Origin of the sequence: Rothia sp. HMSC061C12 (genome assembly GCF_001815755.1) — a bacterium.
Lineage (GTDB): Bacteria > Actinomycetota > Actinomycetes > Actinomycetales > Micrococcaceae > Rothia > Rothia mucilaginosa.
In genome coordinates, this window is record NZ_KV821843.1 from 237170 (window position 1) to 294311 (window position 57142).

Annotated in this window: 52 protein-coding genes and 5 tRNA genes (2 of these 57 cut by a window edge); 22 read left to right on the forward strand and 35 right to left on the reverse strand. The window is 60.0% G+C overall.

Annotated elements, in window-relative coordinates:
• The 11 genes from HMPREF3055_RS02485 to HMPREF3055_RS02530 all read right to left on the reverse strand — a co-directional run.
• On the reverse strand, positions 1-1282 hold the 5' portion of the coding sequence (locus HMPREF3055_RS02485) for a glycoside hydrolase family 32 protein (RefSeq protein ID WP_070737737.1). The gene continues 260 nt to the left of window position 1, outside the view; the window shows 1282 of its 1542 coding nt (coding positions 1-1282); the start codon lies at positions 1280-1282; the stop codon falls past the left edge of the window.
• A gap of 322 nt (positions 1283-1604) precedes the next feature.
• Positions 1605-1979 (reverse strand): 50S ribosomal protein L7/L12, encoded by a 375-nt coding sequence (rplL, locus tag HMPREF3055_RS02490; protein ID WP_005508362.1) that lies wholly within the window; start codon positions 1977-1979, stop codon positions 1605-1607.
• Positions 1980-2135: 156 nt separating this feature from the next.
• Positions 2136-2666, reverse strand: a complete 531-nt coding sequence (rplJ, locus tag HMPREF3055_RS02495; RefSeq protein WP_005504882.1) for a 50S ribosomal protein L10 — start codon at positions 2664-2666, stop codon at positions 2136-2138.
• A gap of 400 nt (positions 2667-3066) precedes the next feature.
• On the reverse strand, positions 3067-3960 hold the full coding sequence (locus HMPREF3055_RS02500) for an ATP-binding cassette domain-containing protein (RefSeq protein WP_256387795.1): 894 nt from the start codon (positions 3958-3960) through the stop codon (positions 3067-3069).
• Positions 3924-4220 carry an ATP-binding cassette domain-containing protein gene (locus HMPREF3055_RS09475; protein WP_256387796.1) on the reverse strand — a complete coding sequence of 99 codons (297 nt, stop codon included), beginning with the start codon at positions 4218-4220 and terminating at the stop codon, positions 3924-3926. The genes HMPREF3055_RS02500 and HMPREF3055_RS09475 overlap by 37 nt, the downstream gene beginning before the upstream one ends.
• 101 nt (positions 4221-4321) lie before the next feature.
• Positions 4322-5296: a TDT family transporter gene (locus tag HMPREF3055_RS02505; protein ID WP_070737740.1), complete on the reverse strand. Its 975-nt coding sequence runs from the start codon at positions 5294-5296 to the stop codon at positions 4322-4324.
• Between the two features lie 303 nt (positions 5297-5599).
• Positions 5600-6295 (reverse strand): 50S ribosomal protein L1, encoded by a 696-nt coding sequence (gene rplA, locus HMPREF3055_RS02510; protein ID WP_070685709.1) that lies wholly within the window; start codon positions 6293-6295, stop codon positions 5600-5602.
• A 137-nt stretch (positions 6296-6432) separates the two neighbouring features.
• Entirely contained in the window at positions 6433-6861 is a 429-nt protein-coding gene (gene rplK / locus HMPREF3055_RS02515; protein ID WP_005504870.1) for a 50S ribosomal protein L11, read from the reverse strand.
• 266 nt (positions 6862-7127) lie between these two features.
• A complete protein-coding gene (gene nusG, locus HMPREF3055_RS02520) occupies positions 7128-7874 on the reverse strand; it encodes a transcription termination/antitermination protein NusG (protein ID WP_049327539.1) in 747 nt (248 codons plus the stop codon).
• Between the two features lie 104 nt (positions 7875-7978).
• Positions 7979-8257 carry a preprotein translocase subunit SecE gene (gene secE, locus HMPREF3055_RS02525; protein WP_070688594.1) on the reverse strand — a complete coding sequence of 93 codons (279 nt, stop codon included), beginning with the start codon at positions 8255-8257 and terminating at the stop codon, positions 7979-7981.
• Between the two features lie 77 nt (positions 8258-8334).
• Positions 8335-8407 (reverse strand) — tRNA-Trp (locus tag HMPREF3055_RS02530).
• A 353-nt stretch (positions 8408-8760) separates the two neighbouring features.
• Here HMPREF3055_RS02530 and HMPREF3055_RS02535 point away from each other — a divergent pair.
• Both HMPREF3055_RS02535 and HMPREF3055_RS02540 read left to right on the forward strand, forming a co-directional pair.
• Complete coding sequence (locus HMPREF3055_RS02535) at positions 8761-9963, forward strand: pyridoxal phosphate-dependent aminotransferase (RefSeq protein WP_005508355.1); 1203 nt, start codon at positions 8761-8763, stop codon at positions 9961-9963.
• 462 nt (positions 9964-10425) lie between these two features.
• The gene (locus HMPREF3055_RS02540) at positions 10426-11457 is read left to right on the forward strand and encodes a 6-phosphofructokinase (RefSeq protein WP_049347329.1); all 1032 of its coding nucleotides are present in this window, start codon (positions 10426-10428) and stop codon (positions 11455-11457) included.
• 141 nt (positions 11458-11598) lie between these two features.
• Here the strand turns inward: HMPREF3055_RS02540 and HMPREF3055_RS02545 are convergent, their stop codons facing one another.
• Positions 11599-12834 carry a CAF17-like 4Fe-4S cluster assembly/insertion protein YgfZ gene (locus HMPREF3055_RS02545; protein ID WP_070737743.1) on the reverse strand — a complete coding sequence of 412 codons (1236 nt, stop codon included), beginning with the start codon at positions 12832-12834 and terminating at the stop codon, positions 11599-11601.
• Positions 12835-12899: 65 nt separating this feature from the next.
• Positions 12900-13589, reverse strand: coding sequence for a nitrobindin family protein (locus HMPREF3055_RS02550; RefSeq protein ID WP_049356321.1), 690 nt, complete (start codon positions 13587-13589; stop codon positions 12900-12902).
• A gap of 558 nt (positions 13590-14147) precedes the next feature.
• Between HMPREF3055_RS02550 and HMPREF3055_RS02555 the strand changes: the two genes are divergently transcribed.
• From HMPREF3055_RS02555 to asd, 7 genes are all read left to right on the forward strand, one after another.
• Positions 14148-14825: a winged helix-turn-helix transcriptional regulator gene (locus tag HMPREF3055_RS02555; RefSeq protein WP_083318001.1), complete on the forward strand. Its 678-nt coding sequence runs from the start codon at positions 14148-14150 to the stop codon at positions 14823-14825.
• A 180-nt stretch (positions 14826-15005) separates the two neighbouring features.
• Entirely contained in the window at positions 15006-16070 is a 1065-nt protein-coding gene (gene mshD, locus HMPREF3055_RS02560) for a mycothiol synthase (RefSeq protein WP_049347338.1), read from the forward strand.
• Positions 16071-16136: 66 nt separating this feature from the next.
• A complete protein-coding gene (locus HMPREF3055_RS02565) occupies positions 16137-18410 on the forward strand; it encodes an RNA degradosome polyphosphate kinase (protein ID WP_083318002.1) in 2274 nt (757 codons plus the stop codon).
• A 250-nt stretch (positions 18411-18660) separates the two neighbouring features.
• Positions 18661-19668 (forward strand): NUDIX hydrolase, encoded by a 1008-nt coding sequence (locus tag HMPREF3055_RS02570; RefSeq protein WP_070737746.1) that lies wholly within the window; start codon positions 18661-18663, stop codon positions 19666-19668.
• Positions 19669-19815: 147 nt separating this feature from the next.
• Positions 19816-20697 carry a thymidylate synthase gene (locus tag HMPREF3055_RS02575; protein WP_049353365.1) on the forward strand — a complete coding sequence of 294 codons (882 nt, stop codon included), beginning with the start codon at positions 19816-19818 and terminating at the stop codon, positions 20695-20697.
• Positions 20698-20721: 24 nt separating this feature from the next.
• On the forward strand, positions 20722-21372 hold the full coding sequence (locus HMPREF3055_RS02580) for a dihydrofolate reductase (RefSeq protein ID WP_070737749.1): 651 nt from the start codon (positions 20722-20724) through the stop codon (positions 21370-21372).
• Positions 21373-21581: 209 nt separating this feature from the next.
• Positions 21582-22721, forward strand: a complete 1140-nt coding sequence (gene asd, locus HMPREF3055_RS02585; protein WP_049338058.1) for an aspartate-semialdehyde dehydrogenase — start codon at positions 21582-21584, stop codon at positions 22719-22721.
• A gap of 91 nt (positions 22722-22812) precedes the next feature.
• On the opposite strand, the gene HMPREF3055_RS02590 is transcribed toward asd, so the two are convergent.
• A complete protein-coding gene (locus tag HMPREF3055_RS02590; RefSeq protein ID WP_049353808.1) occupies positions 22813-23202 on the reverse strand; it encodes a PGPGW domain-containing protein in 390 nt (129 codons plus the stop codon).
• Positions 23203-23417: 215 nt separating this feature from the next.
• On the opposite strand from HMPREF3055_RS02590, the gene HMPREF3055_RS02595 reads away from it, so the two are divergent.
• Both HMPREF3055_RS02595 and HMPREF3055_RS02600 read left to right on the forward strand, forming a co-directional pair.
• Complete coding sequence (locus HMPREF3055_RS02595; protein ID WP_049353809.1) at positions 23418-24845, forward strand: MFS transporter; 1428 nt, start codon at positions 23418-23420, stop codon at positions 24843-24845.
• 132 nt (positions 24846-24977) lie between these two features.
• Positions 24978-25949 (forward strand): histidine kinase, encoded by a 972-nt coding sequence (locus HMPREF3055_RS02600; protein ID WP_070737753.1) that lies wholly within the window; start codon positions 24978-24980, stop codon positions 25947-25949.
• Between the two features lie 117 nt (positions 25950-26066).
• On the opposite strand, the gene HMPREF3055_RS02605 is transcribed toward HMPREF3055_RS02600, so the two are convergent.
• The 3 genes from HMPREF3055_RS02605 to HMPREF3055_RS02615 form a co-directional block, all read right to left on the reverse strand.
• A complete protein-coding gene (locus tag HMPREF3055_RS02605; protein WP_070737756.1) occupies positions 26067-27173 on the reverse strand; it encodes a UDP-N-acetylmuramate dehydrogenase in 1107 nt (368 codons plus the stop codon).
• 235 nt (positions 27174-27408) lie between these two features.
• The gene (locus HMPREF3055_RS02610; RefSeq protein WP_070737758.1) at positions 27409-27870 is read right to left on the reverse strand and encodes a MaoC family dehydratase; all 462 of its coding nucleotides are present in this window, start codon (positions 27868-27870) and stop codon (positions 27409-27411) included.
• Complete coding sequence (locus tag HMPREF3055_RS02615) at positions 27870-28322, reverse strand: MaoC family dehydratase N-terminal domain-containing protein (protein WP_005504824.1); 453 nt, start codon at positions 28320-28322, stop codon at positions 27870-27872. Before HMPREF3055_RS02615 ends, HMPREF3055_RS02610 begins: the two co-directional genes overlap by 1 nt.
• A gap of 194 nt (positions 28323-28516) precedes the next feature.
• Between HMPREF3055_RS02615 and HMPREF3055_RS02620 the strand changes: the two genes are divergently transcribed.
• Positions 28517-29518, forward strand: a complete 1002-nt coding sequence (locus tag HMPREF3055_RS02620) for an LLM class flavin-dependent oxidoreductase (RefSeq protein WP_005504823.1) — start codon at positions 28517-28519, stop codon at positions 29516-29518.
• Between the two features lie 183 nt (positions 29519-29701).
• Here the strand turns inward: HMPREF3055_RS02620 and HMPREF3055_RS02625 are convergent.
• From HMPREF3055_RS02625 to HMPREF3055_RS02645, 5 genes are all read right to left on the reverse strand, one after another.
• Positions 29702-29773: transfer RNA gene (locus tag HMPREF3055_RS02625), tRNA-Thr, on the reverse strand.
• A 1-nt stretch (position 29774) separates the two neighbouring features.
• A tRNA-Met gene (locus HMPREF3055_RS02630) sits at positions 29775-29848 on the reverse strand.
• Positions 29849-29886: 38 nt separating this feature from the next.
• A tRNA-Thr gene (locus HMPREF3055_RS02635) sits at positions 29887-29958 on the reverse strand.
• Positions 29959-30263: 305 nt separating this feature from the next.
• Positions 30264-32465, reverse strand: a complete 2202-nt coding sequence (locus HMPREF3055_RS02640; protein ID WP_070737761.1) for a DEAD/DEAH box helicase — start codon at positions 32463-32465, stop codon at positions 30264-30266.
• A gap of 647 nt (positions 32466-33112) precedes the next feature.
• Positions 33113-34957 (reverse strand): DUF2079 domain-containing protein, encoded by a 1845-nt coding sequence (locus HMPREF3055_RS02645; RefSeq protein WP_070737763.1) that lies wholly within the window; start codon positions 34955-34957, stop codon positions 33113-33115.
• Between the two features lie 224 nt (positions 34958-35181).
• On the opposite strand from HMPREF3055_RS02645, the gene HMPREF3055_RS02650 reads away from it, so the two are divergent.
• On the forward strand, positions 35182-36459 hold the full coding sequence (locus HMPREF3055_RS02650) for a DNA-3-methyladenine glycosylase family protein (protein ID WP_231840287.1): 1278 nt from the start codon (positions 35182-35184) through the stop codon (positions 36457-36459).
• A 96-nt stretch (positions 36460-36555) separates the two neighbouring features.
• On the opposite strand, the gene trxA is transcribed toward HMPREF3055_RS02650, so the two are convergent.
• The 3 genes from trxA to HMPREF3055_RS02665 form a co-directional block, all read right to left on the reverse strand.
• Complete coding sequence (gene trxA / locus HMPREF3055_RS02655; RefSeq protein ID WP_012902990.1) at positions 36556-36933, reverse strand: thioredoxin; 378 nt, start codon at positions 36931-36933, stop codon at positions 36556-36558.
• 412 nt (positions 36934-37345) lie between these two features.
• Positions 37346-37427 (reverse strand) — tRNA-Tyr (locus tag HMPREF3055_RS02660).
• A 237-nt stretch (positions 37428-37664) separates the two neighbouring features.
• A complete protein-coding gene (locus HMPREF3055_RS02665; RefSeq protein ID WP_012902988.1) occupies positions 37665-38051 on the reverse strand; it encodes a hypothetical protein in 387 nt (128 codons plus the stop codon).
• A gap of 141 nt (positions 38052-38192) precedes the next feature.
• Here HMPREF3055_RS02665 and HMPREF3055_RS02670 point away from each other — a divergent pair, with 141 nt between their 5' ends.
• Positions 38193-38684, forward strand: a complete 492-nt coding sequence (locus HMPREF3055_RS02670) for a YajQ family cyclic di-GMP-binding protein (protein WP_049341065.1) — start codon at positions 38193-38195, stop codon at positions 38682-38684.
• A gap of 182 nt (positions 38685-38866) precedes the next feature.
• Here HMPREF3055_RS02670 and htpX read toward each other — a convergent pair whose 3' ends face one another.
• Both htpX and HMPREF3055_RS02680 read right to left on the reverse strand, forming a co-directional pair.
• Positions 38867-39751, reverse strand: a complete 885-nt coding sequence (gene htpX / locus HMPREF3055_RS02675) for a zinc metalloprotease HtpX (protein WP_005504807.1) — start codon at positions 39749-39751, stop codon at positions 38867-38869.
• Between the two features lie 139 nt (positions 39752-39890).
• Positions 39891-40154 carry a hypothetical protein gene (locus HMPREF3055_RS02680; protein ID WP_005504804.1) on the reverse strand — a complete coding sequence of 88 codons (264 nt, stop codon included), beginning with the start codon at positions 40152-40154 and terminating at the stop codon, positions 39891-39893.
• A 194-nt stretch (positions 40155-40348) separates the two neighbouring features.
• Between HMPREF3055_RS02680 and HMPREF3055_RS02685 the strand changes: the two genes are divergently transcribed.
• Positions 40349-40939 (forward strand): Fur family transcriptional regulator, encoded by a 591-nt coding sequence (locus HMPREF3055_RS02685; protein WP_005504803.1) that lies wholly within the window; start codon positions 40349-40351, stop codon positions 40937-40939.
• A 114-nt stretch (positions 40940-41053) separates the two neighbouring features.
• Here the strand turns inward: HMPREF3055_RS02685 and HMPREF3055_RS02690 are convergent, their stop codons facing one another.
• Positions 41054-42388, reverse strand: a complete 1335-nt coding sequence (locus tag HMPREF3055_RS02690) for an SseB family protein (protein WP_070737766.1) — start codon at positions 42386-42388, stop codon at positions 41054-41056.
• 280 nt (positions 42389-42668) lie between these two features.
• On the opposite strand from HMPREF3055_RS02690, the gene HMPREF3055_RS02695 reads away from it, so the two are divergent.
• Positions 42669-44006: a DUF6882 domain-containing protein gene (locus HMPREF3055_RS02695; RefSeq protein WP_070737769.1), complete on the forward strand. Its 1338-nt coding sequence runs from the start codon at positions 42669-42671 to the stop codon at positions 44004-44006.
• Positions 44007-44194: 188 nt separating this feature from the next.
• A complete protein-coding gene (rarD, locus tag HMPREF3055_RS02700; RefSeq protein ID WP_049349172.1) occupies positions 44195-45166 on the forward strand; it encodes an EamA family transporter RarD in 972 nt (323 codons plus the stop codon).
• A 114-nt stretch (positions 45167-45280) separates the two neighbouring features.
• Here rarD and HMPREF3055_RS09070 read toward each other — a convergent pair whose 3' ends face one another.
• The 4 genes from HMPREF3055_RS09070 to HMPREF3055_RS02715 all read right to left on the reverse strand — a co-directional run bounded on the left by HMPREF3055_RS09070 (position 45281) and on the right by HMPREF3055_RS02715 (position 49244).
• The gene (locus HMPREF3055_RS09070; protein WP_080974509.1) at positions 45281-45424 is read right to left on the reverse strand and encodes a methionine/alanine import family NSS transporter small subunit; all 144 of its coding nucleotides are present in this window, start codon (positions 45422-45424) and stop codon (positions 45281-45283) included.
• 8 nt (positions 45425-45432) lie between these two features.
• The gene (locus tag HMPREF3055_RS02705) at positions 45433-47016 is read right to left on the reverse strand and encodes a sodium-dependent transporter (RefSeq protein ID WP_005504797.1); all 1584 of its coding nucleotides are present in this window, start codon (positions 47014-47016) and stop codon (positions 45433-45435) included.
• A gap of 380 nt (positions 47017-47396) precedes the next feature.
• The gene (locus tag HMPREF3055_RS02710; RefSeq protein ID WP_049356287.1) at positions 47397-48458 is read right to left on the reverse strand and encodes a polyprenyl synthetase family protein; all 1062 of its coding nucleotides are present in this window, start codon (positions 48456-48458) and stop codon (positions 47397-47399) included.
• 54 nt (positions 48459-48512) lie between these two features.
• Entirely contained in the window at positions 48513-49244 is a 732-nt protein-coding gene (locus HMPREF3055_RS02715; RefSeq protein ID WP_070737773.1) for a demethylmenaquinone methyltransferase, read from the reverse strand.
• 276 nt (positions 49245-49520) lie between these two features.
• Between HMPREF3055_RS02715 and HMPREF3055_RS02720 the strand changes: the two genes are divergently transcribed.
• From HMPREF3055_RS02720 to HMPREF3055_RS02730, 3 genes are all read left to right on the forward strand, one after another.
• Positions 49521-50360, forward strand: coding sequence for an ABC transporter substrate-binding protein (locus HMPREF3055_RS02720; RefSeq protein ID WP_070674851.1), 840 nt, complete (start codon positions 49521-49523; stop codon positions 50358-50360).
• A gap of 147 nt (positions 50361-50507) precedes the next feature.
• Positions 50508-51311, forward strand: a complete 804-nt coding sequence (locus HMPREF3055_RS02725) for an amino acid ABC transporter permease (protein ID WP_005504788.1) — start codon at positions 50508-50510, stop codon at positions 51309-51311.
• A gap of 33 nt (positions 51312-51344) precedes the next feature.
• Positions 51345-52124, forward strand: a complete 780-nt coding sequence (locus HMPREF3055_RS02730; RefSeq protein WP_070643043.1) for an amino acid ABC transporter ATP-binding protein — start codon at positions 51345-51347, stop codon at positions 52122-52124.
• Positions 52125-52225: 101 nt separating this feature from the next.
• On the opposite strand, the gene HMPREF3055_RS02735 is transcribed toward HMPREF3055_RS02730, so the two are convergent.
• From HMPREF3055_RS02735 to HMPREF3055_RS02745, 3 genes are all read right to left on the reverse strand, one after another.
• A complete protein-coding gene (locus HMPREF3055_RS02735; RefSeq protein ID WP_070643041.1) occupies positions 52226-53059 on the reverse strand; it encodes an oxidoreductase in 834 nt (277 codons plus the stop codon).
• 223 nt (positions 53060-53282) lie between these two features.
• Entirely contained in the window at positions 53283-53660 is a 378-nt protein-coding gene (locus HMPREF3055_RS02740; protein ID WP_070737824.1) for a cupin domain-containing protein, read from the reverse strand.
• A 167-nt stretch (positions 53661-53827) separates the two neighbouring features.
• Entirely contained in the window at positions 53828-55438 is a 1611-nt protein-coding gene (locus HMPREF3055_RS02745; RefSeq protein ID WP_246826879.1) for a phosphatase PAP2 family protein, read from the reverse strand.
• A gap of 374 nt (positions 55439-55812) precedes the next feature.
• Here HMPREF3055_RS02745 and HMPREF3055_RS02750 point away from each other — a divergent pair, with 374 nt between their 5' ends.
• Positions 55813-56856 carry an o-succinylbenzoate synthase gene (locus tag HMPREF3055_RS02750; RefSeq protein WP_070737777.1) on the forward strand — a complete coding sequence of 348 codons (1044 nt, stop codon included), beginning with the start codon at positions 55813-55815 and terminating at the stop codon, positions 56854-56856.
• Between the two features lie 78 nt (positions 56857-56934).
• Positions 56935-57142: the 5' portion of a 2-succinyl-5-enolpyruvyl-6-hydroxy-3-cyclohexene-1-carboxylic-acid synthase gene (gene menD / locus HMPREF3055_RS02755; RefSeq protein WP_070737780.1), read on the forward strand. Its footprint extends 1622 nt past the window's final position; the window shows 208 of its 1830 coding nt (coding positions 1-208); it begins with the start codon at positions 56935-56937; its stop codon lies beyond the right edge, outside the window.

Below are 57142 nucleotides of genomic sequence, written 5' to 3' on the forward strand. Positions count from 1 at the left end.
TATCCAGCACAATGCTCAGAGCCACGCCGTGAGTGTCCTTAATCTTCAGCTTCACGCGCTCATCAGAGACGTTCACGCGGCCACGCAGACGGAAGGTCAGGGCGTTCTTCAGCTCCACGAGCTTGCCCTTCTCCTCCTCACGGTACAGAGGCTTCATCTCCATCGCGTCATTCAGCTGCGGAACCGGACGCTGGAAAATCTTGCCGTTACGCAGGTGCAGCTCACGCGGATAGGTGAACATGTGCACCCAGCGGTGACTCCACGAGGGCAGGTCGTCCTGGGCTGCGTTACCCAGCCACGCAATCATCACCGGGGCATCCCCGCTCACGGTGTGCGGTGCCTTCGGGTCAGCGGTCAGACCGGTACCGGAGATAGTCTGCGGTGCGTAGAACTCGAAACCTGCGTCCAGCTCGGTGAAAGGGGTCTCCACGGTGAACTTGAGGGTCTCGTTATCCAGCGAACCAACAATGTAGCCGCTCTGGAAAATGTTGTTGTACTTCTCGCCGAGGGGCTCCATGCCCTGCGGGCTGAAAATCAGCACGTCGCGGATTTCGCCGGTCAGCTCATCGCGCATGCTCAGCAGGGAGGGGCACTCATACATGTAGGTGCCCTTGAGGGTCTTGTCCTTGATGCCCAGCTCGCCGCGGAAGGTCCACTCGCGGCGATCCTTGGAGGTGTACACAACCACAGCGCCGGTCAGGTCCTCACGCTGAGCACCAATGACCATCCACCATTCGCCGTTACGCTCAAAAACGTGCGGATCGCGGTAGTGTGCAGTGTAGCCCTTTGCGGGGCCGGAAATCAGCGGGGGCAGCTGACGGGTCGGCTTCGCGTCCTCACCCGCAGTTGCGAGAATCTGGTAGGTTTCGCGGTTGCCCTTTTCGTCCTTCACGTTACCGGTGTAGAAGAACTCAAAACCGCCGGGAACCTTAATACCGGAGCCGGAGTAGCAGCCGTGCGAGTCGTAGCGGCTATCGGGAACCAGCGCGGTACCCTCATCGGTCCAGTGGGTCAGGTCCTCGCTCACCGCATGACGCCAGTAGACCATACGCTCCGGGTGCAGGGGCGAGTACTGGTAGAAGGCGTGATAACGCTTACCATCGAAGACCAGACCGTTCGGGTCATTCAGACGGCCCACGGGAGGCGCCAGGTGTAGAGCCGGGTAATCGCGGTCTTCACGAACACCGGCACCGAAAGCGTCCAGGACCTGCTGTGCTTCAGCCGCCAAGTCGCGGGCGGGTCGCTCGGTTGCGCTCTTCTTCTTTTTCTTCTGCTCGCTCATGTCTATCCGCTTTCGTGCAAAGGAATGTCTGGGTTGTCTCATCCCATCATACGGCACCTCTGACCCGTTGCCGGGCCCTAGGAGAGAGGCACCACAGTGCTCTCAGCCTCTCTCATCCGGGGCACAGGGTGGTCACAGCGGCTTATACCGCCACCTGCCGAATATGTAGCGCATACCCCGTTTGCTACAGGAGAAAAGAGCGGACACGGCAAAGCCCTGAACCTCCCCAGTCTTCATACCGGGCGGGTTCGGGGCCGTTAAATGCCGCGAGGCGGCACATCCGATGGATGCACCGCCCGCGTAAGAATCGAGAAGAAGTCGATTACTTGAGGGTGATGGTTGCGCCAGCAGCCTCGAGCTGCTCCTTAGCCTTCTCAGCGTCTTCCTTGGAAACGCCCTCGAGCAGAGCCTTGGGAGCGCTGTCAACCAGGTCCTTTGCTTCCTTCAGGCCGAGGGAGGTCAGGGCACGAACTTCCTTGATCACTGCGATCTTCTTGTCGCCAGCGGACTCCAGGACAACGTCGAACTCGGACTTCTCTTCAGCAGCCTCGCCTGCTGCGCCGCCTGCTACAACTGCAACGGGAGCAGCTGCGGTGACGTCGAACTCTTCCTCGAATGCCTTGACGAACTCGGAAACCTCAACGAGGGACAGTTCCTTGAATGCTGCAATGAGTTCTTCGATGGACAGCTTAGCCATTGTTTGGCTCCTTCACTATCTGGTGCGGGCTGACGCCCGCGGTGTAAATCTTCAGTACCTACCCCGAAAGGGTCGGTCAAATTTAGGGTGCGTTACACGCTATTCGCGTTCACGCTGCTGAGTATCTCAGCGCTGGTGCAGTAGCACGAAAGGGGCTTATGCCTCTTCCGAAGCCTCCTCGGCTGCAGCGGGAGCTGCGCCTTCCTGCTCCTCCAGCTTGACGCGCAGTGCGTCCACAACCTGTGCGATGCGTGCGATGGTAGCCTTTGCACCACCTGCAACCTTGGACAGCAGAACCTCGCGGGATTCCAGGTCAGCGTAGCGCTTGACGTCGTCCTCGGTCAGAGCGGCACCTTCGTAGTAACCGTTCTTCACAATCAGCTGGGGGTTAGCCTTGGCAAAGTCACGCAGGCCCTTAGCAGCATCAATCAGGTCGCCCTTGATGAATGCCAGTGCGGAGGGACCCTGGAGGTGGCCTTCGAATGCGTCGATGCCAGCTTCCTTAGCTGCGATAGCAGCCAGCGTGTTCTTCACCACGGCGTATTCGGTCTCTGCACCGAGTGCGCGGCGCAGCTCCTTGAGCTGTGCAACAGTGAGACCGCGGTATTCGGTCAGGATGACTGCGTTCGAAGCTTCGAAGAGTTCCTTCAGCTCGGATACTGCAGCGATCTTTTCCTGAGTCGCCATGGTAGTTCCTTCTTCCGATTCTTGTAAGGTCGCCGGTAGAGCCTCGAAGCATTTATTGCAAGCAATAAAAAATGCCCCGACGCGTAGGCGTACGAGGCACGATAGACGGCACCCTAAATCAGGGTAACGACTATTCACTTCGAGTTACCTACGCGGGCGGCGATTTCTAGTGAAATCTGCTCTTATCAGAACTCTGTTCTTCGTCTCCACCGAGGTGGCGATAAAGGACATAGTTCTAGACCGGCGGTCTTTGGTTCATTCATCATCTCAGGTTAAAGCCCGAGTCGCAAGTTAAAAACGTGATTAAGCGGGATTAATCACTTAAAGACCCCTTTTTAAGCCAATTAACCGCTCTTTCTCCCGCCTAAAAGGCCCGATTGAAAGGCCCAGAAACCGTGTTCTAGAGGTAAAAGCGCTTTCCACCTGAGAACAAGAAGCAACGCTCCGCTGCCACACCCAGGTGCACCCGCTCTCCCACACTCAGGAAAGTACTGTTCGGGGAGGTTCCGCTCAAGGTGGCGCCCTGCGCATCCGAGATAAAGAACTCAAGCTCCTGACCGGCACGCACTCGGGCACACGTTCGGGCGCTCAGCTCAGAATCCGCCGAAGCCCGCCGAGATTCCAGAGGCAGGGACACCGCCTCCAACAGACGCGCACGGTACAGCATGCCACCCACCAGATGGCGGCTGCCAAGCACCTGCACCGGCAGAGCATGAGCAGCGTCTGCTGCCACAGGGCACAGCGCGGTCGCACGAATCGCCAGCTCACACCCGGCAGGAAGAAACTCCGAGTCCTCAAGCTCCAATAGGTTCAGCGCGGGAGCCGCCAAAAGCTTCGCCACCTGCAGAGTATGCGGATGCGCCAGCAGACGCTCCGGAGTATCAACCTGCACCAGGTAACCGGAATCCATCACCGCGACCCGCTGCCCCAGCATGAGCGCCTCATTCTGATCGTGGGTCACGTACAGGCCCGTAAAACCGTAGCGCTCGTGCAGACGCACAATATCCGCGCGGATACTCGCGCTCATCTCCTCATCCACGCTCGCCAGCGGCTCATCAAAAAGCACCACCGGAGCACGGCGAATCAGTGCACGCGCAATGCCCACACGCTGAGCCTGACCACCCGATAGCTGCGAGGGCTTACGGGAGTCCAGACCCTCAAGCTTCAACGCTTCCAGCAGCTCGCGGTAGTAGTCCATATCGACCCCACCGGAGAACGCTCCCAGACGGGTCGGGAACAGGATATTGTCCTTCACGCTCAGGTGCGGGTACAGAATCGGGCGCTGAAACACCACACCCACCGAGCCACGTTCCAGCGACTGACGGCATAGGTCACCCGACCCGCGCTCGGCTCCTCCAGCCCGGCAATGATGCGTAGCAGAGTCGACTTGCCCGTACCCGAAGAACCCACGAGGGAAATCAGCTCGCCGGGGTGAACATCCAGGTCAATCTCGTTCAGAACCGTCGTATCGGTGCCGAAGGTCTTAGCGACGCCTCGAATGCGCAGGCCTTCAAAGGGCTCCGCCGCGGCAGAAGAATAGGATGCAGAAGTCATTCCCCCATTATCGCCGAAACCCGCACCCGGCACGGGCGCAGAAGATAAGCGCCGTCATACAACGCCACACTAACCTCACGCCGGTACCTCACACGGGAACCTTAGCTCGGGCGCACCAACAGGCGTCCCTTCACAGCCAAATGCAGCGTACCCACCCACAGGAAGATGAGGAAAGCCGTACCCGCCACCGTTAGCGCAGGACCCACCAACCCCAGCGAGCCAGCAGCCGTCAAGCGAATACCGCTCGCCGCCATGGAAGCCATACCGAACGAGAAACCCCACATGCTCATCGAGAAACCACCCTCAAGAGTCCAGGGGAGCAAACGCATCAAGAAGAACAGCTGCAGAATGCCATAACCGGTCAGTATCAGGAAGAACCAGTCCACCGTGCCGCCGTTAGCCGCCAGGTACGCGTTACCACCCACAAAAGGCGGCGCCATCTGAACACCGATGACACCGCGCTCCCCCTGAGGTAGCGGGGCCAGGGTGCGCAGGCGGCTCAGAATTGCGGCCTCAACACTGAACCACGAAATCAGACCCGCACCGAAGAAGAGCATCGCCATATCGTGCCACCCCACAAAACCCATCGCCGTAGCGGTCGCAAAATTTGTCGCCACAGTCGGCAGATACAGCACCGGCGAGGCAGCCTCAGGCGCATACCCACCACGCCATGTACCGGCAATACGATGAGACGCGAAATACAACTGACCCACAGCTCCCAGCACCACCAGAGTCAGAGCCGGAACCTCAGCATACGGGTAGAGAGCCGCACCCATCTGCGCCGTCGTCGCCGGAATCAGCGAAAAGAAGCAGGTACGCGCCGGATGCTCCCAAAAACTACGCACCCACGCACGGTACTTCACCATCGAATGAACCAAAAACCCCACAAGAAGCAGCCACACCACAGCGTTAAAAGCCAGGATGCTCTCCCCCACCCAATCAGGTGCCATTCCCTTCGACGCACCGGTACGCCAGGCAGCGCCCAAAGCACCGGTGCCCAGCGCCACCGCAAAATAATTGACCGGCACGCTGAGACCGCGACGGGCGCTCTGCTCGTTCTGAAGGGAAGAAGGCATTAGGTTTTACCTCTCATAGTTGTAGGGCAGGATGGGGGCACGCAGCCCCAATATGTGTTTCGACGGTGCCGGGGCATGGGCAACGCCATAGGAACCAGGGACCAGAAAAACATTCTATGTTTTAAGCCTATATAAGCTGGAAGTCCGTGACGTACTTTAACTGGCCCCGGTCACACATGTCTTGAATCTTCACGCTGTGTTTTGAATCTTCACACAGACAAAATCATGCACAAAAAATCGCCCCCGACGCCTAAACGTCGGGGGCGACTACTAGCTAAATGCTAGAAGCTACAGGTGCATACCTTAGGCAGCAACGGCAGCCGGATCAACGGGGATGCCGGGGCCGAAGGTGGTAGCAACGGTTGCCTTGGAGATGTAACGACCCTTAGCCGAAGAGGGCTTCAGACGGTTAACTTCTTCCAGAGCTGCCTGGAAGTTCTCCTCGAGCTGCTCAGCGGTGAAGGAAGCCTTACCGATGATGAAGTGCAGGTTGGAGTTACGGTCAACGCGGAAGTCGATCTTACCGCCCTTGATGTCTGCAACAGCCTTTGCAACATCCATGGTCACGGTACCGGTCTTGGGGTTCGGCATCAGGTTACGGGGACCCAGGATCTTACCCAGGCGGCCGACCTTGCCCATCATGTCGGGGGTTGCAACCGCTGCGTCGAAGTCAGTCCAGCCGCCAGCGATCTTTGCGATCAGCTCGTCGGAACCAACGTAGTCAGCGCCAGCTGCCTCAGCCTCAGCAGCCTTGGGGCCTGCTGCGATAACGACCACGCGAGCGGTCTTACCGGTGCCGTGGGGCAGGTTCACGGTACCGCGAACCATCTGGTCTGCCTTACGGGGGTCAACGGACAGACGCATTGCAACCTCAACGGTTGCGTCGGTGTTGGTGGAAGAGGTTTCCTTCGCCAGGGCAACTGCCTCAGCGGGGGTGTAGAGCTTACCCTCTTCAATCTTGGCTACAGCTGCCTTGTACGCCTTGCTGCGCTTTGCCATCTGCTTTTCTCCTTATGCAGTTGTGGTCTCGTGAGCCGCGCTCGGCTCTGCCACATCCCGTCCATACGACGGGCATTTACAAGTTCTGTGTAGAAAAATCTACGGTGCCGATTACTCGGCTATTCGGCGAACCGAAATTACTCGACGGTGATACCCATGGAACGAGCGGTACCTGCGATGATCTTGGAAGCAGCATCCAGGTCGTTTGCGTTCAGGTCGGGCATCTTGGTCTCAGCGATCTCACGCACCTGAGCCTCGGTCAGCGAACCAACCTTGGTGGTGTGAGGAACAGCGGAGCCCTTAGCAACGCCAGCAGCCTTCTTGATCAGCTGGGAAGCCGGAGGGGTCTTGGTGATGAAGGTGAAGGAGCGATCCTCGTAGACGGTAATCTCAACGGGGATGATGTTACCGCGCTGCGACTCAGTTGCAGCGTTGTATGCCTTGCAGAACTCCATGATGTTCACACCGTGCGAGCCCAGTGCGGGGCCGACGGGGGGAGCCGGGTTAGCGGCGCCTGCCTGGATCTGCAGCTTAATGAGGCCAGTGACCTTCTTCTTGGGAGCCAATGTAGGGTCCTTTTCTTAGCTGGGAACCGACGCACAGGAGCGTACGCCGGCAAGACGGTGACCGTGGCGCGGTCACCCGTGCATCCGCATGAAAGCGTGACATGCGCATACACAAACCAACATTCTAGCGTTAATCAGCGACTTAATCCAGCGCCAGCTAGCAGAAAGAGTAAACCTCACCCGCACAGCCACCATCGGATATACAGTCACTACAAAATATGAGCCCCGCACCGAAGTGCGAGGCTCATATTCACACGCTAAAAACGTTAAATCTTTTCGATCTCGGTGAAGCTCAAGGTCACCGGGGTATCGCGGCCGAAGACAGAAATCATCACGACAATCTGCTGGGACTCGCCCTTGATCTCCGAAACGGTAGCGTCCATGCCTTCGAAAGCACCGGACTTCACGCGGACGTTCTCGCCCACAGTGTAGTCGGACTCAATAACGGGCTTGGAAACGGGCAGACCCTGGCTCTGCTGCTGCTCTTCGAAGACCGGCAGGAGCATGTCAAAGACCTCGTCCATACGCAGCGGGACCGGGTTGTACGCATCCTGACCCACGAAGCCAGTCACACCGGGGGTGTGGCGGACAACGCCCCACGAGTGGTCGGTCAGTTCCATACGAACCAGAACGTAACCGGGAACACGCACGCGGCGGATGGTCTTCTTCACGGTGTTCTTGAACTCAACCACGGTCTCCATGGGAACCTGAACCTCGAAGATCTCATCTTCAGCTTCCAGGTTCTGGATACGGGTCTCGATACCGGTCTTCACCTTGTTCTCGTAGCCGGAGTAGGTGTGAACCACATACCAGTCGCCCATCTGACGGCGCAGCTTGGACTTGAATTCTTCCAGAGCGTCGACTTCCTCAGCAGCCTCAGCAGCTGCTTCAGCCACCTCGACAGCCTCGGTAGCTTCCTCAGCCTGCTGCTCAATAGCTGCAGACTCCTCAGTAGCCTCAGCAACGGCTACCTCGACCTCTTCAATCTCGGATACCAGTTCCTGCTCGGACACGTCGCTCCTACTTTCTATCGTTAATCATCTAGAGAGGACTTCCACTCGCCAATGCGCTGAGGGAAATCACTGATGGGGCACCCCAAATAAGGATGCAGCCTGTACTAGTTACGCTGAATGGTTCCGTTACCGAAAATCCAGAATGCTCCCTGGCCGAAAAGATAATCCAGACCAGAAATAAGAAGGAGCATCACCACGACGAAGAACAGAACTCCGAAGAAGTAACCAACCAGTTCACGTCCGGTGGGAGTAGTAACCTTCTTCAACTCCGCAAAAACTTCACGGAGGAATGCAAAAATACGGCCGAAGAAACCGAGCTTCTTATCGTTCTTCGACGATGCGCCGGGCTTAACAACCTTCTCGGCGGTAGCAGACGATGCCATTTCTTCTGCCCCTTTCTGAGTCTAAAAAAGTACGCCCGGGGTGCGGGCGTACAAATTATTTATTGAGGCAATAAAAGCAGGGCGGACAGGACTCGAACCTGCAACCTGCGGTTTTGGAGACCGCTGCTCTACCAATTGAGCCACCACCCTTTGAAGCGTTAACTTCAGGTGTGAGAGTTGCTTCTCACTTGTCTACTCCTCCACTGCCTCCTAAGCCGTGGCTTTAGAGGGGCAAACAATTACACCCTTGCGGGTGCAGAACTAACTGTAAACCATCTTTCGGGGCTGATGCAACTTCAAAATGTAATATTTTTCGAAAAACCTCTTGAGATACCTTGACGAAGGGTTCCGTATCGCTACTAGTGGACCGTATCCTATTACAAGGAACGCCGCACACACCCGCGCCCATCAGGCGCAGATTGGTCCTGCACGCGCATTCCCATCACCTATTTCCTTGTCGACTTCACGCCGGCAGCGCACAAGAAGAAAGAGAAGAGAGCCCCATGGCGCGTATTTCAAGCCGCATCGGTGCCATCGCACCCTCCGCAACCCTTGCCGTCGACGCAAAGGCAAAAGCACTCAAGGCTCAGGGACGCCCCGTCATCGGTTTCGGCGCAGGCGAACCGGACTTCCCCACCCCCGCGCACATTGTGGATGCAGCACGCGAAGCGCTCAACGACCCCAAGAACTTCCGCTACTCCCCCGCCTCCGGCCTTCCCGAACTGAAGAAGGCAATCGCGGAAAAGACCCTGCGCGACTCCGGCGTAGAGATTGACCCCTCCCAGGTTGTCATCACCAACGGCGGCAAGCAGGCGGTCTACCAGGCATTCGCAACCGTCATTGACGAAGGCGACGACGTCCTGTTGCCCGCACCCTACTGGACCACCTACCCCGAGTGCATCCGCCTGGCCGGCGGCAACCCCATCGAGGTGTTCGCCGGTAGCGACCAGCACTACAAGGTCACCGTCGAGCAGCTCGAAGCAGCCTACACCCCCGCCACCAAGGCGCTCATCTTCGTCTCCCCCTCCAACCCGACCGGTGCCGTCTACACCGAAGAGGAAACCCGCGCCATCGGCGAATGGGCTCTGTCCAAGGGCATTTTCGTTCTGACCGACGAAATCTACGAGCACCTCACCTATGACGGTGTTCAGGCTGTCTCCATCCTGAAGGCGGTACCCGAGCTCGCTGACCTGTGCGTCATCCTCAACGGCGTGGCAAAGACCTACGCCATGACCGGTTGGCGTGTGGGCTGGATGATTGGCCCGCGCGACGTCATCGCTGCAGCCTCCAACCTGCAGTCCCACATGACCTCCAACGTCAACAACATCGCCCAGCGCGCAGCTCTTGCCGCCCTGACCGGTCCGCAGGACGACGTGGAAATCATGCACGCAGCTTTCGACCGCCGCCGCCGCACCATCGTCGACGGCCTGAACGCTATTGAAGGCGTGCACTGCCCCGTACCCACCGGTGCGTTCTACGCCTACCCGGACGTACGCGAACTGCTCGGCAAGGAAATTGAAGGCGTACGCCCGCAGACCACCGCAGAGCTGGCCGAGCTCATCCTCGAAAAGGCTGAGGTCGCCGTAGTTCCCGGCGAGGCATTCGGCCCCAGCGGCTACCTGCGCCTCTCCTACGCCCTGAGCGACGAGGACCTGGCAGAGGGCCTGGCACGCCTGCAGAAGTTCCTCGGTCAGGCACGCGACTAGTTCGCGGCTCTCCGAACCGCGTCTCTTGCCCCGGCGGGAGGTGCGATTTAGGTGTTGGGTGAACCGGCACAAAACGATCAAACACAGGGCTATTGACCGTTTTATGTCCTAAAAACCGGGAATCCCACAAAGATTTAAAAATATTTTTAAAACGTTCGAGGCCTCCCGCATCTTTTCGGATGCGCGGAGGCCTCGTTTGCCTCTTCGGTGCCATAGGTGGGAAGCGGCGGCTATTTGTATATCAAACCCAAACATACAGGTTTCAAAAACCTGAACTTTTATGCCGCGATTTGGGCATTCCCACGTCTTTCCACCACTACCAACACAACCCAAACACCGCTAAAATAGAGACCAAGAGAACGACCTCCCGACCGGCACACATTCCCGTGCCAAAATCGCGGAGGTCATAGTTATATACGCGCGCACAACACCCCAATGCGCAGACATCAACAAGGAGCCAATATGAAGATCGGTCTGCTTACTTCCGGCGGCGACTGCCCCGGCCTGAACGCTGTCATCCGCGGCGCCGTGCTCAACGGTGTCAAGAAGTACGGCTACGAATTCGTCGGCTTCCGCGATGGCTGGCGAGGCGTCGTTGAAGGCGACTACATGGACCTGCCCCGCCAGAAGGTCCGCGGCCTGGCATCCCAGGGCGGCACCATCATCGGTACCTCCCGCACCAACCCCTTCGACGGCCCCAACGGTGGCCCCGAGAACATCGAAATCATGATGGAACGCCACGGCATCGACGCAATCGTCGCTATCGGTGGTGAAGGCACCCTCGCAGGCGCAAAGCGTCTGGCAGACGCAGGCCTGCCCGTCATCGGTGTTCCCAAGACCATCGACAACGATTTGCGCGCAACCGACTACACCTTCGGCTTCGACACCGCAGTGTCCATCGCAACCGAGGCAATGGACCGCATCCGCACCACCGGTGAATCGCACCACCGCTGCATGGTCGCAGAGGTCATGGGCCGCCACGTCGGTTGGATCGCCCTGCACTCCGGTATGGCTGCAGGTGCACACGCAATCCTGATCCCCGAGGTCAAGGTCTCCATGGAGCAGGTTGCAGAGTGGGTCAAGGAAGTACACGACCGCGGCCGCTCTCCCCTGGTTGTTGTGGCTGAAGGCTTCATCCCCGAAGGCTTCGACGACGTCATGGCAAACAAGGGTACCGAGAAGGACGGTCGTCCCCGCCTCGGTGGTATCGGTGAGTACATCACCCACGAAATCGAGAAGATGACCGGCGTCGAAACCCGTAACACCATCCTGGGCCACATCCAGCGCGGTGGCGCACCCACCGGCTACGACCGCGTGCTCGCAACCCGCCTGGGCATGGGCGCAGTCGACATGGTCGCTCAGAAGCAGTGGGGCAAGATGGTCTCCGTTCAGGGCACCGAGATCAAGTACGTACCCCTTGAAGAGGCACTGGACGGTCTGAAGTCCGTACCTCAGGAACGTTGGGAAGAAGCAGCCGTCCTCTTCGGCCGCTAAACCCCGCAAGCTCAGCAAGCTCAGCAAGCTCGCTGAGCACTCATACTAAAACCGCGGAGGCGGGCACTCGCAACGAGTGTCCGCCTCCGCGGTTCTAGTTGGGATGGGTTCTAGTTCAGGCGGTTTTGGGTCGGGGAGCGCCTAGCGCTTCAGGAAGTCCTGACCCGCCAAAGAACGACGCGCCACCTCACCGGACTCCGGCGAAACCACCGTCGTCTGAGCCACCGCGTACTCGGTCGCCGGCGCCGGCGAACCATCGGGCAGGAAATCGCCGCCATCAACCGCACGCAAAGGCGCCTGCGGGTCAACGCCGCGTTTAATCACAGCCAGAGCAATCGGGCCCGCCTCGTGATGCAACGCCACTGAGGTAATACGACCGACCGGGCGGGACTTGCCCTCCACGAACAGCTCACTACCTGCCGCCGGCAGGGTGTGCTCCGAACCGTCAATATCCAAGAACACCAGGCGGCGCGGCGGGCGGCCCAGGTTATGCACACGAGCCACCGTCTCCTGCCCCTTGTAGCAGCCCTTATCAAAATGCACCGCCGTACGGGTGTAATCCAGCTCCTGCGGGATGGTCTTATCGTCAGCCTCGGTGCCATAGCGGGGGCGCCACGCCTCAATACGCAGAGCCTCCGCAGCCCACAGACCCGCAAAACGCGCGTCCGAAGATTCAGCCAGGGCGGGCAGAACAGAGCGCGGCACGATGCTCAAGAAACGCACGTAGTCCGCACCCGGGTGAGCATCGCCCGCCTCATCGTAGCGGTAGCTACCCGGTGCCGGAGTGTGCCAAGGGTCCTCCCACACCAGCGGCTTGCACTCAGCGAGCGCCGGATGCACCGAACCGTCCTGCAGGATCGGGTTGCGGGCGCTCTCCAGTACCGCATACTCGTCGCTGAGGTTCTGCACCTCAACGCGCATCATGAACTTCATGCGGTTTAGGTAATCGGTCAGCGGCTGAGCCTGGTAGCCCTCAACGATCAGCCAGAGTGCCTCGCCGTCTTCAATTGCGGCGGGTGCGTACTCCACACGGCCCTGAGGGGAAAGCAGCAGGAACTCGCGGCTCTCCCCGGCGGTCATGCCGGTCAGAATCTGCGAGGCGATGGAGGTCAGCCAGGTCTGGCGGTCCGGCCCCTCAACACGCACCACGCCCAGGGAGGAGCGGTCCACTAGCACCAGCGGTTCATCCGCGCTGGCGGAGCGGTCGAAGCTGAGGGCGCGCTGCTCCAGCATGGGGTTGCCGTAGTGTGCGGCGACGCCGGCATCCAGCCCGGAGGCGGCAAAAGCGCCGTGCAGGCTCAGCAGGGGGCTCACCGGGCGGGCGGCATCGGGCTGGGGTACCTCAGCCTGAGGCGCTTCAAGCGAAGATTCAGTCACGGAAGGTGCACCTTTCACGCAAAGAGTCTGCCCCGCCGACCGGCGGGGCAGACACAAGTTAGTTATTAGGCGGTGGGCTCGGAGTCGGGCTCGCCGGTGGGCTCTTCGCCGTCCAGGGAACCGAACATCGAGGTTCCCAGGGAATCGCCGGTCATCGAGGAGGTCTTGCGCAGTTCAGCGGAGGCGTGCTTGTGCAGCTTACCCTCAGCGTCTGCGACCTCCCAGTCCCACATGAGGTTGCCGTTGACCAGGCCCCACAGACGCACGGAGCCTGCGTAGTCGTGGGAAATATCATCGCGCAGTAGGTTGCCGGTCTGCATGCGAATAACCGGGCCCTTGACCATGCCCACGTAGTTTTCGCTAATGCCGCCGGGGTGCGCAATGGTCGCCAGCAGGGAGAATCCGTCGTCGGCATTGCGGAGAGTCTCTACACTTGCCGCGTCAGCGAAGGCGGGAACAACGTCTTTGGGGACAATGCCGAAGCCGCCGTCAGCGTCGGTCAGGGGGCGGTCAATCTGCCAGAAACCGGTTTCAACGGTGATGGGGCGCAGCTTCTGACCCTCGTCATCGAGCAGGAAAGACTCAGCGCGGTATTCGATGAAGGGCAGACCATCCTGCTCAAAAGTAATAATCTGGCCGAAGGGGGTGTTTTCCTGGCCTTCGTACCACATGGTTCCGGTACCTTCCCAGGTGCCGAGCAGCCATGCGAAGGGAACAAGTTCAGGGGTTAGGTTGGTAGGGATTTCAATAGCCATACCTCCCATTTTAGTACCCGAGCGTAAAAACGGCACCCTATTCGTTCGCTCACGGCACGGGGTAGCACCGCCTCCTGCAGAGTAAATGGTACGGCGGGCAGCATAAAGAAAACCCCCAACCGGAGGGGACCGGGTGGGGGTTCACGCCGTCATTGGCGAGGCGGTACGAACCGTACGACCGCCTAAAGCCCAGTGTGGGCGATGCTTCTGCTCTGTGCGGGGAAGACTACTTCTGACCGCTGAAGAGGCCACGCAACACTGCGAATGCACCGATACCGATGCACACGGAGATAATAGCCATCAGCGACATGAAGAGAGCTTCAAGAGCCATAAGATTGTTTTCCATGCCTTAAACCTACCACAGACCCACCCCGAAAGGGCGCAGAATCGGTGCTAAAAACATCCTGGACAGAGCTATCGGCAGCGACCTGCGCAGACGGGCAAGTAAACAGTCCGGTATACGATATCTGCATCTGCTCTTTACCGCCTCCACAGCTGCACCATAGGCGGGCGAGTACACTAGAAAGAGCCTAATATTTTACCGGGAAAGGAGAGGGTGTGTACCGTATTGCGCTTCTGAGCGATGCCGCCGCGCAGGATATGATTCCCTCGCTGAGTCTACTCAGCCACAAGGTACACGTTTTCCCCCTCGACACCGCCCATACAGCTCTCGAAACCGAGACATTCGACCTGCTCATGGTCGATGCCCGCACCGCCCTCGTTAAAGCACGCCACTGCGCCCAGCTACTGCGCGCCGCAGGTGTGCAGTTGCCGCTCATCGCGCTCCTGAATGAAGGCGGCATGGCGGCTGTTGCCGCCTCCTGGCAGGTGGACGATATTGTCTCTGACCAGGCCTCCCCTTCCGAGCTGGATGCGCGCCTGCGCCTCGCCATCAAAAGGGAAGCAACCACCGAAGAAGAAAACCAGCAGGAACGAGTGGTGCGCGCAGGCAACCTCGTGATTGACACGCAAGCATATTCGGCGCATCTTTCCGGTACCGCGCTGAACCTGACCTTCAAAGAGTTTGAGTTGCTCAAATTCATGGCTCAGCACCCCGGACGGGTCTTCTCCCGCGCCCAGTTGCTCTCCGAAGTGTGGGGTTACGATTCCTACTACGGCGGCACCCGAACCGTGGACGTGCACGTGCGCCGTCTGCGTTCCAAGCTCGGTACCGAGTACGAGCAGATGATTTCGACCGTGCGTAACGTGGGCTATTCCTTCAACAGCACCCGCTAAATTTTGGGGCTCCAACCCCTGTTTTGGTGTACCCGCTCTGCGAGTTGCCCCGGTGCTGCGCCAAGTACCAGAATGCGTAAATGTTCCGGTTCTTGTCATATTCGCCCAGGACGGAGAACAAACTCTCCAAAGAGCAACTATCCCCGGTAGAGTTGAATCAGAAGGCTACGAAAGAAGGCGATGATGGTACACAGTCAGACACCCGAAACCTCCACCCTGCCCGCAGCAAGCACCCCGGTCTACGCAGAACCGCAGCTCACCGAAGAGCTGCTGGAACGCTTCGATTCCTTCGCACAGAAGGTTGCCCGCCACGACGGCGTCTCGGCATTCTCTGAGCAGACCCGCATTGAACTGAGTAAGGCACTCCACGAAAGCACCCTGATCCCTCCGCGTTTCTTTGTCGCCGAGGATAACGGCACCCTCGCCGCCGTCTTCGTGGCGCTCACCCCGGCAAACGATGAAGATACCGGCGTGATTGAGGCAGCCGTCGCCCCCGAATACCGCGGACGAGGCGCAGGTAGCGCATTCTTCGACCACGCCGTCCGCCAGCTGGGCGATGACGCAACCCGCTACCGCCTCTGGGTTCACGGTAGCGCCACCGACACCGGCATCGAAAGCCCCGCCCACGCGTTCGCGACCCTGCACGGTTTCGAGCCGGTGCGTGTGCTGTACAAGATGGTTCTGCCCCTGGACGCGCAGACCCGCGAAGAGCTCGTGGAACGCTCCGATGCGCGCACTCTGCCGGAGAACCTGCGGATGCGCACCTTCACCGGCGCGGACGAGTTCCCTTGGCTACGCGTGAACGCCGCCGCTTTTGCGCACCACCCGGAGCAGGGCAAGCTCACCCTTGCCGATTTGCGCGAGCGCACCGGCTCCCCCTGGTTCCGCCCCGAGGGTTTCTTCATCGCCTCCGAGGTGGATGACGACTCCGCCATCGCGGCATTCACCTGGACGAAGATTCCAACCGGTCAGGAGCAGGGCGAGCTGTCCCCCTCCGGTGAGATTTACGTGGTGGGCGTGAACCCTCAGGCGCAGGGAGGCGGCCTGGGCCGAACCCTCACCCTGCGCGCGCTGGCATACCTGGCATGCGCTGAGGACGAGAACGGCGAGCCGCTGCGCGCCATCGACCTGTACGTGGATGCCGATAACACCACCGCATATTCCCTCTACACTTCGTTGGGTTTCGGCGTGGCGACGGTTGACCGCATGTACGCCCCCGCCCAGCAGGATGAGCCTGCCGCCTAGCTTTTGGTGCGCCGTCTCTGGCGTGCTTCTTCACGACTTATCCCCGATCAGAAAGGCAAGTACAGTATGGTACCCGCCCCCAATGGCCTGAATAAGGCGCCTAAGCCTAAGCCGTCTGAGCCGGCACCCATGACCGGTGTCATTCATATCGGCCACGATATTTCGAAGATTGAGCGTGCCGAGTCTCGCGGCGACCGCATTGAGAAGGGCGAGAAGCGCTCCTACTTCAGTCTGGAAGAGGAGTTCGGCCCGGAGCGTTTCTTCGACCGTGAGAGCAGCTGGCTGGACTTCAACACCCGCGTGCTGGAGCTGGCGGAGGATCCGAACCTGTTCCTGCTGGAGCGTCTGAACTTCCTGTCGATTGTGGCGTCTAACCTGGATGAGTTCTTCATGGTGCGTGTGGCGGGTCTGAAGCGCCGCATTGCGACCGGTCTGGCGGTGCCTTCGGCAGCAGGTCTGAGCCCCGAAGAGCAGATGGAAGAGATTGCTGAGCGCGCTCACCAGTTGCAGACTCGCCACGCTGATGTGTTCCAAAACCAGGTTCTTCCGGCTCTGGAGGAGCAGAACATCCGCATTGTGGGTTGGAACGACCTGGATGCGGACGCTAAGCAGCGTCTGCGCGAGGAGTTCATGCGCGATATTTTCCCGATTCTGACTCCTCTGGCTGTTGACCCGGCGCACCCCTTCCCGTACATTTCGGGTCTGTCGCTGAACCTTGCGGTGCTGGTGCGTAACCCGCAGACCGGCAAGGAGCTGTTCGCTCGCGTGAAGGTGCCCGATCAGCTGGACCGTATGGTCTCTGTGGATGGCTCCCGCGCCGCCAACACTGCGGGCCGTGAGAGCCGCTACATTGCTCTGGAAGACATCATTGCTGAGCACCTGGACACTCTCTTCCCGGGCATGGAGGTTGTGGAGCACCACGTCTTCCGCGTGACCCGTAACGAGGATCTTGAGGTGGAAGAGGACGATGCAGAGAACCTGCTGAAGGCTCTGGAGAAGGAGCTTCTGCGCCGTCGTTTCGGTCCGCCGGTCCGTCTGGAGGTTGAGGACACCATCAACCCGACCATCCTGGATCTGCTGATTTCTGAGCTGAACATTGATGAGTCTGAGGTGTACCGCCTGCCGGCTCCGCTGGATCTGCGCGGTATGAGTGCGATTGTTCGTGCGAACCGCCCGGCTCTGCACTACCCCAAGCACATTGCGCACACTTCCCGTTGGCTCAACGCCACCGAGACCGCGAAGGCTGCGGATGTTTTTGCTGCCGCCCGCGACCACGACGTGCTACTGCACCACCCGTACGATTCGTTTGCGACCAGTGTGCAGGCGTTCTTGGCGCAGGCTGCCGCCGACCCGCGTGTTCAGGCGATTAAGCAGACCCTGTACCGTACCAGTGGCGATTCCCCCATCGTGGATGCGCTGATTGAGGCGGCTGAGGCTGGCAAGCAGGTTGTGGCGCTGGTGGAGATTAAGGCTCGCTTTGATGAGGAAGCCAACATCTCCTGGGCTCGTAAGCTGGAGCGCGCGGGCGTGCACGTGGTGTACGGCATCGTGGGTTTGAAGACTCACTGCAAGCTGTCGTTGGTGGTGCGCCGTGAGGGTAACCACCTGCGTCGTTACGCACATATTGGTACCGGTAACTACCACCCGTCCACGGCTCGTTTCTACGAGGACTTGGGTCTGATTACCTGCGATGAGCAGATTTGTGAGGATGTCTCCCGCCTGTTCAACCAGCTGTCCGGTTACGCGCCGAAGACTAACTACCAGTCGCTGCTGGTGGCGCCGCGTACTCTGCGTAGCGGCCTGATTGAGTGCATCGACCAGGAGATTGAGAACCACAAGGCTGGCCGTCCGGCGAAGATTCAGTTCAAGTGCAACTCCATGGTGGATGAGGCCATCATCGATTCGCTGTACCGTGCTTCGCAGGCTGGTGTGCCGGTGGATGTGGTGGTTCGCGGTATTTGCGCTCTGCGCCCGGGCGTTAAGGGTCTAAGCGAGAATATTCGCGTCCGTTCGGTGCTGGGCCGCTTCTTGGAGCACTCGCGTGTGTTTGCGTTTGAGAACGGTGGCGATCCGATTGTCTACATTGGCTCTGCCGATATGATGCACCGCAACCTGGACCGCCGCATTGAGGCGCTCGTGCCTGTGAAGGATCCGCGCCACGTGAAGTATCTGCGTGACATGTTCACCACGTATATGAGTGATTCTTCGCGTACCTGGCACCTGGATTCTGAGGGCAACTGGACCCGCCACGACACCGACGATCAGGGTAACCCGCTGCAGGATGTGCAGTCGTACTACCTGAGCTCGCGTTCCCGTAAGAACGTGGTCGATAAGGTCTAAGGATGTGCCCGCTGACCTACCGGTGATTTCTGGGGTGAACCCCGTCTGTTCTCGCGCTTTATGGCGTGAGGCAGGCGGGGTTTTCCGCGTGTCGTGCAAAAACGTGCGGTGGACTAGTGCACTTAGCACAAAAGTGAACAACAGGTTACGTTGAGATTACAACTTGACCGCTCTCTCACCTACAATTAGACGCGGAGCATGGTGCCCTCTGGCATTGTGCGCAGCCTAGCGAAGAGGATCAGAGAGAGATATGGCACCGCTGGATTCCCCCTCCATCTACTACTCGGCACGACGTTTTGACGCGGTCAACAGCATTGACCGCGCCCCCGCGAACACTGCGGATATTGTTGCTTCTGGCGCACTGATTTGGCGCATGCGCGATGGTGCGCTTGAGGTTCTGATTATTCACCGCCCCCGCTATGATGACTGGTCCTGGCCTAAGGGCAAGCAGGATCCGGGCGAGTCCCTGGCTGAGACCGCTATTCGTGAGATTCGCGAAGAGGTCGGTCTGCAGGTTGTTCTGGGTGTGCCCCTGGCGGTGACTTCCTACCCGGTGGGCGGTCGTCCCAAGGATGTTTTTTACTGGTCTGCTGAGCTTCCGGAAGGCTCCCGCGCCCTGGCGGATGAGGGTGAAGTGGATGAGCTGCGCTGGGTGACCACCGACGTGGCTCGCGCGCTGCTGACTAACCAGGATGACCTGGCACCCTTGGAATCCCTGGAGGCTCTGGCTGAGGCGGATGCGTTGCGCACCCGCCCGATTCTGATTGCCCGCCACGCGAAGGCTAAGCCGCGTTCGAACTGGGCTGCCGCTGAGGATGACCGCCCGCTCGCGGCTACCGGCAAGCGTCAGGCGTTGGCTTCTAGCCGTCTCTTTGCGGCGTGGGCTCCGAGCCGTATTATTTCTTCCCCGTGGCTGCGTTGCGTTCAGACCGTGACCCCGTACTCGGTGGATTACGGTGTGTCGGTGAAGGAGAAGAAGTCCCTGTCTGAGGCTGGCGCTCAGCGTCACCCGGCGCGTGTTGCCCGCACCGTGGCGTCGCTGTTCGATAAGGATTCTTCCTCGTTGCTGTGCACTCACCGCCCGGTTCTGCCCCAGGTGATGGATGTTCTGCGTGAGTACCTGTTTGAGGGTTCCGCGGAGGTTCTTCCGACTGAGAACCCGTACCTGGAGCCTGGCGATGCCCTGGTTCTGCAGGTGACTGAGGGCGATAACCCGCGTATTGTCTCGGTGGAGCGTGTACGCGCGGCTCTGGACTAACATCCATATACTTTCTAACGGCGAGCGCGCTGGGCTTTATGCTCAGCGCGTTTGCTCTACCTGCGCCCGTTCGAGGGTTTTACAATAGAGGGGCGGTTGATTTGTGGCCGTCTCTCACGTCTACTGACAGGATTCAAGGTTTTTCTTATGACTCACGCAATCCCCACTCCCTATGAAGATCTTCTGCGCGAAATCCTCGAGGAGAACAAGGACGCCATCGCGGCGGATGCGCAGCGTTCCGACCGTACCGGCACCGGCACTTTCGGCGTATTTGGCCGTCAGATGCGTTTTGACCTGCGTGAGTCGTTCCCGCTGATTACCACCAAGCGCGTGCACTTCAAGTCTGTTGCCATTGAGCTGCTGTGGTTCTTGCGCGGTTCCTCGAATGTGCGCTGGTTGCAGGAGCGCGGCGTGACCATTTGGGATGAGTGGGCTGATGAGAACGGCGATTTGGGCCCGGTCTACGGCGTGCAGTGGCGTTCTTGGCCGACCCCCGACGGCGGCACGATTGACCAGATTGCGAAGGTTATCGATTCGTTGAAGAATAACCCGAGCTCGCGCCGCCATATTGTTTCGGCGTGGAACCCTGCCGAGGTGGACAACATGGCGCTTCCACCCTGCCACGCACTCTTCCAGTTCTACGTGCACGAACGCGCGGACGGTGTGAAGGAGCTGTCCTGCCAGCTGTACCAGCGTAGCGCGGACATGTTCCTGGGTGTGCCCTTCAACATCGCCTCGTACGCGCTGCTGACCTACCTGATTGCGCAGGAGGTAGGCATGGAGCCGGGCGAGTTCGTGTGGACCGGCGGCGACTGCCACATCTACTCGAACCACCTGGAGCAGGTGAAGAAGCAGCTGGGCTACGGCACCGACCCGGAGGGTAACCCCTACCCGCCGCGCGAACCGTACCCCTACCCGAAGCTGGTTATTAAGACGAAGAAGCCTTCTATTTTTGATTACGAGTATGAAGACTTTGAGCTGGTGGATTACAAGCACCACCCCGGTATTGCCGCCCCGATTGCGGTCTAACTGCAGGTAGCTCTAGGAGGCATGATGTTTCGTCTGGGCGCTATTTGGGCTCAAACCGATGCCGGCATCATTGGTCGTAACGGGGATATGCCCTGGTACGCGCCGGAGGATTTGGCGCACTTCAAGAAGGTGACGCTGGGTGCCCCGGTGATTATGGGTCGCCGCACGTGGGAGTCCTTCCCGCCGCGTTTCCGCCCCCTGCCGGGCCGTATGAATATCGTGATTAGCCGTTCGGTCACCGAGGCAGAAGAACGCGACGGCGCCCTGTGGGTTCCCTCGCTGGATGCGGCACTGTACGCGGCTCGTGACGCCGCGGGCGCGCCGGTCGAAGCTACCCCCGCAGATACCGCCGCGGTTGATGCTTGGATTATTGGTGGCGGCTCCGTCTACGCGGAGGCGCTCTCCCGCACCGACCTGCCCACCTTCGGTCGGGTGGAGACGGTGGAGCGGACCCTCTTCTACTGCCAGGAAGGCAACGAGATTACCGGCGATACGCGAGCGCCCGAACTGCAGCTTGCAAATTCTGCGGGCAGTTGCGAGGGCAGCTCACCGAACGGGTGCTGGCGAGTCACCTCCGAGAGTGCATGGGAGAATAGCGAGAAGGGTTACCTGCTCGATGAGTCGGGCACGAAGAACCCCATGTACTTCTCGTTCCAGCGGCTCGAACGTATCTAGTTCAAGCTTCCCTCGTTCACTCGCTGATATAGACATGCATTTCAAGCCTGCGGCTGCTCCACCCGGAGTACCGCGGGCTTGAGTGTTTAATGCGCCTCCCGGTGCCCCGGTAATAAGCCCCGCCTCTTCACACGGTATTCCGTTCCGAATATCAAATTTTTTGTACGGTGTTAGTCCGCACCCGCCAGCCTGAGAGTACACTGGGAACCATGAACTTTAATCCCGGTGACTCTGTAGGTTTTGTTGGCTGGCGCGGTATGGTGGGCTCCGTCCTCATGAAGCGCATGGTTGAGGAAGGCGACTTCGAGGGCATTACCCCCGTCTTCTTCACTACCTCTAATGTTGGTGGCGCTGCGCCCACCTTCGACGGCGTAATTGAACCGTCCGAACTGAAGGACGCATACGACATTGATGAGCTGCGTAAGCACTCGATTATTGTGACCGCTCAGGGCGGTGGCTACACCGAGGCTGTGCACCCGAAGCTGCGTGCAGCAGGCTGGGACGGCCTGTGGATTGATGCCGCTTCCACCCTGCGCATGAACGATGACTCCATCATCGTGCTGGACCCCATTAACCGCGACGTCATCGACCGCGGCCTGGCATCCGGCGTGAAGGACTTCGTCGGCGGTAACTGCACCGTCTCCTGCCTGCTGATGGGCCTGGGCGGCCTCTTCAAGAACGACCTGGTCGAGTGGGCTACCTCCATGACCTACCAGGCTGCTTCCGGCGGCGGTGCCCGCCACATGCGCGAGGTGCTTGCACAGTTCCGCGACCTGGGCAACGAGGTCTCCGAGGAGCTGAACGACCCCGCATCCGCAATTCTGGACATCGACCGCAAGATCCTTGCTAAGCAGCGCTCCGGTGAGCTGGATTCTTCCCAGTTCGGTGTGCCGCTCGCCGGCTCCCTGATTCCCTGGATCGACTCGGATTTGGGTAACGGTCAGTCCCGCGAAGAGTGGAAGGCTGAGGTTGAGACCAACAAGATTCTGGGCCGCTCCGAAGATGACAAGATCACCATGGACGGTCTGTGCGTCCGCATCGCTGCGATGCGCTCGCACTCTCAGGCGCTGACCATCAAGCTCAAGAAGGACCTGCCGATCGAAGAGATCGAGCGCATCATCGCTGAGGACAACCCCTGGGTTCGCTTCGTGCCGAACCAGCGTGAGGAGTCCATGGAGCAGCTGACCCCCGTGGCTGCTTCCGGTTCTCTGGAAATTCCGGTTGGTCGCGTGCGTAAGCTTGCGATGGGCCCCGAGTACATTAGCGCGTTCACTGTGGGTGACCAGCTGCTCTGGGGTGCTGCTGAGCCGATTCGCCGCATGCTGCAGATTGCTGTTGGCAAGCTCTAAAGCTCACTGACACGCTATAAGAAAGCCCTCGCTACCAATCTTTTCGGATGGGAGCGAGGGCTTTTTGCGTCTGCGTATAGCGTGAGCTGGTTTAGCGCTGGTTTGCGGCGACGGCTTTGCGTTCTGCCTTGCGTGCGGCTTTGCGTTCCTTGCGCTGCTGTCGCCAGGCGCGGTAGCGGTACCAGGCGGTGAGCACCACGTGCTTCATGAAGACATTGGCGCGGCGTGCCCAGGTGAATTCGGTACCCCAAATGCCCAGGCCGATGAAGATGAACAGCCAGCCGGGGCCGGGGGTGACGAGCATAATCAGTCCGGCGATAAAGCAGAAGGCGCCCACGCCGATGACGAGGGGCTTGTAGAGATGACGCATGACCGGATGCGCGTGCATACGTTCCTTGCGGGCTTCGAGCCAGCGGTGAAAGCGGCTGGTCTCGCTTTCTTTGACTTCATCTTCAATAGTTTTCAGGGGTGGTCCTTCCAAACGTGCCGTAGGCGAGTTTCACCGGGCGGCGGTGGTTAGAGAATAGCACCTACCGCTGAATGGGTGCTGTGAAAGATTTCTTCATGTTGAGATTTTTCCGTCATCTTCAAAATTTTTTCGTTTCAATAGTGTTCAAGTCGAAAGTACCTTTATACACTGTAAGGGAACAATTCACCCGGCACTACGCCTAAACACTAAGGAAGCGACCCACTACCGTGTCCTCCCCTCGTCCCGTATCAACGGACTCATCCCGCACCAACGCTGTTGCACCCGCTGGTACCTCTGCACCCGCTGCTGAACGCAACGCCGCACCGACCCTCAACGAACGCCTCGAAAACCTGCCCTTCACCCGCGCCCACGGCAAGCTCCTGGGCATCTCGGGTCTCGGCTGGGCGCTGGACGCCATGGACGTTGGCCTCATCTCCTTCGTCATGGCGGCACTCATCAAGGAATGGCAGCTCAGCCCCACCGAAGCCTCCTGGCTCGGATCCATCGGATTCGCCGGCATGGCGCTCGGTGCAACCTTCGGCGGCCTACTCGCCGATAAGCTCGGCCGCCGCTACATCTTCGCCCTCACCCTGCTGATTTACGGTCTGGCGACCGGCGCATCCGCCCTGGCAACCTCCCTGGGTGTGCTGCTCGTCTTCCGTTTCCTGGTTGGTCTGGGTCTGGGCGCGGAACTTCCCGTGGCGTCCACCCTGATTTCTGAGTTCTCGCCGCGTGCTATTCGCGGGCGCGTCGTGGTCGCCCTGGAGGCTTTCTGGGCTCTGGGCTGGATCCTCGCCGCGCTCATCGGTACCTTCGTCGTTCCGCAGGCTAATGGCTGGCGTTGGGCGCTTGCCATCGGTCTGATCCCCGCCATCTACTCGCTCGTAATCCGTATGGGAACCCCCGAGTCGGTGCGCTTCCTGGAGTCGGTCGGCAAGCACGATCAGGCACGACAGGTGGTCGAACGTTTCGAGGCCTCCCCCGCGCTCTTCTCCCGAACCGGTAAGAAGCAGACCGAAGACGCTTCCGCACACGGTGCCGCAGAAAGTGCCGACAACGCAGAATCCGCGAAGATTCACTCCATCTGGGCTGCCGGTCAGCGCCGCAAGACCATCGCCCTGTGCGTCATCTGGTTCTGCATCAACCTCTCCTACTACGGCGCATTCATCTGGATTCCGGCGCTGCTGAACGCCCAGGGCTTCAGCCTCGTGAAGTCCTTCGCGTTCACGCTCATCATGACCCTCGCCCAGCTGCCCGGCTACGCGGTCGCCGCCTACCTCATCGAAAAGTGGGGCCGACGCGCAACCCTGGCGACCTTCCTGCTCGGCTCCGCCCTCGCAGCGGCTGGCTACGGCATGGCGCACTCCGAGGTATTCATTATCCTCGCCGGTTGCATGCTCTCCTTCTTCAACCTCGGCGCGTGGGGTGCCCTCTACGCCCTGAGCCCGGAAATCTTCCCGACCCACCTGCGCGGAACCGGCACCGGTGCCGCCGCCGGCATTGGTCGTATCGCCTCCATCGCGGCGCCGCTCATTGTGCCGCCGCTGATCGCATTCGGTGGAACCCCGCTGCTCTTTACGCTCTTCTCCACCGCGTTCCTGGTAGCGGCAACCACCGTGTTCCTGTTGCCTGAACGCCGCGGCGAATCCCTCTAACGAGCCGCCTAGCCTACATGATGGGCTGTCCCTCCTGAACGCTTTTTCCGAGCAACCAGAAGGGACAGCTCATTTGTCATTTAAGCCCCCTATCCATGCGCCACAACCTCAAACTATGAGAGGATACGTTCTATGCTCGATTCCTTCCTCTCCAGCCCCTACCGCACAGAGTTCAGCCCCTGGCCCGTGAGCGAACACTACGCCACCGAACGTGCCGGCGGCGTGCCCGAAGCCATGCTACTGCCGGGCGAACTCACCGTGCACCGTGACGACGGGGCAAAAATGAGCTACTACCTGGACTGGCCCGAGGAATTCAACGAATACACCCGCGCAATCACCCTGCGCCCGCGTAGCAAGGACGGCTACCCGCAGGACTTTACGCTCAGCGTCGCCGTACGCGACGGCCAGGCTGTCTTCACCGCAACTGCTCTCAGCTTCTGGGAGCAGCGCGACGGACGCCCCTACGACCGCGAGCCCATCGCCCGCGGCTACGTGGACGTCGCCTCCTACGAATCCTGCGAGGAATACGCAGGCAATTCCGCCGCGCCCGCCCTCATCGGCTGGGATATCGCAGACCTCTACCCTGCACGTATGGCGCTCATCCGCGCCCTCTGCGAAGGAATCGCCAGCAGCATCACAATGGGCACCCAAATCCTCGCGGACGGGCAGGTACAGGTCGACCACAAGGACGGGGATCTGCTCGCCCTACACGTAAACGCGATCAGCACCGTAGGCGGCATGGTCCGCGCCCTCATCATCGAGCAAGACCGCGTACCCAGCGGCGTATCTACCGGCACCGCTACCGGTACCTCCGAGCGTGCCGACCTGCAGACGCGCGCCTACTACGCCAATGTGCTTTCCCCCGTTCCCGGCGAGTTCGGCAACCTTGTCTGGTCCCACAGCGAGGACGCGGAATACTACCCGTACCGGCCTACGCGCCACAAGCCGATTTTCCACGCCCCCTGCCCGCCTCAGAAGCTTCCCCTGGCGATTCAGGTGCTGATGGAGCACCTGCCTGCCGCTCCGCTGGCTGCAACGCGCACAGCGCCCAAGCGCAGGCCCTACCTGCCGGGCCAGGCGCGCGTCTTTTCACCTCGCCACTAGCTCAGCGAATCAATACAACGCTTCGGGCGGCCTCTGATGCAGAGACCGCCCGAAGCGTTTATTCTGAAGCGTTTATTCTATGTGTCCTCGCGCGATGAGAGGCGAGAACTTGAGCGTTTAGATTTCGCCGTTGACCACGACAGGTTCAGGAACCAGGGTCACGCCAAAACGTTCATGCACGCCGTCGCGCACAGCGCGGGCGATAGCGAAGATATCCTCAGCGGATGCGCCGCCGCGGTTCGTAATCGCCAGGGTGTGCTTGGTCGACAGGCTCGCACGGCCCTGAGCAATCTCGCGAGACTCACCCTCCAGGCCGAAGCCCTTCTCGAAACCGGCGTGCTGAATCAGCCAAGCAGCCGAAAGCTTCACGTGATCGGGGTCCTCGACGCCCGCGGTGAACGGGGAAGTCTTCACGACCACCGGGAAGTTCGGGGCGCCCTCCGGCAGGGACTCCAGAGTAGAACGCGGAACGATCGGGTTGGTAAAGAAAGAACCGGTGGAGAAGGTGTCACGATCCTCGGGGTTGAGCACCATACCCTTGGAGCCGCGCAACTGAAGCACCTTTTCGCGTACCAGGGCGGATTCGGCGCGCTGACCGGGCTCAACACCCAGACTCTTCGCCAGCTCGGCGTAACGAATCGGGGAGGACAGGCTACCGAGGGTGAACTGGAAATCAACGGTCAGCACCACGTAGCGGGGCGAGCCGTTGACGGTTGCGCGCTTGAGCACCGAGTCGCGGTAGCCGAAGCGCAGGTCTGCGCTCGCGAAGGTCTTCCGAGTGTTCTTTTCACGATCCCAGGTGCGTACGGAGGCGATGAACTCACCCACCTCAACGCCGTATGCGCCGACGTTCTGCACGGGGGTTGCACCCACGGTGCCGGGGATGCCGGAGAGAGCCGCGGGGCCAACCCATTCGTTCTCGATGCTGAGCTTCACGAAGTCGTCCCAGATGGTGCCCGCCTGCACGCGCACGTTCGCGCCGCCGCATGCGGGGATGGGCAGGACCTCTACGCCTTCGGAGGCGATGTGCACGACGGTTCCGTTGAAGCCTTCGTCGGAAACCAGCAGGTTGGAGCCGCCGCCCACGATGAGGACGGGTTCGCCTGCGGCGTCTGCAGCGGAGACTGCTTCGATAATTTCTGCTTCGGAGGTGGCGCGGACGTAGGTCTTAGCGGGGCCGCCTACCTGGGCGGTGGTCAGTTCGCTCAACAGCTTTTCAGTCATAGGTTAAGAATACCGGTCGTTGTGCGGGGTCAACACCCGCCACGCGTTAAAGTCACAAAAACCTTATGGTGATTTTGCCTTCATTTTCCGGCGCGCCTCCCACACAAAAGAAGCGCCACCACCCGCCGGCGAGCGCGCAGCCGAGCGCACAAAAGCCCCGGCACCACCGCATCGCGGTAGCACCAGGGCTTTCACATAGCTACTTTCACGCGGTTATCTACCCGCACAGAAAAATCTATGCCGAGAGACGAACCACAGCCTGGCTCTTCATCAGAACCTTCTGTTCCTTGCCTTCCTCATCACGAGCGGTGACGGTCAGGTCAATGCGGGCGGTGCGCTCTTCCTCATTCAGGGCGCCCACCTTACCGCTGATGGTCAGGGCGTTCGTGGGGGTGTCGGGGTTTTCGCCGCCGGGTGCATCCGCCACGGGAACGGGCTTGGTGAATCGAGTCTGGTAGTCCACAATCGCACCGGGGTCGCCCGCCCAGTCGCTCACGAGCTGCACGGCGGTACCCATGGTCAGCATGCCGTGAGCAATCACGCCGGACAGGCCCACCGACTGAGCAAAACGCTCGTTCCAGTGAATCGGGTTGAAGTCACCGGATGCGCCAGCGTAACGCACCAGCGAAGCGCGGGAGAGCTCCACGGTACGCGAACCGATTTCCTGGCCCTTTTCAAGATCTACAAAACGCACCATTAGTTTTCCTCCTCAGCACGAACCAGCAGGGAAGAGATGCAGGTGGTGACCGGCTCGCCCTGCGCGTCAACGATTTCTTCGCGGGTGGTCAGCATTGCGCCGGCACCCATAACGCGCACGGAGTCCACGTGAACTTCGGTGCGCAGCTCATCACCGGCAACGATGGGGCGGTGGTGGGTGAAGCGCTGGTCGGCGTGCACCACGCGGGAGAAATCAATACCGGCGGAATCGTCGTTGATGAGTGCCGCGTCAGCTGCCTGCGCCAGGATAATGGCGAAGGTCGGCGGGGCAATCACATCTGCGTACCCTGCCGCGCGGGCTGCCTCAACGTCGTGGTGGAGGGGGTTTTCTGCGTGAACTGCTCGGGCAAATTCGCGGATCTTTTCGCGACCGACAACGTAGGTGTTCTCGGACGGGTAGACCCTGCCCACAATCTCAGGGTTAATGCTCATGATTTCAGTCTACCGTTCTTGTGCACAGTGTTCAGCTCAAACGCACAGAGTGGACAGACCACTGTACAGGTAACCGGCGTGCAGGCGTGCAGTATTTCGTCGCATTTTTACCTGCTAGCGAAGGCCCCTACCCATCCAGCCCAAGCAGGCGTAGGCTGGACGGGTACCCGCAATCTATTTCAGAAGGAAAAGTTATGTCTTCCAACGTAAAAATTTCGGTGCTTGACCTGATGCCGCACCGCCCCGACCAGAGCCAGCACCAGACCATGCTCAACACCATCGATGCCGCCCGCGCGGCTGAGTCCTACGGCTACGAGCGTTTCTGGGTCGCCGAGCACCACAATGCCGGCTCCCTGCTGTCCTCGGCGACCGTCGTGGTCATGGCGGAGATCGCTGCCGCAACCGAGCGTATTCGCGTGGGTTCGGGCGGCATTATGCTCCCCAACCACGCACCCTACGTGGTGGCGGAGCAGTTCGGTACCCTCAACGCATTCCACCCCGGCCGTATTGACCTGGGTGTGGGCCGTGCGCCCGGCACCGACCCGATGACCGCCGCCGCTCTGCGCCGCGACGATTCTGCCGCCATGAGCTTCCCCGCCGAGGTGCAGCAGCTGCAGCGCTTCCTGGGCGAGCCCTCCCCCATGCACCGCGTGCACGCCATTCCCGGCCAGGGCTCGAAGGTGCCCCTGTACATTCTGGGTTCTTCCCTGTTCGGTGCGCAGCTTGCCGCACAGCTGGGTCTGCCCTACGCGTTCGCTTCGCATTTTGCGCCCGCAATGCTGCAGGAGGCGGTAGACACCTACCGCGCAAACTTCAAGCCCTCCGAGCACCTGGAACAGCCCTACGTCATGGTGGGTGCAACCGCAATGCTCGCCGATACCGACGAGCGAGCACGCTACCTGTACACGACCCAGCAGCAGCATTTCCTGGGCGTGGTGCGCGGCAATCTGTCTTTCGCACCTCCCGTGGAAGATATGGACGCCGTCTGGACCGACGCGGAGAAGATGCACATTGAACGCATGACCGCCGAAGCAATCGTAGGCTCCCCCGCCACCGCACAGGCTCGTATTGAGGACCTGGTGGCGCGCACGGGCGCTGACGAGCTCATCGTCATGACCGAGGCGTGGGAGCACGAGGACCGTCTGCGCTCCTACGAGCTGCTGTCCCAGCTGCCGGTGGTGCGCCGCGCCTCCTAACGCTTCGATCAGAGCATAAAGATGAAGCCCCCGAGTATTTTTCTCGGGGGCTTTGCTATGCCCGGCATCGGGCCGCGGGGCTGAGTACCTATTGAGCACATGCAGACCGGGCTTCAGGCAAAGAAAATAGGCAGACAAAATGGCAAACAAAAAAGCCTGCCTCCGAAGAGACAGGCTTATCTGAGCCCCGACCGGGAATCGATCCCGGGACCTCCATCTTACCAAGATGGCGCTCTACCACTGAGCTATCGGGGCGTAGCGGTGGACGGGCTCGATCCGTCGACCTCACGATTATGAGTCGTGCGCTCTAACCAGCTGAGCTACACCGCCACATCATTAATACGTGCTCTCGCATGAATTAATGAGAGAGCCCCGACCGGGAATCGATCCCGGGACCTCCATCTTACCAAGATGGCGCTCTACCACTGAGCTATCGGGGCAACAGGTAAAACTATACAGGTCTTCAAGAATGCTCGCAAGCGGAGAAGCTATGGCATGCACCACATTTAACGTTTTCCTGTTCTCCGCCCTGCCGCACGATAGCCCAGCAATGACCAGGCGCCCCAGTAATGATCAGGCACCACCGCAACAGCTGACGCAAACACATCAACACCCATATACATAAAGACCGGCAGGAGAGCTCATCGCTCCCCTGCCGGTCTTTGACTCATATGCGAATGACAAGGCTGCTAGCCGATAGCCTTAGCAAGCCCCTCATACCGCAAATTCAGGCTTAGCTGAAATCTTAGTAGCGCTTGCCGCGGCCGCCGAAGTCACGGCCACCGTCACGGTTACCGCGGTAGCCGCCATCGCGGCGGTTATCACGGCCACCGAAGTCGCGACCGCCGAAGTCACGGCCACCATCGCGGTTGCCACGGTAGCCGCCATCACGGCGGTTATCACGGCCACCGAAGTCGCGACCACCAAAGTCACGGTCATTACGCTTGCCACCGAAATCACGGCCGCCACGCTTGAAGTCGCGGTCACCGCCGAAGTCACGGCCACCCTCACGGTTACCGCGGTAGCCGCCTTCACGACGGCCACCCTCGCGGCGATCGAAGTCGCGGAAACCGCCCTCACGACGGCCACCACCAAAGCCGCGGCCACCGCCGCCGCCCTTGGGACCGTTGTCCTTGCGGATGTTGATGAACTCGCCAGCAATCTTGGTGTCGCGCAGGCGATCGAAGAAGTCGCGGGGCAGGTCCTCGGGCAGGCCAACAATAGTGAAGTGCTGGCGAATGTCGATGGAGCCAATCTGGGAGCCCTTAATGCCACCCTCGTTAGCCAGCGCGCCCACGATAGCGCCTGCGGTCACGCGGGAGGAACGGCCAACGTTCAGCTTGTAGTTGACCATGCCCTCGTCGTTGTGCGCGCGCTTTGCCTTGCGGCCGCCGCGGTCCGAATCGTCGTCGGAGAAGGGGCGGGACTTGTTGGCGATGTCTTCGCTCTCATCGAGGAAGAAGGGGCGGCCCTGCTGGGCGATAACAGCCAGTGCGGCTGCGATGTCCTCAGCGGTGGTGTCGTGCTCGTTCTCGTAGTCCTCGATAATCTCGCGGAAGAAGCTCAGGTCCTCAGACTCGATGGTCTCGGTAATCTGCTGTGCGAAGCGCTGCTTACGGGTCTCGTTCACTGCCTCTGCGGTGGGCATGTGCATCGGCTCAACCTTCTGGCGGGTTGCCTTCTCGATCTGACGCAGCATGTACTTCTCACGCGGGGTGACGAAGAGGATTGCGGCACCTTCACGACCTGCACGGCCGGTGCGGCCGATGCGGTGCACGTAGGACTCGGTGTCGTGGGGGATGTCGTAGTTGACGACCAGGGAGATGCGCTCAACGTCCAGACCGCGTGCCGCCACGTCGGTTGCCACGAGGATGTCGATGCGGCCGTCACGCAGGGCGTCAACGGTGCGCTCACGCAGCTGCTGAGGGATGTCACCGTTAATCGCTGCTGCCGCGAAACCGCGTGCCTTCAGCTTGTCGGCAACTTCCTCGGTTTCCTTCTTGGTGCGCACGAAGACAATGATGCCGTCGTAGTTTTCGACCTCGAGCACGCGGGTCATTGCGTCCAGCTTGTGGGAGTGCATGACCTGCATGTAGCGCTGGGAGATATTTGCGCTGGTGGTGGTCTTAGCCTTGACACGAACTTCGCTGGGGTCGTTCAGGTACTGCTGAGCGATCTTGCGGATCGAGTTGGGCATGGTTGCGGAGAAGAGTGCAACCTGCTTGCTGTCGGGGGTGCCTTCGAGGATCTTTTCCACATCTTCGGCGAAGCCCATGCGCAGCATTTCGTCTGCCTCGTCCAGTACCAGGTACTGCAGGTTGGACAGGTCCAGGGAGCCCTTTTCGAGGTGGTCAATCACACGGCCGGGGGTACCGACGACGACCTGCGCACCGCGGCGCAGACCAGCCAGCTGCGGGCCGTAGGGGGAGCCACCGTAGATGGGCAGGACGGTGAAGTCCTCCATGTGGGTTGCGTAGGAGGAGAAGGCTTCTGCAACCTGCAGAGCCAGCTCACGGGTGGGTGCCAGGACCAGGACCTGGGTGTCTCGGGAGATGCCGTTGATGTCGGCGAGTTCAGCCATGCGGGACAGTGCCGGCAGCGCGAATGCTGCGGTCTTACCGGTACCGGTCTGTGCCAGACCGACCACGTCGTGGCCTTCAAGCAGCAGGGGGATAGTCTGCTCCTGAATGGGGGACGGCTTCTCGTAACCGACCTCTTCCAGGGCTGCCAGGACGCGGGCGTCCAGGCCCAGGTCGGTGAAGCGTACGCCTTCTTCTTCAGCCTTTTCGGCGGTTTCTTCGGCGGGTGCTTCTGCAGTAGCTTCTGCGGTGGTTTCTTCTGCTTCTACAGCAGGGCTCTCAACGGTGTTCTCGGTGATGTTCTCAGTGGTCACAACGGTCTCTGCCTCGGCGTTCAGTTCGGCCGGGGTAGCAGTATTCTCAGTCAATTTTTCCTCTATACGGTAGGGGTGGAAGCGCACGCTTTTCGGCGCTTACCGGGTGTCCCCTTCACGGCCCAGCCACACATCATCCCCTGGGGAGTAGAACGTCCAGGGGTCCTCCGTTACCGGCGCATTCTGCAGAGGTGTTCTGCGGATGCTGCGGGTAGCGGCTTTTGCTGGGGGTGGTCTTGAATTTCTCGGCACATTATCCGCACGCCTATTCGTACTCTGTGCTTGGCGCACAGTAGTCCCTGCGAATCAGGGGTGTACAGGGTGGGTAATGCTCACATGCAATGTCACGTATTCCTGGTGGTTCGCCTTCCCGCTCTACGGCGGTGGTGTGTCTGTTACAGCAGACGCAGTAAAGACGCTGGACCAGAGATCGTTAAGAGAAGCCCGCGTGTACGGTGTGAACCGCAAATTTATGGGGCGTATCAATCGGTGATGGTGAGTACGGCGCACCTACAATTCCAGCACCACCTTGGGTGCCGGGTGCGCACAAGACCTTCATCGGGGGTTCCCGTGTTCTATCCAGTGTACAGCAGGGTCCCCACTTGAGTCATAAAAAGGTGCTTAAAACCTCATCTCTTAAATGCGAGCGCCCACCCCAGCGTTTGCGGGGTGGGCGCTCATTGAGCCGCTGAACCGAGAGGCTAGTCTACGCGGCGCACAATATCAATCGTGCCGACGGTCGCGTACTTAGCGTAGGAGTGGCCGTAGCGGTCAGCCGCGTACTGTGCGGCGTTGGTCGGCGGGTTGCCACCCCAGGAGTTGCTCTTGCGGTCAATGACCACGTAGTCGGGGGCGGGTTCGCCGGTGTGGCCGATCCAGTAGACGGTGCGGCCGGGGATTAGCTGGGTCAGAATCGACAGGTCAGATGCGACCGTTACCCCTTCGGGGACCTTCTGCACGGCGTCCTGCTTCATCTGGTCAGTCGTAGTCAGCGCGGAGGCGGTGAACTGCGCATTACCCAGGGACGCGAGGGGCTGCTGGGATCCGGGCACGAAAATCGGGGACGCGGCTAGAAAGAGCGCCACGGCAGGCAGAACCCACACGGGCATGCGGCGCGCCGTGGCGGTCAGGCGGCCGGGCTCGGTATTGGTCTGAGGTTCCTGCGCGGAGGCGCTATCGGCTGCGCGCGCGCCCAAACGCGCCGGAATCGCAGCGGGAACCACTCCGTAGCGTATCCGCATGACAGCGTCGAGCAGGGCGAAGAAGACGACGGGCATGAGCACGAGCGAGTAGTGCCAGGTGCTTGCCCAGTAGGATTCCATGGTGGAGAGTAGACGCCAGGCAAGGGTCGGCAGGGCAATTGCCGCGAGCGGAGAAATCACCCAGAGGACTGCTCCGGTAATGAGCAGCAGGCCGAGGGTTGCCAGCTTGGTGTTGTTGCTGAGCATCTGCAGTGCCGAGCCGAAGGGGTCGCCCAGAGCCGCAGATAAGTTCACCTTGTCGGCATAGTCGAAGTTTCCGCCGCTATTGAAGTAGGGCAGAATCACGTAGATGGCGACGGCGGACCAGAATACGCCCCAAATCATGACCATGGTGGATTCGGCGACGGCGGGGGTGCGCGCCCAGGAGGAGTAGAGCTGATGCACGCGGATTCGCATGGGGGCGGGGGTGCCCGCGGAGAGGCGCGGCATCAGAATGTCTACGGCGGTGCTCAGCCAGCCGGTGCGGATAAAGATGATGAGGCCGATGGCTGCGACAGTAATGCCCATATCTTCTTTAACGAAGGCAATGGGTAGAGCCCACCAGCAGGCGTAGGCGAGGTAGCGGGCACGTTCGGTGCCACTCACTCGCGAGGCGAGCACCAGGTAGCCGAGGCTCATGGCCAGTAGCGGCACGGCGAAGGCTACTTCGTGGAATTGGGCGGCGATAGCTTGCTGAACGCCGAAGCTGAGGGCGAATCCGGCGCCGAGCAGCAGACCGGTGATGGTCGGGATAACGCCCTGAAGTTTTGCGGACTGAGCAGTCTGCGCAGGTTCACTCTTCTGCGCATCTTCAGTTTTTTGGGCGAGCGCGAAGGCACGCTGAGTGAAGCGCACAATGGCGAAGCTTGCGAAGGCGACCAGGGCGTTCTGCACGACCAGTAGCGTGGTCGGCGAGGGGAACAGCGCGTAGACGGGTCCCAGGAGCACCAGAATCGGGTGGAAGTGGTCACCCCAGAGGTTAAAGTCGGGCCCCTTAATGGGCACGATGGGCACGGAGAAGTGCGAGTACGCCTGCGCCATCTGGGTGAAAATCGCCAGGTCCCAGGAGGGGGTAATCCAGTGCTTCATCTGTTGCAGCGAGTAGTAGGTGTACAACGCCATGACGGCGGCGGCAAGCAGCAGGCCGGGTAGTAGTTCGAGGGGGCGGATGCTTTTGACGCGCTCGGTGAGGGACTGACGCGGCTGTTTTTTGGCGCGCTGAGTACGGTCCGCGCTGGTGGCGGTGCTGTTCTTCTGTTCAGGTGCGTCAGTATTCGAGGATGCTTCGTGTGCTTCCGCTGCCATAGGCGTCCTTCTCTCGGGGTGTGTGTCCGGGCTACAGGCGCCCACAGAACGGGTGGAACGCGTCGCCTTTGTCGTTGCCGGTGGCGGAGTTTGCGTTCGTTCTCACTCTACCCTTTAGGGTATCGCATTAGCGCTGTGCCTGCCCTTCCTGCGCTTTTTGTATCTTGTCCCTCAAATATCTGCCCCGGATGCTAGGGCCCGGTTTGGGCGCATAGACTGGTGTGGTGAGTACGTTTCCTTCCTCAACCCCCGGCGGTGTCACCCCTAACTGTGCGGCCCTTGACAGCCACCCGGTAGCGGGTGCTCGGCGCATCCGGCATCCTTTGGCGGCAGCTGGTGTGCCCTATGCGCCAGCGCTTGCGGATGTTCTTCAGGAGCCTACCGTTCTTCACCAGCCGCGCGTTCAGGTTCGTACTCTCTCCTCCGCCGCTTCGCCCCTTCCGGGTGTCCTGGCTCCTGAGGTGTGCGAGGTTGTGATTGAGCCGCATGTTCCGGTGCAGTTGGCGCAGACGTTGGGGTCGCTACGTCGCGGCGCTCAGGATTTTTCGTATCGTGCGCTGAGCCGCGCGGATGGTGCTGAGAGAATCTGGTTGACGGCTCGCACGCCGTTTCACGAGTTCCCAGCGGTGCTGTACGTTGAACGAGTTGCGGAGACAGCCACGCTTCCCGAGACTCTCCCCTCCCTGCATCGCCTGCTGATGCGCCCGGTGCGTATTCGTATCTGGGTTTCTTATAGTGCCGCTGATCAGCAGATGCAGGCGCGAGCCGACCTTCAGGCGCTAGCGCAGGAAATGACGTACTGGCTGGGGTTGCACGACCCCGCCGAACAGTTCGGTGCTCTGTCTTCTTTTGAGTCTCTTCCGCCGCGTGTTCAGCAGGCGTGGCGGCAGAATCCGGGGCTCCGCCTCAGCGCTTCGGGGCAGCTGGACCGGCAGATGCTCAACGCCATTGTGGAGCAGCGCATCACCCAGACCGAAGCGTTCAGGACCTTAGGCTGGGTTCTGCGAAAGTACGGCTCCCCCGCCCCTTCGACCGGGTTGGGGAATCAGCCGGAGGGGATGCGCGTCTATCCAAGCGCCCGGACCCTGGCGACGATTCCTACCTGGGATTGGCATCGGGCTGGCGTTGATAAAAGCCGCTACGATGCCGTGTACGCTTACGCTCGTTCCGCAGAGTCTCTAAAAAACATTGCGGCAGAAGGCGACGTCGCACTTCTGGCGCGGAGCCTGCACGCTGTGCGCGGCGTGGGCCCGTGGAGTATTTCCGAGGCCCTGCAGCGTGTGTGCGGGCACCCGGATGCCATCAGCGTGGGCGACTACCATCTGGCGCACGCGGTCGGTGAGCTGTTCATAGGTCAGCGCACCGATGATGCGGGAATGCTCTCCCTGCTGGCGCCCTTTAGCCCGCATCGGCAGCGTCTGGTGCGGCTCATGCATGCTTCGGGCTTTTCGAAGCAGCGCTACGGGGCGCGCATGACCATTGAGGATCACCGCGACCGCTAACGCTCCTGCACCCTCACGAGGTTAAAAGGGGGCGGGGCGCCCCTGCCGGTTGTGCCGGCGGGTGCGCCCCGTTCAAGCTCTTTTGTGGTGGTGAGCTTACTTCTTCTCTGCAGAGCCCTCTGCTGCTGCGATCTCTGCACGGACCTTGTCCATGTCGAGCTCGCGGATCGAACCGATTACGGTCTCCAGCTGGTCTTCGCGCAGTGCGCCAGCCTGCTGGTATACCAGGATACCGTCACGGAAGCCCATGATGGTGGGGATGGAAGTGATGCCTGCTGCCTGAGCGAGCTGGCCCTGGTCCTCGGTGTCGACCTTGCCGAAAACAATGTCGCTGTGCTTCTCCGAAGCCGCCTCGTAGACGGGGGAGAACTGCTTGCAGGGACCGCACCAATCTGCCCAGAAGTCCAGGAAGACAATATCGTTGCTCTCGACGGTAGCAGTCAGGTTCTGCTGAGTAATTTCATTAGTAGCCATGAGATAAAGCTACACCCTCAAGACCCCAATCGCTAATTGTTCGCTCTGGGATTCAAACATGTGAAAGATATGACAAATTGCGGTCATAGTAAATACTTTTTGCGGCTGTTTCAGCCGGTTTACGGGCGTGTCGCGAATACTCTGGCGAATGTCCCTGTAGCCGAATGATGGAGGCGCCCGACCCGGCGGGCGAAGCCCCGTGGTCGTCCCCTACAGCATCCTGAGGAAAGCACCCAATGCGGGCACCCAGAAAATACGGGCGCAACCATGAAAGACCGTTGCTGTGGAAGACCACTGTGGTGGAAGATTACCGCGGTGGAAAGCAGCTGGGTTGGAAAGCGGCTGCGGAATCCGCTATAAAACTGGTTTTAGATACACAAAAGCCCGGTTACTTTCGTAACCGGGCTATTTGTGGCAGGGGAGGGATTCGAACCCCCGTAGGCAGTGCCAGCTGATTTACAGTCAGCCCCCTTTGGCCGCTCGGGTAACCTGCCGCCTAGCTAGGTGCTAGTTGCTCGCTCAAGCGAACAGAGACTACTCTACAGCAGTTTTAGGGACTTGTACACTTCACATAGGGTTTTGTGACGAAGGTTATATATCTGGTTGTATTTATCGTCTTTTCGTCACACAAGAGCGTCAGCGCACGCTCACCGCGCGCCCATATCTATCGCAGCGCCCACGCTCTCACCTTATGAATAAAGCCGCGAATAAAGCCACCGCCTACAGCAGTTTTAGAAGGAGCGGGAAGGAGTATCGCCATCCTGCTCAAGCAGAAGCACAATCTCCAGGTGCTCCAGATAGCGGCGCGCCTGCTCCACGGTGCACATGTCACCGGCAATCTCACGCTCCAGGTCACGGCGAACGCCACGGAAACGTGCCACCAGCGAAGGTTCCGTCAGGGTGATACCGATACCGTCAAAGAGAGAAGGCTCAGCATCTTCCTCGTGCAGGTCAAGGTGAATATCGTGGTGGTCAGGCTCGCTGAGGCGCTCAGCCTCAGGAATATCTTCGGGCTCAGCGCCCAGAGAGGTATGCAAGTCAATGAAGAGCAGGGTTTGCAGGTCGTGAGCTTCCTCGCTCGTGTGTGCGTCCGTTGCAGACAGGTTATGAATGGTCATATCTCTATTGTCCTCTTTTTAGGTTGGTAACGCCTGTAAAACAGGCCCGTATTTCTGTTAGTTAGCTGTGAACAAGAGCCCCAACCCGGTAGGCTAGTACTAACCGGTGCCAGTAGCACCTCATTCACGAAAGGAAAACCCATGGCTAGCGAATCCTCATTCGACATTGTGTCCAAGGTGGACAAGCAGGAAGTTTCTAACGCACTGCACCAGGCGCAGAAGGAAATCTCCCAGCGTTACGACTTCCGTGGCGTTGGCGCAGAAATCGACTACTCCGGCGACAAGATCCTCATCAAGGCAAACGCCGAAGAGCGCGCACTGGCAGTGCTGGACGTTTTCCAGTCCAAGCTGGTCAAGCGCGGCATCTCCCTGAAGTCCCTGGACTCCGGCAAGCCCTACGCATCCGGCAAGGAAATCCGCATCGAATGCTCCATCAAGGAAGGCATCGCGCAGGATCAGGCAAAGAAGATCTCCAAGATGATCCGCGAAGAGGGCCCCAAGGGCGTAAAGGCGAACATCCAGGGCGACGAGCTGCGCGTCTCCTCCAAGTCCCGCGATGACCTGCAGGAAGTCATTGCAATGCTCAAGTCCGCTGATCTTGAGATTGACCTGCAGTTCGTCAACTACCGCTAAGCTCAGGCGAGGCTCTCACCCTCTATCCCCGCCCAGCGATGGGTGAGGATAGAGGACTAGAAGCCGAAACGTAAAAATCCTCGGGGTGGCTACTTCCACAGTAGCCACCCCGAGGATTTTTTGTCTGCCAACCCGTCATCGCGGGTCATATTCACGCCCAGAGATGAGGGCGACAAAAAGACTTAGTACTGCCCCATCTCACGAGCCTGCTGCTGCAGACGCGCAATACGCTGGTCCATCGGCGGGTGAGTAGAGAGCATGTTCTTCAGCGAACCGAAGGGGTTCGCAATCATCATGGCGCTCGCCGCCTCCGTGTTGCGGTTGTTCGGGTCCATCGGATACATGGACACACCGCTCTCCAGCTTGTTCAGCGCCGAAGCCAGAGCCAGCGGATCACCGGTCAGACGTGCACCATCTTCGTCGGCATCAAATTCGCGGGTGCGGCTAATGGCCATCTGAATGACCTGCGTAGCAATGGGAGCCAGCATGGCAACCACGAACATGGCGAGGGGGTTGGCGCGTTCACCATCGCGGTTGGATCCGCCGAACATCGCGCCAAACGAGAGGAACTGAGCCACAGTACCGATAATGGAGGCGATACCCGCCGCCACCGAAGAGGTGAGGATATCGCGGTTGTACACGTGCATCAGCTCGTGGCCGAGCACGCCGCGCATCTCGCGCTCATCCAGCAACTGCAAAATACCCTCGGTGCAGCACACCGCCGCATTCTGCGGGTTACGACCGGTCGCGAACGCGTTCGGAGTCATGGTCGGTGCCACATAGAGGGCGGGCATGGGCTGGCCCGCGCGGGAGGACAGCTCCTCCACAATGTCGTAAAGCACCGGAACCTCTTCACGGCTGACCGGGTAAGCATTCATGGAACGCAGAGCAAGCTTATCGGAGTTCCAGTAGGTGTACGCGACCGAACCCAAGCTAAACAGGCCCATAACCCAGATGAAAATGGAGGTGCGGAAAGTCGCCGAAAGCAGGCCACCGATGAGCAGCATCATGCCCACCATGGAGCCCATCAACAGGGCAGTTTTCAGTCCGTTGTTATGGCTGTGCATGGGTATCCTCCTGAACAATTAGGTCAGTGCGTACAGCGTGTACTTGACTCTATAGAATACGTGCAAGCACCCGCGGGCGCACCTTATGGCACGCGGATTCACCCAGAGCGTCACCCATGCGCCGAAAGCGCGAGAAGAATTAGGGAATAGCGCCCGGAATATTCACCAGGGGCACCTGCTCCAGCACCTGCGCCGTAGCAGTGGGGAAAATACCCAGCAGCAGAATCGTGCCGTACGCGCCCAGAAAAAGGATGAAGAGCAGACCGAGCATCAGCTGACCCTCCAGATCAAAACCAGTGGTAGTACTGCGGTACTGGCCGTAAATCACCGGGGTCACGATGGGCACACCGAAGAGCAGAATCATCAGCAGAATGTAGATGGGGTTTGTGAAGTCGTACACCATGACCCTATCCTCCTTGATGGTGATTGCCGGTGCGGGTTACTCTAGGTTCTTTGATTGTACGGCATCTCTTCACGCCCGAGGCCGGGGTGAGGAGGGGTGCCACAGAGTGGATGAAAGGGACGCTCCACCGGCTTATTATGAATTTTTCATAAAATAATGATGAATTTCTCATAATAACGTGTAGACTTAAACCTATGACCGACGCAAAGACAACCTCCGACACGAAGAAGGCTCAAAGCCCAGACCATCACAACACCGGTTGCGCCCACACCACCGGCCTACCCCTGCTCTCCGCAATGAGCCCCGAACAGCTCGAAGAAGCATGGACCACCGGACTGCGCGCCAGGGGCCGCCGCGTCACCAAGCAGCGCCTCGCCGTACTCCACGCAGTGCAGGAACACCCGCACTCCACCGCCGACACCATCGTGCAGGCAGTCCGCGAGCGTATCCCCGCCATTACGGTTCAGTCGGTCTACGTGATTCTTGCCGACCTGACCGACATCGACCTGCTGCGTAAGTTTGAGCCGCCGGGAACCCCCGCCCTCTACGAAACCCGCACGGGCGACAACCACCACCACGCCTTCTGCGTACGTTGCGGCAAGGTCGAAGACGTGGACTGCGCGGTCGGCTCCGCACCCTGCCTGACCCCCAGCGATTTTCACGGCATGGCACTCTTCAGCGCAGACGTGCTCTATCAGGGCGTATGTGTAGACTGCCAGACCGAGCAGGAGGCGGCACTCGCCCGCACCCAGCAGGAAGCGGCAACGCGCATCCTGGCGGCATAACCCTATAGCCCCGGGAGTCTCGGGCAGGCTCGGTCATGAGAGCTTTTAAACCGTTGAGGCGGCGACACGAGTAGTGTCGCCGCCTCAACGGTTTAAGTTATTTAATGCAGGAGCTTAGGCACCCATGCGGGGCTGAGAGCCCACAATCTCCAGCAGCTCGCGAATCTGCGCCGCGGTCAACACCGTGGAGGGGTTAATCGCGTTCACCTTCACGCTCGGAGCACCAATCTCCAGGGCGTAACGCAGAATATCCAGGGCGTTCGCCGAACGCACCTCAATATGCGGATCCAGTGCCGCAATCTCAATGGGCGAAGTGAACACCAGCAGACTCTGCGGGTTGCCGTTCTCATCCGGGTCAAAGACGAAAGAGGTACCGGACGGGTCAGCCGGGTCAACACCCACCAGCAGCACGGACGCCGGGTACACCAGCGAGCCGAGTAGCATCTGCATGTTGTCCTGGGTCAGCGCCATCTTCGCGCCGTCGTTACGGGGCGAAGTGACAATCCACTGCACCTGAGCGCGCTCAATGTAGCACTCGTGGTCGGTGCCGGGGTCAACCACAATCAGGTCCAGCGCCTCGTTGCCGAGGAAATCGATAAAGACCTTCATCGCCGGTTCGCGCAGAATCAGCTCGTCGCCCTCGGACTCCTGACGCACGTAGCTCTTGCCAATGTGCTCGGAGGAGGAGAACACGCACAGCGCCTGCATACCGGTCTCGGGCATGCGAATAACCTGGTGGGTCAGCACCGACTCGGGGCCCATCGGGTCGGTCTCAGACGGAATCAGCAGGGAACCGGTCGCATCCAGTAGAACGTCGCCGCCGAGCATCGTGCGAACCACGTTAATGAGGGTTCGCTCCTGCACATCGTTACGGAACGTCTCAAGAGCGGCGACCAGGTAGGGGTTCGGAATCTCGTGCTCGCTCGAAGACAGCGCTGCGGCGGCAGAGTGGCGGGCGCGACCCTCCATACGTTCACGAGCCCAGGCGGGAATACGCGACGCGTCACGCGGGAACTCAGTCAGGTGCTCACGCACGTCGGTCGCGGTCAGGGTGCCTTCATTCTTCCAGCTGGCGGGCTCATCGTCACGGTTATAGGAGGCACCCACGCTGAACTGCGGGTTCGGCCAGCCGGTTGCCGCCACCACAATGGAGGCGGTGAACCAGGTGCCGCGGTTACCGTCGTAGGCGGCACGCTGCAACTTGCGAACCTCAGCAATAATGGGCGAGCCGTCCTTGAGCGGGCCGATAGTGCCAATGAACTCTTCACCGTCGCGGAATTCACGCACACGCACGAAAATCTGACCTGCCAGAGGTTTGACGTCCAGCACCATTTCGCTCCAGCCGGGGTCAACACTAACGACATCCAGCAGCCAGCTTCCAATGTTGTTCAGCGCATCCTGGATGCGCGCGGCGCGGCTACTCGTCTCGGCGAGGCGGGGTTCAGTCATAGTTCATACATCCTTGAGTGTGAATACGGCGCGGCTGGAGGCATCCGTGTTCGGTCGTAGTGTCGGCTTACAGGGTGCCGGAAGAAGCCGTCTCTTCGATTCTAACGAACACAGGCACTCCACGCAGATAGTTTACGCCGAAAGATATATGCTCTACCTCTCCCCTACACCTCTTACAGACGGTGCATTCGACCCTCTTAACGTCCAATACGCCTAAAGCGCACCCCAAAACCGGGGATACACGGCATAGTGAACGCTAAAAGGTTGATAATCTTGAAGCATGACGAATTCTCTGCAGGACCTTATCGACGCATCGATCTTTATCTCCACCGAGTACCAGGCTCGACTCGCTGAGCTCGTGGGTACCTCCGAGTGGAACGTGGATTTCACCTCCCAGTCTCTGGATTTTGAGACCACTCCCCCGCTTTCGCTCAAGCCGCACCTGCTGGGCACCGAATCCGAGAACCGCGGTACTTGGATTTGGTCTTGGCAGCAGCTGGGCTACTTCCCCGACTCCGTTGTTTCCGCTGCTATTCAGGCGCGCGAAACCGGTGAGCGTGACGGCCTGGCCGAACTGACCACCGACGAGCTGCCCCTCTCCGAGTCCCTGGCACGCCGCCTGACCCTGGCAACCAAGACCATCAGCGGCCTGTACGCACACTACCCGCTGCCCGCGGGCGCTGGCGTGCGCGCATGGACCCTGCTGGAGGGTGCCGAGCTGACCCTCGAGGCCCCGACCTACAAGGGTATCGGTCGCGTAATCGCGAAGACCCTGCAGAGCGAAGAAATCCACAACCAGGTTCTGGCGGTGGACTCCTACGCTCAGCAGCGCGGCTTCCACATCGCCTGGGACACCGAGGCAACCGCCGTGCTGACCGCAACCGACGGTGCCCTGCGCCTGTGGTTCGACGAGGGTCGCATCAGCGGCATCGAGCAGGCTGAGCCCCAGGTTGGCCCCGAGGTTCTGGAGCAGTGCGCAGCCGCTGCCGCACAGCGTCGCGAATCCCTCGCCGCACTGCGCGCCGAGATTGAGCGCGTGGCAGCCGCAGAGGCAGCCGCTCAGAACGCACAGCGCGAGCAGGAGGCAGCAGAACGCGCCGCCGCACGTGCCGAGGCCGAAGCTGAGCGCGCGGTCGAGATCGCCGAGCACGCACCGGTCGCAGAGACCGAGGTACCCGGCGTCGAGAGCACCGAGAACCTCTACCCCGCCGACGAGGCTCCCTTCGATCAGGAGCCGGCAGAGTACGCAGAGCCCGGCTTGGTCACCGTGGAGACCCTGCCCGGCGAGTACGAGGCAGAGGAGACCGAGCAGGCTCGCGTCTACACTGACGAGTCCATCGGCGCCGAGCAGCCCGAGTACGAGACCGTTGAGGCTTCCGCAGAGTACGCTGAGGAGCCGGTCGCCGTTGAGACTGTAGCTGAGCAGCCCGTCGAGGTCGAGCAGGATGCAGCAGAATACGAAGAGCAGCACGTGGAGCCCATCCGCAACGCTGGCGCAGCTCCCGATCTGCAGGCAGAACACGAAGAGGCAGCCCGCCGCGAGCAGGAAGAAACTGCACGCCGCGAGGCAGAGCAGCCCAAGAAGAAGGGCTTCTTCTCCCGCTTCTTCGGTCTCTAAACCGAATACGCAGCATTCCTCAGGCGCGGTATCCTCGTGGTACCGCGCCTGCGGCGTCCCTAGCGTATGCTGCACCCCGTATCGGGTACAGTAGTGTGCGCGCATCGAAACCTGTGTGGGTACCCAGCTGGCGCATCCCGATGAATAGCTTAGAAGAACGTAACCGAAGAATCAGGTCAGACGAAACCATGTCAGAAACGCAGAAGCACACCACCCGCAACGGGTTTATCACCATCATCGGCACCTACATCATTTGGGGTCTGCTCCCCCTGTATTTTGTGCTGATGGCGCCGGCAGGACCGATTGAGATTGTGGTGGCGCGAGTGGTCTTCTCCCTCATTTTCTGCGCCCTGCTACTACCGATTGTGCGGGCAACCGCGGACTTCCGCCGCGCCCTCAAGGATCGCCGCATCATGCTGGTACTGACGGCGGCATCGTTCCTCATCTGCGCGAACTGGCTTATCTACGTGATGGCAACAACCAGCGGTCACACGATTGATGCGTCCCTGGGATATTTCATTAACCCGCTGGTCTCCGTGGTGCTGGGCGTGATTTTCCTGCAGGAGCGCCTGCGCGCCGCGCAGTGGGTATCCGTCGCAATTTCATGTATCGCGGTGCTGATGATGAGCCTCATCTATGGTCAGGTGCCCTGGACGGGTCTGGGCCTGGCGTTCTCCTTCGGCATCTACGGCCTGCTCAAGGCACGCGTAGCCCACGACGTGAGCCCCATCGTTTCACTCTCTCTCGAAACTCTGATTCTGGCGCCCTTCGGCATTGCCGCCCTCTTTGTGCTCAATGCTCAGGGACAAATGACCCTCTTCAGCGAAGGTGCCGGGCACTTCTGGCTTCTCGCATCCACCGGCGTGGTCACCGTTGTGCCCCTCATGCTCTTTGCGGCGGCAACCAAGGCGCTACCGCTGTCAGTCATTGGCATGGTGCAGTACCTGGGCCCGACCATCCAATTTGTTCTGGCGCTGACCGTTCTGCACGAGCAGATGAGCGCCGATAAGGTGCTGGGTCTGAGCCTCATCTGGATTGCGCTCATCATTTTCACCGTGGATGCGGTGCGTGCCTCCCGCTCCTACCGCGCCTCCGCGCTGTCCGACCCGGAAACCGGCATGATCCCGCTCGTAAAAGCTGAAGACGTACAGAGCAAGTAGCTCTCCCCAACCCGGCTAAAACACTGTCCCGCACAAAATACACTCCCGCATAAAACACAGTGATGCCCCGCAGACGTTAGCCTGCGGGGCATCACTATATATCGCGTTCACACGCTAAAGCTCAGAGCCCTGAGCCTCAGCAGCATCGTCGAGAGCATCCAGATCCGGCTGACGGTGCAGGTTCAGCAGAGCCAAACCCAGGCCACCCCAAATGATCAGGATTGCCACAACGAGCATCACAATTGCAGAGATAGACATGAGGGCTCCTAACGGGTAATGGTCGAATCAACGTGGCCGTGCTCCACCTGACCGGAAATCACCGGAGGCGCCGGCGGCTCTTCAGCCGCACGAGACTTCTTCGACCAGGGCAGAAGAGAAACAACGATCGCACCAACCAGAAGCAGTGCGCTCATACCCCAACCGAAAATCGCCAGCAGATCCGCGGGGTAACCCTCATACGGGGTCGCAATCAGCTTGATAACGCTCTGAATCAGAGAGTAACCCAGAATCAGCGGGGTCACGACAGCCAGCAGACCCATCCAGATCTTGCCGACCTTGATGGAGGAGTAGCGGTTCAGGTGATCAGCCAGAGCGGGCAGTGCGCGCACCACGTATGCAACCACGATAATGGCGCACAGGCCGGCTGCCAGAATGCCGAAGAGGTTCACGAAGTTATCGAGAATATCCAGCACGTACAGGCCGGTGGTGGTCGGCATCAGCAGCAGCGAAATCAGAGCCATCGGAACAATCACCAGAATGGTAGACGCCAGACGGGAGGTCGCGAACTTATCCTGAATACCGGCGATAATCACCTCAAGAATTGAAATGAGGGAGGTGAAACCAGCAAAGAGCAGGGAGCCGAAGAAGAGGATACCGATCAGCACGCCGCCGGGTGCCTGAGAAATAATGGTCGGGAACGCGATGAACGCCAGACCAATACCGCTGGTCGCAACCTCGCTCACCTGGGTGCCAGCAGCCTGAGCCATGAAGCCCAGAGCAGCGAACACACCAATACCAGCAAGAAGCTCGAAACCGGAGTTCGCGAAACCAACCACAGCACCGGAACCGGTCAAGTCAGTCTTAGGCTTCAGGTAGGAAGAGTAGGTGACCATAATGCCGAAGCCAATGGACAGCGAGAAGAAAATCTGGCCGTACGCAGCAACCCACACGTCCGGGTTAGCCAGGGAGTCCCAGCTGGGGGTGAACAGAGCGTTCAGACCGTCCACAGCGCCGGGCAGGGTCAGCGAGTAAATCACCAAACCAACGAACATGACCAGCAGCAGCGGGATGAAGATAATGTTGGCTGCGCCCACGCCCTTCTGAACACCCAGAGCCATCACAGCGAGCAGAACGCCCCACACCAGAACCATGGGAATCAGGATGTTCATGTTGAAGTCCAGGGAGACGCCGGGATCCTTTGCGACCTTCAAGAACTCGCCCTGGAAGAACGCCTTCGGGTTATCGCCCCACTCATTGGTGAAGGAGAAAACCATGTAACGCAGAGCCCACGCCACAATAGCGGCGTAGTAGATAGCGATGACAAAGTTGATACCCATGTGCCACCAGCCAATGAACTCGGTCTTACGGTTCAGACGGCGGAAAGCCAGCGGGGACGACGCACGCGCACGGTGACCGATTGCGTAGTCAAAGAACAGGAAGGTCAGACCGGCGGTCAGCAGGGCGACAATATAGGGAATCATGAAGGCGCCGCCGCCGTTATCAAATGCGATGTAGGGGAAACGCCAAATATTGCCCAGACCAACAGCAGAACCGATGGCGGCAAAGATAAAGACGCGACGGCTAGAGAAGCCTTCGCGCTTCGTGGGCGCCTTAGGGGTAGATGCTCCCATAGTTGTAAACCTCGAATGTGTGGGGACGCGGATGGTTGGTGCGAGAATAACCCGTCGGAGTGGTGGGCTCTGCTCGCGTCCAGAAATAGTAAACGGCTCTCCAACACGGGGTGGGCGTGGAAGCCGTCAAACGTCTGAAGGGTGGATGTGCGCCTCAGGCATGCCTATAAGGATTACCTTAAAGGCATATAGCGGTCAAGGAGACCCCAGCATACGGAACTATGCGGGACAGGGCACCCGCTCATACCTGCCCTGAAAACCGGTACTGACTAGCCATAATGCAGAAAACCCCCGCTGAATCTGACTGGATTCAGCGGGGGTTTTGAAGTATGAGACGCATCAGCGCTTACGCCAGCGCACACGTTACGTGGTGAGGCATTTTAGCCCTCGCGGTGAACCACAGCGTGAGCGAAGGACTCCAGCGCAGCCTTCGCGGTGGACTCGGGCAACGGAGCAATCGCGGCAATCGCGCGGTCCGCCCAGTCGTAAGCAATCTGCCATGCTTCCTGGGTGACCGGGTGGGCGGCGAGCGCCTCCACAGCGGTCTCCAGAGCCTCGTCGGAGCTGAGGTCTGCATCCAGCAGGGCGCGAACAGCAATAGCAGATTCGTCGCCGGCGGCTACCGCGCGGTCCAGCAGGATGGTCGGCAGGGTCGGCACGCCCTCGCGCAGGTCGGTGCCGCGGGTCTTACCGCTGGTCTTGCCGTCGCTCACAATGTCAATCACGTCGTCAGCCAGCTGGAATGCCACGCCGACCAGCTCGCCGTACGCCTTGACCATGGAGATGACGTCTTCGGAAGCGCCCGAAAGCAGGGAGCCGTACTCACCGGCAGCGGCAATCAGGGAACCGGTCTTACCCTCAATGACCGCGATGTAGTGGTCGAGCAGGTCCTGGCCCTCGCGGGGGCCGGTGGTCTCAAAGAGCTGACCGAGCACCAGACGCTCAAAGGTCTGGGACTGAATCTTCATGGGGCGGGTACCCAGCTCGGAGACCAGCAGGGATGCGCGGGAGAAGATCAGGTCACCGGTGAGAATGGCGACGGAGTTGCCCCAAATCATCTGGGCGCTGTCCACACCACGGCGCTTGGGGGCGTCGTCCATAACATCGTCGTGGTAGAGGGTTGCCAGGTGAGTCAGCTCAACGACCACGGCGGCCTCGATAACCTCGTCGTTGATTTCGCCGTCGACAGCTGCCGAGAGCAGCGCCAGCAGGGGACGCACACGCTTGCCGCCCGCGGAGAGCAGGTGGCGGGATGCAACATCCGCCAGGTGATCGGTCTGTGCGATGGCTTCTGCCAGGCGCTCCTCAATACGCGCGAGGGAGGAAAGAATCTGCGGACCCAGCTTGGGGTCTGCGGCGATGAGTTCGAAGCCTGCAGGAAGCTTCAGGTCGAGGTCTCCCAGCAGGTCGGTTGCGGCAATGGGCTGCTCTGCGTTGCTCACGGTGTCTTCTATCTTCTTGGTGTTGGTGTCTTCGGTGGTGTGTGAACGCGGTGTCTATGCGTTGTGTGCTTCAGGCTTGAAACCGCGGTGAATGGCGACGATGCCGCCGGTGAGGTTGCGGTACTGCACGGAGGTGAAGCCCGCCTCCTTGAACTTCTGCGCCAGTTCCTGCTGGTTGGGCCAGGCGATGATGGACTCGGCGAGGTATTCGTAGGATTCGGGGTTGGAGGAGATTGCGCGGGCAATCGGCGGAATCGCCTTCATGATGTAGTTCTTGTAGACCGCGCCGAAGGGGGCGAAGGTCGGGGTGGAGAACTCGAGGATGACGATGCGTCCGCCGGGCTTGAGCACGCGGTAGATTTCGCTCAGTGCCTTGGGGTAGTCTGCGACGTTGCGCAGGCCGTAGGACATGGTGACTGCGTCGAAGGATTCGTCCTCGAAAGGCAGGGCGGTGACGTCCGCCTGCACGAAGGTCATGTCGGGGCGACGGCGGCGGCCAACATCCAGCATGCCTTCGGAGAGGTCGGCTGCGATGACGTCTACGCCTGCGTCGGCGAAGGGCTCGGAGGAGACGCCGGTACCTGCGGCTACGTCCAGCACTTTCTGGCCGGGGTGTGCGTCGACGGCAGCGACAGCCTGCTTGCGCCAGTAGATGTGCTGGCCGAGGGAGAGGATGCCGTTCATGAGGTCGTAGCGTTCGGCGACGGTATCAAACATGGCGGCGATGTCGCTGGTTTTCTTATCTAGGGTTGCGCGGGTTGCGCGGGTGTTCTTCTCTGCGTTCACGCTCTCAATTGTGGCATGGAGGTTAGGGGATTCGATAGTTGGGTGAACCGTAGTTGCATCATGTGGCGTGCTAAGGGGCGTGCCGTGAAGGTTTTTGAGTCGTTCAGACGGGGTTTTATTCACTCTTTAAGGGTTGATTTATGCATATTCAGCAAAAATTTATGAATATTTATGTATGTGCTTGCATTTTTTAACATGCGGGCGCACAATAGACTCTAGATTTCATAGAACGCACCACTCAACGAGTGAACGCACACCCCACACAGGAGCATCCCAATGAACACCGCATCCCTCAAGAAGGCATCCCTCAAGCCCCTCGCACTACTGGCAGTACTACCCCTGGCACTGACCGGCTGCGTCTCCACCGCCAACGAAAACTCCGACGCCAACGGCGAGGTCAGCCTCGTCAAGTCCGGCACCCTCAGCGTCTGCACCAACACCCCCTACAAGCCCTTCGAATACGAAGAAAACGGCACCATCGTCGGCCTGGACGCAGACATCGCCAACGCTATCGCCTCCGACCTGGGCGTGAAGGCTCAGCTGACCTCCATCAGCTTCGAGGGTCTGGACTCCGGTACCGGTCTTGCCACCGGTCAGTGCGATATCGCCCTGGCGGGTATCGGCGTGACCGATGAACGTAAGAGCAAGATGGAATTCACCACCGTCTACTTCGACGACAACCTGGCAATCCTGGTCCCCAAGGGTTCCTCCATCACCTCCGCCGCAGACCTGAAGGGCGTGAGCGTTGGTGCGCAGCAGGCAACCAGCGGTGAAACCTACGCCAAGGAAAACGGTGCAGAGGTCATCCAGTACGAAGACACCTCCCTCATGTTCTCCGCTCTGAAGACCGGTCAGGTCAAGGCAGTCGCAGCGAACCTCTCCGTGGTGTCCGAGGCGCTGACCAACGACCCGGACTCCTTCAAGATTGCCTACCAGGATTCCGAGAACACCGAGCAGATTGCCGCAGCAGTTTCCTCCAACAACAAGGCACTGCTGACCAAGGCAAACGCCACCATCGCCAAGCTCAAGGAAAACGGCGAACTCGACAAGATTAAGGCAAAGTGGGTTGGTGCCACTTCCTCCACCTCCGCGAGCGCCTCTTCCTCCGCTTCCTAAGCATCTAGCCGGTTAGTCTCTCCCCCAATTCAGGAGTACCCTTATTACTTTTGGGTTGGGGGATTCTCCGGCCTTCACCCTTGTGAGCGTGTAGAACGCTCTTGACCGAACAGCACACGGATAAACAGCACACGGATAAGAAAACGCATGTCCTCTAAACTCTCACCCCGTCAGAAGCAGAAGCTCTTCCGCTACGCACAGTACGCCCTTCTGGCAGTTATCGCCCTGGCAGCCATTCTTCTGGCTGACTGGAAGACCCTCAGCCAGCAGGTATTCAACCTGGACGTTGCGGCTCAGCAGTTCCCTGACGTCATCACCGTGGCGTTGAAGAACACCCTGCTGTACACCACCTTGGGCTTCATCGTGGGCCTCTCCGGCGGTCTGCTGCTGGCGCTCATGCGTATTTCCTCTATCGCTCCCTACCGTTGGATTGCGACCCTGTACGTGGAGCTTTTCCGCGGCATCCCGGCACTGCTGGTCTTCTTCGCGTTCGGTTACGGTATTCCCCTGGCGTTCAAGATCCGCTTCGTGGATAACCTGATTCCGGTGACCCTGTCCCTGGGTATGGTTTCGGCTGCTTACATTAGTGAGGTTCTGCGTGCGGGCCTGCAGGCGATCCCGAAGGGCCAGATGGAGGCGGCACGCTCCCTGGGCATGTCCCACACTCGCGCGATGATTTCGATCATTATTCCCCAGGCGTTCCGCGTGGTTCTGCCCCCGCTGACCAACGAGGTTATCCTGCTGACCAAGGACTCCTCCCTCGTGTACCTGCTGGGTGTGACGGTTTCTCAGTACGAGCTGGCGAAGTTCGGCCGTGAGGGCCTGACCGCCGCTAACGCGGGCCTAACTCCCCTGGTGGTTGCGGGTCTGTGCTACCTGATTATCACTGTTCCGCTGGGCCAGCTCTCCGCATACTTTGAGCGCCGCACCCAGCTTGCGGGCCGCAAATAAGCGCAACGACAGATACGGATTACGGAAGATACTATGACTGTTTCAACTTCATCCATGGCCGCCTCCTCGGTGCGCATTTCTAACCTGCACAAGTCCTACGGCAAGGTTCAGGTTCTCAAGGGCATTGACATGCAGGTCAAGCCGGGCGAGGTCGTGTGCCTTATCGGCCCTTCGGGTTCCGGTAAGTCCACCCTGCTGCGTTGCGTGAACCTGCTGGAGGAGCCGAATGACGGCACCATCATGGTGGGCGATACCGAGGTCACCGACCCGGACGTAGACATTAACCGCGTGCGTACCCACATGGGTATGGTGTTCCAGCAGTTCAACCTGTTCGGCCACCTGAACATTCTGGATAACTGCACGATCGCTCAGATTAAGGTTCTGGGCCGTTCCAAGGCTGAGGCGGAGGCGGTTGCCCTCGAGCAGCTCGCCAAGGTTGGTCTGGAAGGCAAGGAAGACCGCTTCCCGGCTCAGCTGTCCGGTGGTCAGCAGCAGCGTGTGGCTATTGCGCGTGCGCTGTCTATGAACCCGGACCTGATGCTCTTCGATGAGCCGACCAGTGCACTCGACCCGGAGATGGTCGGCGAGGTTCTGAGCATTATGCGCAACCTTGCTGACGAGGGCATGACCATGATCGTGGTAACTCACGAGATGGCGTTCGCCCGCGAGGTCGCCGATAAGGTCGTCTTCATGGCCGATGGCGTGGTCGTGGAGGAGGGTCCCGCCGATCAGGTGATTGGCAACCCCCAGCACGAACGTACTCAGGCTTTCTTGGCGCGCGTGCTCGATCCGACCCACGCCGTAGTAGACTAGTACTAGCTCTTGAAAAACGTAGCGGGCGGTGCTGTACGAAACATTCTGTTTCGCGCAGCACCGCCCGCTTTTTAATGCTCTAGTTCGCCGCTATTTCGGTTCTAGAAGATACGGCGCGCCACCTTGTCAAAGAGACGGTCCGGCAGCACGGTATGCAGGAGCACGGAGGGCTTAGCACCGAAACCTACCAGGTAGCGGGTCTTGGGGCGGCGCGCCTCCAGGGCTCGCAGAATGGTCCTAGAGATAACCTTGGGTTCCGAGAGGTTGGAGGACGGCGAGTAGAGCTTACGCATATTTGCCGCAACCCGCTGCGCCTGAGCCGCGTAGACACCGTTTCGGGAGGATTCCTCCAGGTGGTCTGCCGCGATGAGTCCCCAGGGGGTTTTGATGCCGCCGGGCTCGATAATGACCACGTCAATACCGAACTCTTCAACTTCCATGCGCAGTGCATCGCTGAACGCCTCAAGGGCGTACTTGGTGGCGTGGTACCAGGCACCCAGGGGCGAGGTAATACGCCCCGCCATCGAGGAGATATTCAGGATGCGCCCACTGCCCTGTGCGCGCATATGCGGCAGCACCAGCTGGGTGAGGCGCGCCAGGCCAAAGAGGTTCACCTCGAACTGGCGGCGCGCCTCGTCGATGGGGACGTCTTCAATAGCACCGTAGGATCCGTAGCCTGCATTGTTGATGAGCACGTCAATGCGGCCTTCTGCATCAATGATCTGCTGTACGGCGGCTTCCATGGACGCCTCATCGGTAACATCCATGCTGAGCGCTTTCACACCCTCGGAGGCGAGCTCTTCAATCTTCTCAACGCGGCGGGCGGCACCGTAGACGGTGTAGCCGTAGCGCACCAGTAGCGGTGCCACGTCGTAGCCGATACCGGAGCTGGCGCCGGTGAGAAGAACGACGGGGCGTTGCAGGGACTTGGGCATGGTGTATCCTTTCGGGTTGCTCCCTGTGATGATAGCGGGAGTGTACTTCTCAGGGTACGCCCGCGCGGGACGAACCAGCGTGCAGAAAGCTCAGGGCGTAGCGTGAGGGCATTCTCGCCGGTATATATGAGGGCAGGAGGACAGAGAAAAAGCTCGCCGCGGCATCCTGTGCAGATGCGGCGGCGAGCTAAGGTTTTGGGGTCAGGGGTTTAGAGGCCGGGGTTTAGACCTCTTCGACGTCAATATTGACCTTGGGTTCGGGGTGCGATTCGCCGGTCAGCATGGTCACCAGCAGGGTGGAGTCCTTCACGGCACGCAGGGAGTGCAACAGCTTGGCGGTCCCGTGAATCGGCTTGCCGGGCACCAGGGTAATATCGCGGTCCTTCACGTGGAAAATCACCTCGCCCTTGAGCACCTGCACGAAGATGGGGTGCACGCTGTGGTGCTCGTGCCAAGACTGGCCTGCAGCCAGTTCCATGAGGGTCAGGTTGCCGCCGTCGGCATCAACGATCTTGCGGGCCTGGGGCTTATCTTCAAAGGGGGTCAGCGCTTCGGTGAGCTGGGGGAATACGAGGACGCGGCCTTCATGGGTACCTGCCATGGTACGCACCTTTCTCTTTAGGGGTGAGTGAAAGGGGGCGCGCACCCCCTCCCTATTATTGGTATTTAAAATACTAAATTATTTATATTGTATTCCCCTCCCCGCAACAGGACAATACCTCAACTCACACCGAGCTAAAACATCCCGCGCAAGGAGGGGGACAACATCTACTGATAACTCCACACCTTCGAATAGGCGGAGCGATTACTATTACGCGGACGCAACAGGTTCACCATCAACGCCGTCGTACCAAAGCTCACCGCAATAATCATGCAGGTCGCCGCGGTAAACGCACCACCGGGAATCGGCGCAAAAATCGCAATCAGATACAGGATAACCGCGCAGAACGACAGGAACAGCGTCGCAATCGTCATCAACGGCACCAGCACCAAACCGCCACGCGCCGGCACCGCAAAATCTGCCGGACGCACATAACGCAACACACCCATACCCACAACCGTCCAGATGGCGGTGACCAGAATAGCGGTCACCACATCCGCCGGGCGGTGCCAACCATTAATAATCGTGGAGGCACCCGTCAGGCAGGTAGCCAATGCCGCGCAGAGAGCCACCGTGGGCCGCAAGAAACGAGGCGCCGCCAAAAAGAGCGCCGCGCCAGCCGCCGCCGCAAAGGTCGTATGGCCGCTGGGCGCCGAGTTGCTCAGCGCTTCCTGAACACCCAGGTCGGGCTTCACAATCAGGTAGTGCTTGAGCAGGTACGTGCTCGTCACCGCCGCAGCCCCAACTAGCACGCCAATCAGCGAGGGCAGGAACCGGTGCTTCCAAATCAGCACCGCAATCAGACCCAGCACCGCAATCACGCCGACAATCGTGGGCAAAGAATCCAGCGCAGTCAGGGTCGGACCGCGGTAACTCTTGAACTGATGCGCATACTCGGTGTACGCCTGCTCATCAACCTGCTGGCCGGTCGCCGTGTAAATGAAGAACACAAACGCCCCGTAGAGAGACAGACCCAAGAACAGCAACGCCATCACGTGACGCATCAAAATACCGGTACTCGGAAGATGATGCCCCTGCTCTTCGCCGGGACGATTCACCGGGCGGCCCGAAGCATCCACGGGAACCTGACCGGTCTGAACATAGGTGCCATTCGGGTAGGCGGCGGCAGGATACGCCTCGGGAGGATAAGCCACCGGCTGCGGAGGTGCCTGCGGAGGCATCGCACGCGTGGGAAGAGGCTGTTGAGCGCCCATCTGAGGCGCACCCATTGGGGAAGCACCCATCTGATTGTTCAGCGGGAAACTCACCGGAGGCTTCGGCGGATCGAGGCGGCGCGTAGCCTGCATCGGTTCATCCGCGCTGTAGTTCCCCTGAGAGGCGCGTTCCTGCGGCGAGGGAATCGTCTCAGGAATCTTAATGGGGGCACGGTAGGCACGTGGCAGAGGGCGGGTCGCGCCAATAACCTCTGAGGTGTCGGGGTGCGAAGAAATAACTTCGGTATTCGCAGATTCAGCGTTCGCGGAACCGGTATTCATGGAACCTGCAGGCGCAGTTTTGTTAGCCGGCGAGGAACCGTAATCCGTCAAAACTTTCGTGCGGTCATCACTCTGTGCAGCGGCATGGGTAGCCGTTTCGTGGGAGGTGAGCACCTGGGTAGCGTCCTGATAATCGGAGAGAACCGCAGTCGGATCCTGATAATCAGAAAGCGCCTGAGTCGGGTCCTGATAATCAGAGAGCACCGCAGTCTCATCAGAGGAAAATACCGTAGTCGGCGCGTTATCAGCGGCGGCTGCATGCACGTCAGCGGGGTGAAGCACACTGGTAGCATCGAGATTTTCGGAGCTCTCCCAACCGGAGTTTCCTGAACCCGATGTATTTGCCGGTGTTTTCTTCTTCATAACCCTTCGTACCTTCTTGCCCTCATGTCTGTTAGCCATACCCGAGCCCGCCGATGTCCGCTCGTCAAAGCGGCAGCCCCCAAGCTACCGCATCGCGCGCAACATCGTTCGAGTCATCGGGCGAATAACTACCTACTATCCCAGGTTAAGCTATGAAAAACTAAAGTTTTTTCGACCACAACCTGAGAGTTTCCAGAGAATGCGAAACGGGTTGCGAGCGCACCCGCATCAGAGCGGAATGCTATGGTGAGCTCATAGCGCATCAAAGAAGGGCAGATACCTTGAATACCAGCATGAGCGTGCCGCCTCTCGGCTACGGTTTTCGCCTCACAAACACTCCCCTGCCGCCCCTGCAGGAGGTTCTGGAGAACCTTTTCACGGTCGAAATTCCGATGACCGTGACCTTCCGCGGGGTCAATAGCCGCCAGAGCGCGCTGATTTGCGGCCCGCACGGCTGGGGCGAGTTCGCACCCTTCCTCGAGTACGGTGCCCAGGAGTCTGCCGCGTGGCTCGCCTGCGCGCTGGAGGCGGCGTGGCTACCCGCCCCTGAACCGGTGCGTACGCGCATCCCGCTGAACGCGACCCTGCCCGCGGTGCCCGCCGAGCGTGTGCCGGAGGTGCTCGCCAAGTACGAGGGTGAGATTCAGGAACTCAAAATCAAGGTGGCTGAGAAGGGTCAGAGCCTCACCGACGATATTGCCCGCGTGGCGGCGGCACGAGATGCCCTCCCGAATGCGCGTCTGAAGGTGGACGCGAACATGGGCTACACCCTCGGCGGTGCCCTTGATGCACTGCGCAAGCTCTGTGAGTACGGCATTATCTACGCCGAACAGCCCGTGGCATCCATTGAAGATATGGCTGCGCTCCGCTTTGCCATCGCCAAGGAGAGGCTGCCCGCCCGCATTGCCGCGGACGAGTCGATTCGTAAGGCGGAAGACCCGCTGAAGGTGGCTCGCGCGAACGCCGCGGACCTCATGGTTATCAAAGCGGCACCGCTGGGTGGTGTGCGTCGTGCGCTCGCGCTGGTTGAGCAGGCGCAGCTTCCGGCGATAGTTTCTTCTGCTCTGGAGTCTTCGGTGGGCATTGCCACTGGTGCATCTCTGGCGGCCTCCCTACCGACTTTGAGGTACGGGTGCGGTCTGGGCACGGTCTCCCTCATGGCTGAGGACGTCACCGACGAGCCGCTCATCGCCCGCGACGGGTTCATGGATCTGCGCACCATCACCCCCAGCCCGCAGCGCCTGGAGCGTCTTGCCACCGATGAGCAGACCCGCCAGTGGTGGGTGGAGCGCGTCACCGCCTGTTACCGGGTACTGGAACGCGCCTGCGGACTGTAAAGACTGTAGTTATCAAGGTTGCGCCCGTGAAGGGTAACCATAACTGAATGAAAAACCTTACGGCATTAGAATGGTACGGTGACTGAAAACCGCTCAACCCCCGCCATGCTCACCGCAGTATCCGTGCTCGATTCGCTGATTCGTGCCGGCATGCGGCATGTTGTCGTGTCTCCGGGATCCCGCAGCGCACCTCTTGCGTACGCTATTGCCGCCGCCGCTGAAGCCGGCGCGCTCATTGCGCATGTGCGCGTGGACGAGCGAAGTGCAGCCTTTACCGCCCTGGGTA

Coding starts and splice junctions, on each gene's coding strand:
- HMPREF3055_RS02690 (WP_070737766.1), bottom strand. CDS start 42,388: ATGACTGAACCCCGCCTCGCCGAGACGAGTAGCCGCGCCGCGCGCATC.
- HMPREF3055_RS02540 (WP_049347329.1), top strand. CDS start 10,426: ATGAAGATCGGTCTGCTTACTTCCGGCGGCGACTGCCCCGGCCTGAAC.
- trxA (WP_012902990.1), bottom strand. CDS start 36,933: ATGGCTACTAATGAAATTACTCAGCAGAACCTGACTGCTACCGTCGAG.
- HMPREF3055_RS02570 (WP_070737746.1), top strand. CDS start 18,661: ATGGCACCGCTGGATTCCCCCTCCATCTACTACTCGGCACGACGTTTT.
- HMPREF3055_RS02550 (WP_049356321.1), bottom strand. CDS start 13,589: ATGGCTATTGAAATCCCTACCAACCTAACCCCTGAACTTGTTCCCTTC.
- HMPREF3055_RS09475 (WP_256387796.1), bottom strand. CDS start 4,220: ATGACTTCTGCATCCTATTCTTCTGCCGCGGCGGAGCCCTTTGAAGGC.
- HMPREF3055_RS02505 (WP_070737740.1), bottom strand. CDS start 5,296: ATGCCTTCTTCCCTTCAGAACGAGCAGAGCGCCCGTCGCGGTCTCAGC.
- HMPREF3055_RS02645 (WP_070737763.1), bottom strand. CDS start 34,957: ATGGCAGCGGAAGCACACGAAGCATCCTCGAATACTGACGCACCTGAA.
- HMPREF3055_RS02670 (WP_049341065.1), top strand. CDS start 38,193: ATGGCTAGCGAATCCTCATTCGACATTGTGTCCAAGGTGGACAAGCAG.
- HMPREF3055_RS02705 (WP_005504797.1), bottom strand. CDS start 47,016: ATGGGAGCATCTACCCCTAAGGCGCCCACGAAGCGCGAAGGCTTCTCT.
- HMPREF3055_RS02535 (WP_005508355.1), top strand. CDS start 8,761: ATGGCGCGTATTTCAAGCCGCATCGGTGCCATCGCACCCTCCGCAACC.
- asd (WP_049338058.1), top strand. CDS start 21,582: ATGAACTTTAATCCCGGTGACTCTGTAGGTTTTGTTGGCTGGCGCGGT.
- HMPREF3055_RS09070 (WP_080974509.1), bottom strand. CDS start 45,424: ATGTCTATCTCTGCAATTGTGATGCTCGTTGTGGCAATCCTGATCATT.
- HMPREF3055_RS02620 (WP_005504823.1), top strand. CDS start 28,517: ATGTCTTCCAACGTAAAAATTTCGGTGCTTGACCTGATGCCGCACCGC.
- HMPREF3055_RS02750 (WP_070737777.1), top strand. CDS start 55,813: ATGAGCGTGCCGCCTCTCGGCTACGGTTTTCGCCTCACAAACACTCCC.
- HMPREF3055_RS02720 (WP_070674851.1), top strand. CDS start 49,521: ATGAACACCGCATCCCTCAAGAAGGCATCCCTCAAGCCCCTCGCACTA.
- HMPREF3055_RS02615 (WP_005504824.1), bottom strand. CDS start 28,322: ATGAGCATTAACCCTGAGATTGTGGGCAGGGTCTACCCGTCCGAGAAC.
- rplL (WP_005508362.1), bottom strand. CDS start 1,979: ATGGCTAAGCTGTCCATCGAAGAACTCATTGCAGCATTCAAGGAACTG.
- HMPREF3055_RS02740 (WP_070737824.1), bottom strand. CDS start 53,660: ATGGCAGGTACCCATGAAGGCCGCGTCCTCGTATTCCCCCAGCTCACC.
- HMPREF3055_RS02680 (WP_005504804.1), bottom strand. CDS start 40,154: ATGGTGTACGACTTCACAAACCCCATCTACATTCTGCTGATGATTCTG.
- HMPREF3055_RS02605 (WP_070737756.1), bottom strand. CDS start 27,173: ATGACTGAAAAGCTGTTGAGCGAACTGACCACCGCCCAGGTAGGCGGC.
- htpX (WP_005504807.1), bottom strand. CDS start 39,751: ATGCACAGCCATAACAACGGACTGAAAACTGCCCTGTTGATGGGCTCC.
- HMPREF3055_RS02600 (WP_070737753.1), top strand. CDS start 24,978: ATGCTCGATTCCTTCCTCTCCAGCCCCTACCGCACAGAGTTCAGCCCC.
- HMPREF3055_RS02565 (WP_083318002.1), top strand. CDS start 16,137: ATGGTACCCGCCCCCAATGGCCTGAATAAGGCGCCTAAGCCTAAGCCG.
- rarD (WP_049349172.1), top strand. CDS start 44,195: ATGTCAGAAACGCAGAAGCACACCACCCGCAACGGGTTTATCACCATC.
- rplJ (WP_005504882.1), bottom strand. CDS start 2,666: ATGGCGACTCAGGAAAAGATCGCTGCAGTATCCGAGCTGAAGGAACTC.
- HMPREF3055_RS02575 (WP_049353365.1), top strand. CDS start 19,816: ATGACTCACGCAATCCCCACTCCCTATGAAGATCTTCTGCGCGAAATC.
- HMPREF3055_RS02685 (WP_005504803.1), top strand. CDS start 40,349: ATGACCGACGCAAAGACAACCTCCGACACGAAGAAGGCTCAAAGCCCA.
- HMPREF3055_RS02695 (WP_070737769.1), top strand. CDS start 42,669: ATGACGAATTCTCTGCAGGACCTTATCGACGCATCGATCTTTATCTCC.
- mshD (WP_049347338.1), top strand. CDS start 15,006: ATGATGGTACACAGTCAGACACCCGAAACCTCCACCCTGCCCGCAGCA.
- HMPREF3055_RS02610 (WP_070737758.1), bottom strand. CDS start 27,870: ATGGTGCGTTTTGTAGATCTTGAAAAGGGCCAGGAAATCGGTTCGCGT.
- HMPREF3055_RS02580 (WP_070737749.1), top strand. CDS start 20,722: ATGTTTCGTCTGGGCGCTATTTGGGCTCAAACCGATGCCGGCATCATT.
- secE (WP_070688594.1), bottom strand. CDS start 8,257: ATGGCATCGTCTGCTACCGCCGAGAAGGTTGTTAAGCCCGGCGCATCG.
- rplA (WP_070685709.1), bottom strand. CDS start 6,295: ATGGCAAAGCGCAGCAAGGCGTACAAGGCAGCTGTAGCCAAGATTGAA.
- HMPREF3055_RS02735 (WP_070643041.1), bottom strand. CDS start 53,059: ATGCCCAAGTCCCTGCAACGCCCCGTCGTTCTTCTCACCGGCGCCAGC.
- HMPREF3055_RS02730 (WP_070643043.1), top strand. CDS start 51,345: ATGACTGTTTCAACTTCATCCATGGCCGCCTCCTCGGTGCGCATTTCT.
- HMPREF3055_RS02665 (WP_012902988.1), bottom strand. CDS start 38,051: ATGACCATTCATAACCTGTCTGCAACGGACGCACACACGAGCGAGGAA.
- HMPREF3055_RS02725 (WP_005504788.1), top strand. CDS start 50,508: ATGTCCTCTAAACTCTCACCCCGTCAGAAGCAGAAGCTCTTCCGCTAC.